The organism is Pseudomonas sessilinigenes (genome assembly GCF_003850565.1).
In the GTDB taxonomy this organism is placed as follows: Bacteria; Pseudomonadota; Gammaproteobacteria; order Pseudomonadales; family Pseudomonadaceae; genus Aquipseudomonas; species Aquipseudomonas sessilinigenes.
Genome location: NZ_CP027706.1, coordinates 1,480,459 through 1,535,922, shown reverse-complemented (window position 1 = coordinate 1,535,922; position 55,464 = coordinate 1,480,459). Strand labels below are relative to the sequence as shown.

The 55,464-nt window shown below is 64.5% G+C and carries 56 protein-coding genes (2 of these 56 cut by a window edge); 15 read left to right on the top strand and 41 right to left on the bottom strand.

Translation table 11 applies throughout. The features are described from left to right. The 4 genes from C4K39_RS07105 to C4K39_RS07090 form a co-directional block, all read right to left on the bottom strand. Nucleotides 1-236: the start of a LysE family translocator gene (locus C4K39_RS07105; RefSeq protein ID WP_068582191.1), read on the bottom strand. Its footprint begins 403 nt before the window's first position; only the first 236 of its 639 coding nucleotides appear in the window; its start codon is at nt 234-236; the stop codon falls past the left edge of the window. Nucleotides 237-337: 101 nt separating this feature from the next. After that, a complete protein-coding gene (fos, locus tag C4K39_RS07100; RefSeq protein WP_068582188.1) occupies nt 338-781 on the bottom strand; it encodes a fosfomycin resistance glutathione transferase in 444 nt (147 codons plus the stop codon). Between the two features lie 3 nt (nt 782-784). Further along, complete coding sequence (locus tag C4K39_RS07095; RefSeq protein ID WP_124345967.1) at nt 785-1,510, bottom strand: PA3715 family protein; 726 nt, start codon at nt 1,508-1,510, stop codon at nt 785-787. 10 nt (nt 1,511-1,520) lie between these two features. Next, a complete protein-coding gene (locus C4K39_RS07090) occupies nt 1,521-2,261 on the bottom strand; it encodes a PA3715 family protein (RefSeq protein WP_124345966.1) in 741 nt (246 codons plus the stop codon). Nucleotides 2,262-2,457: 196 nt separating this feature from the next. Between C4K39_RS07090 and C4K39_RS07085 the strand changes: the two genes are divergently transcribed. Together C4K39_RS07085 and C4K39_RS07080 are read left to right on the top strand one after the other, a co-directional pair. Further along, complete coding sequence (locus C4K39_RS07085; protein ID WP_068582179.1) at nt 2,458-2,697, top strand: CopG family ribbon-helix-helix protein; 240 nt, start codon at nt 2,458-2,460, stop codon at nt 2,695-2,697. Further along, nucleotides 2,687-2,971, top strand: a complete 285-nt coding sequence (locus tag C4K39_RS07080; RefSeq protein WP_068582176.1) for a type II toxin-antitoxin system RelE/ParE family toxin — start codon at nt 2,687-2,689, stop codon at nt 2,969-2,971. The genes C4K39_RS07085 and C4K39_RS07080 overlap by 11 nt, the downstream gene beginning before the upstream one ends. Nucleotides 2,972-3,014: 43 nt before the next feature. Here the strand turns inward: C4K39_RS07080 and yiaY are convergent, their stop codons facing one another. After that, nucleotides 3,015-4,163, bottom strand: a complete 1,149-nt coding sequence (gene yiaY / locus C4K39_RS07075; RefSeq protein WP_124345965.1) for an L-threonine dehydrogenase — start codon at nt 4,161-4,163, stop codon at nt 3,015-3,017. 157 nt (nt 4,164-4,320) lie between these two features. Here yiaY and C4K39_RS07070 point away from each other — a divergent pair, with 157 nt between their 5' ends. Continuing rightward, nucleotides 4,321-5,340 carry a DUF4917 family protein gene (locus C4K39_RS07070; protein ID WP_068582209.1) on the top strand — a complete coding sequence of 340 codons (1,020 nt, stop codon included), beginning with the start codon at nt 4,321-4,323 and terminating at the stop codon, nt 5,338-5,340. Nucleotides 5,341-5,403: 63 nt separating this feature from the next. Here the strand turns inward: C4K39_RS07070 and C4K39_RS07065 are convergent, their stop codons facing one another. Beyond that, a complete protein-coding gene (locus tag C4K39_RS07065) occupies nt 5,404-5,946 on the bottom strand; it encodes a helix-turn-helix domain-containing protein (protein WP_124345964.1) in 543 nt (180 codons plus the stop codon). A gap of 161 nt (nt 5,947-6,107) precedes the next feature. Between C4K39_RS07065 and C4K39_RS07060 the strand changes: the two genes are divergently transcribed. Both C4K39_RS07060 and C4K39_RS07055 read left to right on the top strand, forming a co-directional pair. Continuing rightward, nucleotides 6,108-6,890 carry an aldolase gene (locus C4K39_RS07060; RefSeq protein WP_124345963.1) on the top strand — a complete coding sequence of 261 codons (783 nt, stop codon included), beginning with the start codon at nt 6,108-6,110 and terminating at the stop codon, nt 6,888-6,890. A gap of 33 nt (nt 6,891-6,923) precedes the next feature. After that, the gene (locus tag C4K39_RS07055; protein ID WP_124345962.1) at nt 6,924-7,811 is read left to right on the top strand and encodes a dihydrodipicolinate synthase family protein; all 888 of its coding nucleotides are present in this window, start codon (nt 6,924-6,926) and stop codon (nt 7,809-7,811) included. A gap of 67 nt (nt 7,812-7,878) precedes the next feature. Here C4K39_RS07055 and C4K39_RS07050 read toward each other — a convergent pair whose 3' ends face one another. The 18 genes from C4K39_RS07050 to C4K39_RS06965 form a co-directional block, all read right to left on the bottom strand. Continuing rightward, nucleotides 7,879-8,382, bottom strand: a complete 504-nt coding sequence (locus tag C4K39_RS07050) for a hypothetical protein (RefSeq protein WP_124345961.1) — start codon at nt 8,380-8,382, stop codon at nt 7,879-7,881. Between the two features lie 174 nt (nt 8,383-8,556). After that, complete coding sequence (locus C4K39_RS07045) at nt 8,557-8,895, bottom strand: YegP family protein (RefSeq protein WP_068582157.1); 339 nt, start codon at nt 8,893-8,895, stop codon at nt 8,557-8,559. A 62-nt stretch (nt 8,896-8,957) separates the two neighbouring features. Further along, nucleotides 8,958-10,289 carry an LLM class flavin-dependent oxidoreductase gene (locus C4K39_RS07040; RefSeq protein WP_124348322.1) on the bottom strand — a complete coding sequence of 444 codons (1,332 nt, stop codon included), beginning with the start codon at nt 10,287-10,289 and terminating at the stop codon, nt 8,958-8,960. 13 nt (nt 10,290-10,302) lie between these two features. Then, complete coding sequence (locus C4K39_RS07035; protein ID WP_124345960.1) at nt 10,303-11,730, bottom strand: MFS transporter; 1,428 nt, start codon at nt 11,728-11,730, stop codon at nt 10,303-10,305. A gap of 75 nt (nt 11,731-11,805) precedes the next feature. Further along, on the bottom strand, nt 11,806-12,555 hold the full coding sequence (locus C4K39_RS07030; protein ID WP_068582152.1) for a tRNA-dependent cyclodipeptide synthase: 750 nt from the start codon (nt 12,553-12,555) through the stop codon (nt 11,806-11,808). Between the two features lie 4 nt (nt 12,556-12,559). Further along, a complete protein-coding gene (locus C4K39_RS07025; RefSeq protein ID WP_022642813.1) occupies nt 12,560-13,336 on the bottom strand; it encodes a 2OG-Fe(II) oxygenase in 777 nt (258 codons plus the stop codon). A 289-nt stretch (nt 13,337-13,625) separates the two neighbouring features. Further along, the gene (locus tag C4K39_RS07020; protein WP_124345959.1) at nt 13,626-14,591 is read right to left on the bottom strand and encodes an aliphatic sulfonate ABC transporter substrate-binding protein; all 966 of its coding nucleotides are present in this window, start codon (nt 14,589-14,591) and stop codon (nt 13,626-13,628) included. 3 nt (nt 14,592-14,594) lie between these two features. After that, nucleotides 14,595-17,063: a TonB-dependent receptor plug domain-containing protein gene (locus C4K39_RS07015; RefSeq protein ID WP_068582148.1), complete on the bottom strand. Its 2,469-nt coding sequence runs from the start codon at nt 17,061-17,063 to the stop codon at nt 14,595-14,597. A 25-nt stretch (nt 17,064-17,088) separates the two neighbouring features. Beyond that, complete coding sequence (locus C4K39_RS07010) at nt 17,089-17,586, bottom strand: RidA family protein (RefSeq protein ID WP_103325440.1); 498 nt, start codon at nt 17,584-17,586, stop codon at nt 17,089-17,091. A gap of 89 nt (nt 17,587-17,675) precedes the next feature. Further along, nucleotides 17,676-19,253, bottom strand: a complete 1,578-nt coding sequence (locus tag C4K39_RS07005) for a flavin monoamine oxidase family protein (RefSeq protein ID WP_124345958.1) — start codon at nt 19,251-19,253, stop codon at nt 17,676-17,678. Between the two features lie 206 nt (nt 19,254-19,459). Then, entirely contained in the window at nt 19,460-20,683 is a 1,224-nt protein-coding gene (locus C4K39_RS07000) for a dipeptidase (RefSeq protein WP_124345957.1), read from the bottom strand. Nucleotides 20,684-20,721: 38 nt separating this feature from the next. Continuing rightward, the gene (locus tag C4K39_RS06995; RefSeq protein WP_124345956.1) at nt 20,722-21,684 is read right to left on the bottom strand and encodes an ABC transporter substrate-binding protein; all 963 of its coding nucleotides are present in this window, start codon (nt 21,682-21,684) and stop codon (nt 20,722-20,724) included. Between the two features lie 11 nt (nt 21,685-21,695). Next, nucleotides 21,696-22,505: a class II aldolase/adducin family protein gene (locus C4K39_RS06990; protein ID WP_068582119.1), complete on the bottom strand. Its 810-nt coding sequence runs from the start codon at nt 22,503-22,505 to the stop codon at nt 21,696-21,698. A 154-nt stretch (nt 22,506-22,659) separates the two neighbouring features. After that, nucleotides 22,660-23,598 (bottom strand): D-isomer specific 2-hydroxyacid dehydrogenase family protein, encoded by a 939-nt coding sequence (locus C4K39_RS06985; protein WP_124345955.1) that lies wholly within the window; start codon nt 23,596-23,598, stop codon nt 22,660-22,662. Next, a complete protein-coding gene (locus C4K39_RS06980; protein ID WP_124345954.1) occupies nt 23,595-24,794 on the bottom strand; it encodes an acyl-CoA dehydrogenase family protein in 1,200 nt (399 codons plus the stop codon). The genes C4K39_RS06985 and C4K39_RS06980 overlap by 4 nt, the downstream gene beginning before the upstream one ends. Next, entirely contained in the window at nt 24,791-25,585 is a 795-nt protein-coding gene (locus tag C4K39_RS06975) for an ABC transporter ATP-binding protein (protein WP_124345953.1), read from the bottom strand. Before C4K39_RS06975 ends, C4K39_RS06980 begins: the two co-directional genes overlap by 4 nt. Nucleotides 25,586-25,588: 3 nt before the next feature. After that, nucleotides 25,589-26,410 (bottom strand): ABC transporter permease, encoded by an 822-nt coding sequence (locus C4K39_RS06970; RefSeq protein WP_124345952.1) that lies wholly within the window; start codon nt 26,408-26,410, stop codon nt 25,589-25,591. A 156-nt stretch (nt 26,411-26,566) separates the two neighbouring features. Beyond that, on the bottom strand, nt 26,567-27,466 hold the full coding sequence (locus tag C4K39_RS06965; RefSeq protein ID WP_124345951.1) for a LysR family transcriptional regulator: 900 nt from the start codon (nt 27,464-27,466) through the stop codon (nt 26,567-26,569). A 106-nt stretch (nt 27,467-27,572) separates the two neighbouring features. Here C4K39_RS06965 and C4K39_RS06960 point away from each other — a divergent pair, with 106 nt between their 5' ends. The 7 genes from C4K39_RS06960 to C4K39_RS06930 all read left to right on the top strand — a co-directional run bounded on the left by C4K39_RS06960 (nt 27,573) and on the right by C4K39_RS06930 (nt 35,246). Next, nucleotides 27,573-28,202, top strand: coding sequence for a cysteine dioxygenase family protein (locus tag C4K39_RS06960; RefSeq protein ID WP_124345950.1), 630 nt, complete (start codon nt 27,573-27,575; stop codon nt 28,200-28,202). Then, nucleotides 28,199-29,782: a rhodanese-related sulfurtransferase gene (locus C4K39_RS06955; RefSeq protein ID WP_124345949.1), complete on the top strand. Its 1,584-nt coding sequence runs from the start codon at nt 28,199-28,201 to the stop codon at nt 29,780-29,782. Before C4K39_RS06960 ends, C4K39_RS06955 begins: the two co-directional genes overlap by 4 nt. A 154-nt stretch (nt 29,783-29,936) precedes the next feature. Next, complete coding sequence (locus tag C4K39_RS06950; protein ID WP_124345948.1) at nt 29,937-30,485, top strand: RNA polymerase sigma factor; 549 nt, start codon at nt 29,937-29,939, stop codon at nt 30,483-30,485. Next, nucleotides 30,482-31,444 (top strand): FecR family protein, encoded by a 963-nt coding sequence (locus C4K39_RS06945; RefSeq protein ID WP_124345947.1) that lies wholly within the window; start codon nt 30,482-30,484, stop codon nt 31,442-31,444. Before C4K39_RS06950 ends, C4K39_RS06945 begins: the two co-directional genes overlap by 4 nt. Before the next feature lie 121 nt (nt 31,445-31,565). Next, a complete protein-coding gene (locus C4K39_RS06940) occupies nt 31,566-34,127 on the top strand; it encodes a TonB-dependent receptor (protein WP_124345946.1) in 2,562 nt (853 codons plus the stop codon). Nucleotides 34,128-34,325: 198 nt separating this feature from the next. Continuing rightward, nucleotides 34,326-34,616 (top strand): hypothetical protein, encoded by a 291-nt coding sequence (locus tag C4K39_RS06935; protein WP_225926565.1) that lies wholly within the window; start codon nt 34,326-34,328, stop codon nt 34,614-34,616. A 9-nt stretch (nt 34,617-34,625) separates the two neighbouring features. After that, nucleotides 34,626-35,246 (top strand): hypothetical protein, encoded by a 621-nt coding sequence (locus C4K39_RS06930; protein WP_053135436.1) that lies wholly within the window; start codon nt 34,626-34,628, stop codon nt 35,244-35,246. Between the two features lie 147 nt (nt 35,247-35,393). Here the strand turns inward: C4K39_RS06930 and C4K39_RS06925 are convergent, their stop codons facing one another. The 7 genes from C4K39_RS06925 to C4K39_RS06895 form a co-directional block, all read right to left on the bottom strand. After that, nucleotides 35,394-35,696, bottom strand: a complete 303-nt coding sequence (locus C4K39_RS06925) for a ribbon-helix-helix domain-containing protein (protein ID WP_068582091.1) — start codon at nt 35,694-35,696, stop codon at nt 35,394-35,396. Nucleotides 35,697-35,710: 14 nt separating this feature from the next. After that, entirely contained in the window at nt 35,711-36,292 is a 582-nt protein-coding gene (locus tag C4K39_RS06920; protein WP_124345944.1) for a DJ-1/PfpI family protein, read from the bottom strand. 147 nt (nt 36,293-36,439) lie between these two features. Further along, the gene (locus C4K39_RS06915; RefSeq protein ID WP_124345943.1) at nt 36,440-37,654 is read right to left on the bottom strand and encodes a class I SAM-dependent methyltransferase; all 1,215 of its coding nucleotides are present in this window, start codon (nt 37,652-37,654) and stop codon (nt 36,440-36,442) included. A 129-nt stretch (nt 37,655-37,783) separates the two neighbouring features. Then, nucleotides 37,784-38,401, bottom strand: a complete 618-nt coding sequence (locus C4K39_RS06910) for a TPM domain-containing protein (RefSeq protein WP_068582083.1) — start codon at nt 38,399-38,401, stop codon at nt 37,784-37,786. A 29-nt stretch (nt 38,402-38,430) separates the two neighbouring features. Further along, entirely contained in the window at nt 38,431-39,186 is a 756-nt protein-coding gene (locus C4K39_RS06905; protein ID WP_124345942.1) for a TPM domain-containing protein, read from the bottom strand. Nucleotides 39,187-39,403: 217 nt separating this feature from the next. Further along, nucleotides 39,404-40,126 (bottom strand): TPM domain-containing protein, encoded by a 723-nt coding sequence (locus C4K39_RS06900; RefSeq protein ID WP_225926564.1) that lies wholly within the window; start codon nt 40,124-40,126, stop codon nt 39,404-39,406. Then, the gene (locus C4K39_RS06895; protein ID WP_068582077.1) at nt 40,126-40,734 is read right to left on the bottom strand and encodes a LemA family protein; all 609 of its coding nucleotides are present in this window, start codon (nt 40,732-40,734) and stop codon (nt 40,126-40,128) included. The genes C4K39_RS06900 and C4K39_RS06895 overlap by 1 nt, the downstream gene beginning before the upstream one ends. Nucleotides 40,735-41,065: 331 nt before the next feature. Between C4K39_RS06895 and bglX the strand changes: the two genes are divergently transcribed. Then, entirely contained in the window at nt 41,066-43,357 is a 2,292-nt protein-coding gene (gene bglX, locus C4K39_RS06890) for a beta-glucosidase BglX (RefSeq protein ID WP_068582075.1), read from the top strand. A 97-nt stretch (nt 43,358-43,454) separates the two neighbouring features. Here the strand turns inward: bglX and C4K39_RS06885 are convergent, their stop codons facing one another. From C4K39_RS06885 to C4K39_RS06840, 10 genes are all read right to left on the bottom strand, one after another. Continuing rightward, nucleotides 43,455-44,612 carry a phospholipase D-like domain-containing protein gene (locus tag C4K39_RS06885; protein WP_068582074.1) on the bottom strand — a complete coding sequence of 386 codons (1,158 nt, stop codon included), beginning with the start codon at nt 44,610-44,612 and terminating at the stop codon, nt 43,455-43,457. Between the two features lies 1 nt (nt 44,613). After that, the gene (locus C4K39_RS06880) at nt 44,614-45,195 is read right to left on the bottom strand and encodes a YceI family protein (RefSeq protein ID WP_124345941.1); all 582 of its coding nucleotides are present in this window, start codon (nt 45,193-45,195) and stop codon (nt 44,614-44,616) included. A gap of 109 nt (nt 45,196-45,304) precedes the next feature. Beyond that, entirely contained in the window at nt 45,305-46,612 is a 1,308-nt protein-coding gene (locus C4K39_RS06875) for an OprD family outer membrane porin (RefSeq protein WP_124345940.1), read from the bottom strand. 136 nt (nt 46,613-46,748) lie between these two features. Continuing rightward, on the bottom strand, nt 46,749-47,522 hold the full coding sequence (locus tag C4K39_RS06870) for an IclR family transcriptional regulator (protein WP_124345939.1): 774 nt from the start codon (nt 47,520-47,522) through the stop codon (nt 46,749-46,751). Between the two features lie 84 nt (nt 47,523-47,606). Beyond that, complete coding sequence (locus C4K39_RS06865) at nt 47,607-49,070, bottom strand: amidase (protein ID WP_124345938.1); 1,464 nt, start codon at nt 49,068-49,070, stop codon at nt 47,607-47,609. Further along, nucleotides 49,067-50,377 carry an MFS transporter gene (locus C4K39_RS06860; RefSeq protein WP_068582063.1) on the bottom strand — a complete coding sequence of 437 codons (1,311 nt, stop codon included), beginning with the start codon at nt 50,375-50,377 and terminating at the stop codon, nt 49,067-49,069. Before C4K39_RS06860 ends, C4K39_RS06865 begins: the two co-directional genes overlap by 4 nt. Nucleotides 50,378-50,476: 99 nt before the next feature. After that, entirely contained in the window at nt 50,477-51,652 is a 1,176-nt protein-coding gene (locus C4K39_RS06855) for a M20 aminoacylase family protein (protein ID WP_124345937.1), read from the bottom strand. A gap of 154 nt (nt 51,653-51,806) precedes the next feature. Then, nucleotides 51,807-52,136, bottom strand: coding sequence for an amidase (locus C4K39_RS06850; protein ID WP_124345936.1), 330 nt, complete (start codon nt 52,134-52,136; stop codon nt 51,807-51,809). Beyond that, nucleotides 52,133-53,230, bottom strand: a complete 1,098-nt coding sequence (locus tag C4K39_RS06845; RefSeq protein WP_068582053.1) for a serine hydrolase domain-containing protein — start codon at nt 53,228-53,230, stop codon at nt 52,133-52,135. The genes C4K39_RS06850 and C4K39_RS06845 overlap by 4 nt, the downstream gene beginning before the upstream one ends. A 70-nt stretch (nt 53,231-53,300) precedes the next feature. Then, entirely contained in the window at nt 53,301-54,197 is an 897-nt protein-coding gene (locus C4K39_RS06840; RefSeq protein WP_124345935.1) for an acyl-CoA dehydrogenase middle domain-containing protein, read from the bottom strand. 141 nt (nt 54,198-54,338) lie between these two features. On the opposite strand from C4K39_RS06840, the gene olsB reads away from it, so the two are divergent. Both olsB and C4K39_RS06830 read left to right on the top strand, forming a co-directional pair. Beyond that, complete coding sequence (olsB, locus tag C4K39_RS06835; protein ID WP_068582048.1) at nt 54,339-55,094, top strand: L-ornithine N(alpha)-acyltransferase; 756 nt, start codon at nt 54,339-54,341, stop codon at nt 55,092-55,094. Beyond that, on the top strand, nt 55,094-55,464 hold the start of the coding sequence (locus C4K39_RS06830) for a lysophospholipid acyltransferase family protein (protein ID WP_124345934.1). The gene runs 424 nt beyond the window's last position; the window shows 371 of its 795 coding nt (coding positions 1-371); it begins with the start codon at nt 55,094-55,096; the stop codon falls past the right edge of the window. The genes olsB and C4K39_RS06830 overlap by 1 nt, the downstream gene beginning before the upstream one ends.

The window sequence follows — 55,464 nt, the reverse complement described above, 5'->3', positions numbered from 1 at the left end:
CTGAGGAAGCCCAGGATATTGAAGGCTTCGCTGCCGATTTCCCGGGCACCGACAATGGCCACCAGGGCCGTGCTGCACCAGACCACATCACCGACCATATGCCCGCAGAGAAACCCCGCCCCGGCTTGCCGTCCACGAGCCGCGCCAATGCCGAATACCGCCAGCACCCCGGGTCCGGGGGTGATCGCATAAATGAAACCCGAGGTGATAACGGCCAGCAACAGCGATGAGGTCATCGACAAGACTCCAAGTCAGTGCACCTCGCGAAGGGCGCCAGGTACAGGATGAATGTGCAGGATTCTGCACGATCCCGGGCCCCGACCACCAGCGGCTTTGTTCAACTGTCGAACACGGCACTGCTCTTCTGGTCGGCGGGATAGAAACGCATGCCGGCATAGGGCCGCTGGCGGCAGGCCCGCAACCGCGAGGCCAGGTCGCCGACATGGGCTTCGAGCCGGTGCCCGTCCGGATCGAGAAAATAGAACGAAGCGCCCTCGCTGCGATTGTCGCGCCACTCCCTTACCCCGGCTTCACGCATACGCAGGACGAAGGAATCGAAATCGCCAGCCTCCAGGCTGAAGGCATAGTGAGTGTAGTCGGCCACCGCCGGCACCTGGCGTTGCGCATCCAGCGACAGGCACAACCACAGCCCTGGCAGCGACAGGTAGGCGCCGCCATCCCAACTGGCCTCCAGGCGCAGTTGCAGCAGCGAATGATAGAAGGCCAGGCTGCGGGGCAAATCGGTGACCGCCAGGGTCAGGTGGTTGAGGCCAGTCAGCATGGATCAGGATCCTTTCAAGGCGTCGGGAATCGGATAACGCACACCGTCGTAGTGCAACGTCAGGGTACTGTCGCGGGCAGGCAGGTCGCGACTGTCGCAACCGTCGCGGCCCTTGAAGTGCTCAGTCTTGATTTCTCGGGTGCGCACGATCAGGTCGGCGTAGCCATGACGCTGGCCAGGGCCCATCTGCAAGGTCCGGTGCATTGTCCGGGAACGCCCCGAGCACTGCCCTTCCCAACCGAACTCACCGGAGCGCTCATCCACCACCAGCCCTTCCAGCAAGGGCAGGATTTCCTTGTCCTCATGCCGGTAGAGAGTCAGCACGGATTTCTCGTAGGGAGCGGCGCTGGAGTCGTGGCTGTAAAGAACCCGCAGGCCAAAGGCCTGCTCCGCCTGGTTCAAGCGATAACGCGCGGTATCGATCTGCAGGCCCTGCACGGCCACGGCATCGCTGAACAGTGCCGAATCCTTGTAGTTGCTGGCCACCGCCCAACCGGAGTCACCATCCACCAGGGCCACATCCAGGCTGTAGCGGCGAGTGTCGCCATCCCCAGGCCCGGGCATCGGGGTCGCCCGGGCACTGATGCTCATCCCAGGCTGCGCAGGCCAGGCCTTGCAAACATGCAACTGCCCAGGAACATCGACGCGGTCATCACAGTCGGCCCGGGCCGCCGTGACCACCAACAAACCCAATAACGCTAGCCCAGGGCCAACTCCACAGCGCTTCATCGACACGCCTTCAAATCCCGTTCAGTTCATTGGGCAACACATAGCGCTGGCCATCGTAATGCAGGGTGGTCAACACAGGCTTGCTGGTGACGGAACGGGACTGGCACTGCTCGCCCTGGCCTTCGCCGAGGGTGGTGACGCTCACCGAGCGCACGATCAGGTCGGCATAACCGTGGCTGCCGGTCTTGGCGATATCCAGGGTACGGGTGGTCTCGACCCGCTGTCCGGTGCATTGCCCATCCCACTCGCCGCTGTAGGAATAGGCCACGAACTTCTCCATCACTGGACGCAGCCTGGTGCCTTCGCGCACATAGAGACTGAGCAGCACCTGATCGAACGGATTGACCCGCGAAGAGCCGGAGAATGCCGCCCTGACGCCAAAGGCACGCACCTGCGGGGCCAGCTGGAAGCGCCCGGTGTCGAGCTTCAGGCTGTCCAGGTGGATGGCGTCGGAGACGAAGGCCGCCGGCTGCCGGTAGCTGGCCAGCGCCTGTCCGTCCTGGCGATCCAGCACCGCCAGTTGCAGATCGTAGGAGCCGTCACCGGAGGCATCGGCCACCGCCGGATCCGGCGTCAGTTCGGCCAGTAGGCTGATGCTCTGGTCAGCGAAGGCCGGCCACTCCTTGCACAGGGAAAACCCCGGCACCTGGGCATTGCGTGGTGGCGGCAGGCACTGGGCAGCGACCGCGGCGCTGCCCAACAGCAACCCAATGCCACCCAGGACCTGGATCAGGGACGATGGACGGATCATTCACGGCTCCTTGTGATGAGGGCAGACAAGGGCCGCACTATCCTCCGTGGAACCGCCGCTTTCAATGCAATCAGTGAAGGAAATCACCCATCCTGGCATGGACCGATCACCACTCCAGGCCTGACGAACGGCGACCTCGCAACCACGACATGACGGAGTAGTATGTTGTATTACACATCACTACAACGAGAACGCTATGTCCATCATGTCCCTGCGCCTGCCCGACGAAATGGCTGAAACCCTTGCTCTGCTGGCGAAAGCGACAGGGCGTAGCAAGTCGTTCCTGGCGGTGGATGCGTTGCGTGAATACCTCGCCCGGGAAGCCTGGCAGATCGAGGAGATCCAAAAGGCGCTCGGGGAAGCTGATGCGGGGGATTTCGCCAGCGCGGAGGAAGTAGCGGCCATCACGGGTAAATGGACCGGCAATGCACATTGAGTGGCTGCGAACAGCCCTGAAAAACCTGGATGACGAGGCGCGTTACATTGCCCAGGACAATCCTGAAGCCGCCAGGGAGTTCGTGCAGACCCTGCTCACTGGCATCGGGCATTTGGCCCGTTTTCCGGCCAGCGGGCGCGAAGGTCGGCTACCCGGTACCCGAGAATGGGTCGTGCCTGGATGGCCTTATCTGATTCCCTATCGAGTGCGCGGTAGTCGGTTGCAGATACTGCGCATCTTCCACACTCGCCGCCAGCCTCCGCAGCGCTGGTAGACCCCTGCAACGGCAGGGGCCCAATTCGCTCGGCGCTGCCCTTTTAGAAGGCGTTGCGGAAAATCTCCTCGATCTGCCGTTGCTCCGCCGGACGCGGGTTGGTCAGGCCACAGGCATCCTTCAAGGCATTGGCGGCCAGTACCGGAATGTCCTGCAGCTTGGCGCCCAATTCACGCAGGCCAGCGGGGATCTCCACGTCACGAGCCAGGGTACGAATGGCGGTGATCGCGGCCTGGGCCCCCTCCTCCGGGCTGAAGCCACGTATGTCCGCGCCCAGGGCATGGGCCACATCGGTCAGGCGCTCGGCGCAGACACTGGCGTTGAAACTCTGTACATGGGGCAGCAGCACGGCATTGCATACACCGTGCGGCAAATCGTAGAAGCCGCCCAACTGGTGAGCCATGGCATGCACGAAGCCCAGGGAGGCGTTGTTGAACGCCATCCCGGCGAGGAACTGGGCATAGGCCATGTTTTCCCGCGCCACCAGGTCACCGCCGTCATGCACCGCCTGGCGCAGGTTGTGGCTGATCATGCCGATGGCCTTGAGCGCGCAGGCATCGGTGATCGGGTTGGCCGCCGTGGACACATAGGCTTCCACCGCGTGGGTCAGGGCATCCATGCCGGTGGCGGCGGTCAGCCCCTTGGGCATGGCAACCATCAGCGCCGGATCGTTGACCGACAACAGCGGTGTGACATTGCGATCGACGATGGCCATTTTCACGTGGCGCGATTCGTCGGTGATGATGCAGAAACGGGTCATCTCGCTGGCGGTGCCAGCAGTGGTGTTGATGGCGATCAGGGGCAACTGTGGCTTGGCCGAGCGATCGACTCCTTCGTAGTCGCTGATCTGTCCGCCGTTGGTGGCGCACAGGGCGATACCCTTGGCGCAGTCATGGGGCGAACCGCCCCCCAGGGAGACCACGCAATCGCACTGCGACTCGCGCAACAGCGCCAGCCCCTGCTCGACGTTGGCGATGCTCGGATTGGGCTTGGCGCCGTCGAAGATCACCGAGTCGATGTCCTGCATGGCCAGCTTCTCGGCGATCATTCCGGCCACGCCGGCATTGGCCAGCCCGGCATCGGTCACGATCAGCGCCTTGCCAAAACCATAGTTGCGGATGGCGCTCATGGCTTCGTCGAGGCAATCGATGCCCATGATGTTGACGGCTGGAATGAAGAAGGTGCTGCTCATCAGGAAATCTCCAGGCGGGGGGCCCTTTCAGGGTGTCGATTCAATGTCTGTCGAACAGAATCGACCGATCGGTCACTGGCGTTCTTGATCTGGCGCAAGGGTCGGTCGTGATAAAGTCTGCGCCCGCCTACCTTCTGCCTTGAGACCGATGACCGCGATGATGGATTTCCAGGAATTTGACGCCGAACTTGAAGACTGGAATGCCCTGCGCGCAAGCACCGGGTTTACCGGCCTGCTGATCGGCAACGGCGCCAGCCGGGCGGTATGGGAAGACTTCGCCTATGAGTCGTTGTTCGAAAATGCCCGCAGCGTTGAGGACAAACCCCTTGGCCAGTCCGAACTCAGCGTGTTCGATGCCCTGCAGACCCGCAGTTTCGAGCAAGTGCTGGGCGCGCTGAAGACCACCAGCCGGGTCAACAAGGCCCTGGCCGTCAGCTCGGCGGCACCGCGCAATCGCTACTACGCCATCAAGGAAGCGCTGATCAACACCGTGCACGCCATGCACATTCCCTGGCGCCTGGTGCAGCCACAAAGCCTGGCAGCGATCAACCACGAGCTGCGGCAATACCCCACGGTGTTCACCAGCAACTACGACCTGCTCAACTACTGGGCCGTGCAGCATGATCCCCAAGGGCTCAGCGACCTGTTCCAGGGCGCCGACCCGGCCTTCGAGCTGGGCTGCGCCGATGCCAGCGCAACCCGCATCCTGTACCTGCACGGTGGCCTGCACCTGGTACGCAACCTCGATGGCAGCGCACGCAAGCTGACCTCCACCGAAGGCACCCTGCTGGGCAGTTTCGCCATCAACAACACCCTCAAGACCCTGGACGACGTGCCATTGTTCGTCAGCGAGGGCCCCCTGGCGGACAAGCTCAAGACCATCCGCAGCAGCGACTACTTGTCGTTCTGCTACCAGCAGCTATTGGACCACCAGGGCGCCCTGTGCCTCTTCGGCCACAACCTCGGTCCCCAGGATGCCCACCTGGTCCAGGCGATCCGCCAGTGCGGCGCCGGCACCCTGGCCATCTCCATCTACCCACGCAGCCCGGCGTTCATCCAGCACCAGAAACGCCACTACGCCAAGCTGTTCGACGGCCTGGAACTGGACCTGCGATTCTTCGACTCCAGGACCCACGCCCTGGGCAAACCGGCGCTGGCAGTCCCGGTAGAGCGCTGAGCCAATCGACCACAAACGCCCCGTGTAGCCGCTGCCGCAGGCTGCGCACGAGCGCGTAGCGCATCACTCCTCGGCGCTGTGCACCACCACCAGCAACTGCGCCTGCTCGTCCCCCAGGGAGCGGATGCGGTGGGGTTTTTGCGCGTTGAAATGCAGCGCATCGCCACGCTCGAGCACCACCCGTTCGTTCATGAAATCCACTTCCACCCGACCTTCATGGACGAACAGGAACTCCTCCCCCAGGTGCTCCTTGAAGGTCTTGTCGCTGAACTCCCGGGCCGGGTAGATGATGAACGGCAGCAGGTTGCGCTCGCTGACCTGATGGGCCAGCACCGCATAGCCCGGGGCCTGGTCGTTGGCCGCCAGCGACTGGCGTTCGTGACTGCGCACCAGGCTGTAGCTATCGAGACTGACGCTGTCCTCGGCGAACAATTCCTCGACCTTGACGTTCAAGGCCTTGGCCAGCTTCAGCGCCGCCGATATCGACGGAGTGTTCAGCCCCCGCTCGACCTTGGACAGGTAGCTCTTGGTCATGCCGGATTTCTCGGCCAGGGCCTCCAGGGTCACGCCAAGTTTTTTTCTCAATAATTTCAAACAGATAGACATGTAGAACGATTAACCCATCTAGGAAACAACGATTGGCGCTTGCCAATGACACAAAGTGTCATATAGCCTCTTTAGTGTCATTAGCGCTCACCCAACGACCTCGCAAGCAGCGGGTGAGCTGCAGACCCGACGTCCATCGCACCGATCAAAGGACCCCGAAAATGGCCAAGACATTAGCACTGCCCAAAGAGCAACTGGTCAAGCAAGCCCTGACCCAGATGCACAATACCCTGGCGGATAATACGTGGACCGACCGGCAAAAGCTGGCCCTGACCTGCCGCATCCTGTTCGAACACGGCCACGACTCCGGCCTGGCCGGGCAGATCACCGCCCGCGGCCCGCAACCAGGCACCTACTACACCCAGCAACTGGGCCTGGGCTTCGACGAAATCAGCGCCAGCAACCTGCTGCTGGTCAACGAGGACCTGGAAGTCCTGGAAGGCCACGGCATGCCCAACCCGGCCAACCGTTTCCACAGCTGGGTGTATCGCGCCCGGCCGGATGTGAACTGCATCATCCACACCCACCCGACCCACGTCGCCGCGCTGTCGATGCTCGAAGTGCCGATGCAGGTCTCGCACATGGACCTGTGCCCGCTGTACGAGGACTGTGCGTTTCTCGAAGCCTGGCCGGGTGTGCCGGTGGGCAACGAAGAAGGCGAAATCATCTCCGCGGCCCTGGGCGACAAGCGCGCGATCCTGCTGTCGCACCACGGCCAATTGTCCACCGGCGCCAGCATCGAGGAAGCCTGCGTGATCGCCCAACTGATCGAACGCGCGGCGCGCCTACAATTGCTGGCCATGGCTGCCGGCAGCATCAAGCCGATCCTCCCGGAGCTGGGCCGCGAAGCCCACGACTGGATCTCCAAGCCCAAGCGCCATGGCGCCGCCTTCAACTACTACGCCCGGCAAAACCTAAAACGACACGCCGACTGCCTGAACTGATCCGCCCCTTTCATGCCTTGCAGGAGTTCCACCATGTCCACCCCCAACATTCACGGCATCATCGGCTACACCGTCACCCCCTTCAGTGCCCACGGCGAAGGCCTGGACCTGGAAGCCCTCGGCCGCTCCATCGATCGCATGATCGACGCCGGCGTACACGCTATCGCCCCCTTGGGCAGCACTGGCGAAGGCGCCTACCTGAGCGACGCCGAATGGGAGCAGGTCAGTGAATTCAGCATCCACCACGTGGCCCGCCGGGTGCCAACCATCGTCAGCGTTTCCGACCTGACCACCGCCAAGGCCATCCGCCGCGCGCGCTTTGCCGAAGCCCAGGGCGCTGATGTGGTGATGGTGTTGCCCGCCTCCTACTGGAAGCTCGGCGAGGCCGAGATCCTCGCCCACTACCAGGCTATCGGCGACAGCATCGGCGTGCCGATCATGCTCTACAACAACCCGGCCACCAGCGGCATCGACATGTCCGTGGAGTTGATCCTGAAGATCTTCCACAGCGTGGAAAACGTCACCCTGGTCAAGGAAAGCACCGGCGATATCCAGCGCATGCACAAGCTGCAACTGCTCGGTGAAGGCCAGGTGCCGTTCTACAACGGCTGCAACCCCCTGGCGCTGGAAGCCTTCGCGGCCGGTGCCCGGGGCTGGTGCACTGCGGCGGCGAACCTGATCCCGCAACTCAACCTCGACCTCTACCAGGCAATGCGCGACAACGACCTGGAGCGCGCCCGCACCCTGTTCTACCGGCAATTGCCACTGCTGGAGTTCATCCTCAAGGGCGGCCTGCCAGCCACGGTCAAGGCCGGCCTGGAGCTCACCGGCCTGGCCGCCGGCGAACCGCGCCGGCCGGTGTTCCCCCTGGCCCAGGCCGGACGCCAACAATTGCAGGGGCTGTTGCACCAGCTGGCTTGAGCTGCCGCTCAAAGCACAAGGCCCGAGCGGTGCGAACCGCTCGGGCCTTGTGCCTGGTGCCACGACGCTACTCGCGCCAGCTGGGGTCCTTGCGCATCTGCGCGATGAAGTCGTCGGCGATGCGCTGCAGATGCTCGTTGCGCCCGCCATCGGGGTTGAACAGCCCGCGCCAGGCCTGGGTGCGGTTGTCGATCATGTACTTGGCCAGTGGTCGGTCGCCACGGCTGACATGGAACATCATCTGGCTGTTCCAGCTCACCGGTGCCGGCACGATGAACAGCGTGCAGGCACTGAGCAGGGTCAGGGGCAGGTTGTGCTGGTCTTCGAGATCGCTCTGGGCCAGGACGATGACGTTGTAGCCTTCGGGGTCATGGCCCCTGAGCACGTCGGCAAAGGCCCCGCGCCGGGTCAGCGCCTCGCGCAGCGGCGCGGACGTCAGGTCACCCATGCCACTGACGTAGATCACCGGCAATTCGCGCGCCGGCTCCAACTGCACGGGAGGCAGGCTGTGTTGGGTCTGGCAGCCGCCCAGCGTCAACAACGCGAGCAGCACAATCAACGGACGAAGCATGATGTCGCAGTTCCCTTGGACAATGTTCGAAAGCCTCACCCTGGCTCGACAGGTCGTCGCGGCCGGATGACCCGCGCAGGATAAACCGCTTGGGGCTCATCGACAAAATTCCGCCGTCAGGAAACCGCATCCGCTGCCCTGGCCGCCCCATGGACGACCAGGTCCAGTGGCTGGCTAGGCCGCCGTCAGGTCCTTGATATTGTGGGTCGGGCCATTGTTCTTGACGCTGGCGATACCCTTCTCCCGGGCCGCCTCCGAGGAATACAACTCGCTATTGCCGATGACCTGGTGGTTAGCGGCCTTGAGGTTGAAATAGGGCTTGCCGTCCTTGGCGCTCTTGCGCTCATAGCGCTCGTCCAGCGGGCTGTTGGCCTGGACCGAGGCGATACCGTTTTGCGCCGCCGCGCGGGTGGTGTACAGCTCGCTGGTGAGAATCACCTCGGCATTGGCGGCCTTGAGCACGAAACGAAACTGGCCATTGCTGCTTTTCTTCAACTCATACCATCCGGACATGCTGTCGCTCCTTGGCTGATCGATAGGTGTCACGCCTACTGAGTAAAGCCCCTCACAACGATTCAGCCAGGCTCCCGTGCCTTGAAAAAGCGGTTCTCCACCCGCGCCAGTCCCAAGTGCTCGCGCAAGGTCCGCCCTGTATAGCGCCGGCGAAACAGGCCACGCCGCTGCAACTGCGGGGTGATCAGCCGGACGAAGTCGTCGATGGCCCCCGGCAGGTGGGTGAACAGCACATTGAAGCCATCGGCGGCGTACTCCTGGTACCAGGTGGCCAGTTCATCGACGATCTGTCCCGGGGTCCCCACCAGCACTTTATGCCCACTGGCGGACAGGCTGCGCAGCAACTGAGCCACGGTTGGCCGCTCCCGCCGGATCAGCTCCACCACCAGTTGCCGCCGGCTCTGGTGGCGTTCGGTGGAGCTGCCGTCGTCCGGCAACGGCACGGGTGCATGCAGCGCCAGGCGCGACAGGTCGATGCCCAGGTCCAGCAGGTAGGACAGGGCCTTGAGCTGCGCCTGGGGATCCTGCAACTCCTGCAACTGCTGGTACTTCTCCTCGGCCTCATTGAGGCTGCGGCCCACGGTGGGGGCGATCCCCGGGAAGATCTTCAACTGGCCGGCATGCCGCCCGTAATGGGGTAGCCGTTCCTTGAGCCCGGCATAAAAAACCTTGGCCTGGGCCAGGTCGGTCTGGGCGGTGAACACCAGTTCGGCGCAGCGTGCCGCCAGCTCGCGCCCCGGTCCCGAGGAACCGGCCTGGGCGATCACCGGCCAGCCCTGCACCGGCCTTGGCGCATTCAAAGGGCCCTGGACCTGGAAGTGCCGGCCGTGATGCTGCAACAGATGCATCCGCTGCGGATCCAGCCACACACCGCTGGCCTTGTCCCGGGGAAAGGCATCATCGGCCCAGCTGTCCCACAGGCCGCTGGCCACATCGAAGAACTCCTCGGCCCGCTCGTAGCGCAGGTCATGGTCGGGGGGCTGGGGCTGGTTGAAGTTCTCGCCGCCGATCAGCCCGGTCACCAGGTTCCAGCCAGCCCGACCGCCGCTCAGGTGATCCAGGGAGGCGAACTTGCGCGCCAGGTTGTACGGCTCGTTGTAGGAGGTGCTGGCGGTAGCGACCAGGCCGATATGCCGGGTCACCACCGCCAGGGCCGGCAGCAGGGTCAAGGGGTCCCAGCGCAGGCTGTAGGAGCTGTGGGCCAACACCCGCGGATCAAGCTCGCCCACCGCCACGTTGTCGTTGAGGAACAGGGCATCGAAACAGCCCCGCTCCAGGGTCTGCGCATAGTGGCGGTAACGCTCGAAATTCAACGACGCATCGGCGTCCGCCAGGGGATGACGCCAGCTGCCGCCATGGGCACCGGAGCCGGAAAGAAATGCCCCCAGCCCCATCTGCCCGCCGCGCTCAGCCACAGCTGGTTTCCTCTTGCGCCACCGGTGCCGGGGCGGCCGCGGCGCGCAGCAACAGGCTCACCGCGCTCCAGGCCAGCAGGCTGACCAATGCCAGGAAACCCATCACCACCTGGTAGCCATTGAGAAAGGCCGCCTGGGCATCGCCCGCCGGTGCAGCGGCAAACTGGTGGAACAAGCCGACGCCCAGGGCCAGCCCGATACCGCCGCCGACATTGTGCAAGGTCATCAACGAGCCCATGGCCACCGACCCCACCTCCTGGGGCACCGAGGAAATCCCCAGTACCGTCGATGGCCCGAGGATGCTCGCCCAGCCCAGGCCCATGACCACGAAGGCGCCCAGCAGGTAGGGCAACGACGTCTGGCGCTCGAACCCGGCCTGCAACAGCGCCGACAGGATGAACAGCGCCAGCCCGGCCTTGATCAGCAACCCCGGCCCCTTGCGGTCCACCAGGCGCCCCACCAGCGGCGACAGCAACGCCACGCCCAGGGTGGTGGGCAGCAGCAACAGGCCGCTGGCCTGCACCGAGGCACCACGGATCTGCGCCAGGTACAGCGGCATGACGAAGAACGCCACGCAATAGAACACCGCCAGGCTGAAGCTCGCCACCACCGCCGCGACGAACCGCCGGTTGGCGAACAGCTTGAGGTCGATGATCGGTGCCGCGACCCGCCGCTCCACCGCCACGAACCCGCCCAGGGCCAGCAGCGCCAACAGCGCCAGGCCCAGGACCGGCGGCGATCCCCAGCCCCAGGCCGCGCCCTGGACGATCACCAGCACCAGGCTCGGCAGGCCGATCAGCAACAGCAAGGCGCCCCAGCCGTCGAGCCGGGCCCCGGTCTCTGGTCCTCGCGACTCCCTGACGCTGAAGCTGCAGATCCCCAGGCTCAGCAGCACGAACGGCACATTGATTAAAAAGATCCACTGCCAGCCGAAGCTGCTGGTGATCAACCCGCCCAATACCGGCCCGGCCGCCAGGCCCACGCCGTTGACCCCGAACAGCACACCGAAGGCCCGGCCCTGCTCGGCACTGTCGAAGGTGCTGGAGACGATGGCCCCCGAGGCGGTGTAGAGCACCGCGCAAGCCAGCCCCTGGATCACCCGGGCCGCGATCAGGGTATCGATCTGCCCGGCCAGGCCCGCCGCCAGCGAAGCCAGGCCGAACACGCTCAGACCAATGAACAGCACCCGCTTGCGACCGTGCAGGTCGGCCAGCCGCCCCACCAGCACCATGAAGCTGGACAACGCCAGGATGAAGCCATTGATCACCCACTGCAGGCTGTCCACCGCCGCCCCGAGGTCGGCCTGCAAGGCCGGTAGCGCGGTGTTGACGATGGTGAAATCCACACAACCGAGAAAACTGGCGATGCTCACTCCGAGCAAGGCCCACCATTTGCGTTGCTGTTGCGCAAAAACGCCCATGGAAACTCCTTGAATTCACAAATCCCGTTGGCCGTGCCCCAAGGCGACGGCCATTGGCAGAAAAAAAACACGGACTCAGATGGCGATGGCGCCGCGGGTCCAGTTCGGGTGGATGGCGCCGGGCAAGGTGAACGGGATCGGGATCCCGCGCTTCTTGAACTTCAGCGGCAACCAGCGCACCCGGTCCGGGCTGTGGGGCTCGATCAGCAGGTCGCGGCTGGTGGCCATGGCCGTGGTCATCTGCTGCGGATAGAGCACGTAGTGGTAACCCTCGTCGGCCCATAGCGGCAGGATGATCGGGATCTCCTCGAGGATGTATTCCCGGCACTGGGCCGCCGCCCGCTCCAGGTCAGCGTGTTCGTCACGCAAGCGCAGACGCTCGATGAACACGCCGATGGTGCTGTCGATGGCCTCGCGCAATTCCACCTGCTGCTGGTAGACCTGGTTGAGCCGCTGGCGCAGTTCGGCATAACGATCACTGGCCAGCTCCTGGTTCCAGCGGGTGATGTGGTAGGGCACCCGCAGGCCATCGAGGATCACCTGGTTGCGCGCCAGCCAGGCATCGCCATCGCGGATCGCCGCCGACAGCGCCTCCCCCGGCGACTGGCCATGCTTGTTGTGGCGCTGCAGGGTGTCGGCCACCACCACCTTGACGTGGCTGAAGCCGGACTGGTTGATCAGGTGGATGGTCGAGCGCAGCTTCTGGTCCTCGTGGTACTCCTGGCCGACGCTGACCGCCAGCACCACCCGTTTGCCCTCGAATTGATGCTCTTCGCCGCCCTTGTTGAAGTAGGCCTTGAGGTTGATTTCCTGCACCTTGCTCATGAATTCAGCTCCAGTAGGCCAATGGTTGTTGTTCGCCGTAGTAACCGATGAAGACCCCGAGGGTGACCCGGGTGCTGGTGGCCGAGGGGCGCACCGCGTGGATCAGCCGCGGGTTGAGCAGGATCAGGTCGCCGGGCTCGGGCTTGACCACGAAGTCCGGCGGCGGCAGCAGATGGCGTTCGATGCCGTAGGCCCGTTCGCCGCGCAGGCGCTCGTATTCCTCTTCGTCCGGCTCGATGCCCCAGATCTCCAGCTCGCCACCGTCCTCGGGAATCTCCAGGTAGATGTTGGTGGACAGCTGGGTCAGCAACGGCGGGCTGTGGCCCTCTGGCGCATTGCGCTCGAGCTTGTCGGTATGGGGCGTGAGATCGACCCCCGAGCCCTGGAAACGGGCGATACCGACAAAGCACTTCTGCCCGTCCACTTGCAAAAGGTGCGCACCCTGGGGCCAGACCTCGTCCAGCAGCAGGCGCAACTCATCGATGGGCGAGGCCAGTGGGCGGAACAGGTTGCGGATCTTGCGGATGTTGGGCAGCGCCAGGGCGTGGTACTCGGCCCGGCTCTGCTCATCCTGGATCTCGATATAGGCCTTGCCGATGCGCACGAACTCCTGCTGCTGGCTGAAGGCGCTGCGCAGGTCCTGCTGGTACAGGTGGTCGCGTGCCACCTGCAAGGTATCCGGCGGACAGAAACCTTTGAGCTGAACGCCGTAAGAGCGTTTTTCCACCACATCGATAATGTGCCGCGCTTCAAGTTTGTCGGCAGTAGTGACTGTGAACATGCAAGCTCCCTTATTCCCTGGAAGTAGCGATGAAGTGCATCTAGATGGAACGTAAGAATTTGTTGCAAGGCCACCTTAGGCAGTCGCCCAAGGCTTGTGAAATACCCTTTATCTCTAATATCCAAACTTAAAAATGTATCGAAAATCAGGCAAATACCGGCCATCACAGGCCGTTTGAGCAGGCTGCGGAACAAGTATTAAATTCACTGATAGCTAACTTGAAAGACTCACATACTTAATTGGTTAGTTACTCTTTCCTCCTGAGCTTTATTAATCAAACCGCCATCTTTCATTCAACTTCATTGAACTGCCGATCGATATGGGCCGAGGCCTCGAAAGACTTCTGGATGATGCCCTCCTCCCGATACAGATCGGCGGTGCGTTGCAGGTCTTCCACCACCGGCGGCCCCACGGCGATACGCCGGGGTTCGGCATAACGGTTGGAACGCAGGTGCACCTCCACCGGCAACCCGCTGTAGCTAGCCTGGATCCGCGAGAACGCCTCCTGGTGCTGGTTGGCCCAGGCATAGGCACGCCCCAGGCGACGCAGGAAATCGGCGATCTGCACAGGTTTTTCGGCAATCGCCTGGTCGTTGGCCACCAGCAGCATATGCCCGGCGAATAACCCCGCGCCGCTGACCAGCACCCGGGTGCCGCCCTCCAGCTGCACCATGCTGGTGTAGGGGTCCCAGGTCGCCCAGGCGTCGGCCTGGCCGTTGCTCAAGAGGCTGCGGGACTCGGCAGGCTGGAGAAAGATGAACTGCGCATCGCTGCCATGCAGGCCCACCGAGCGCAGCGCCGCCAGCGCCAGGAAATGGCCGATGGACCCCCGGGTGGTGGTGATGCGCCGCCCCTTGAGGCTGGTGGCGTCCTGCAAGGGCGAGTCGTCCCTGACCACGATCGCCACCGCCGTGGGGGTGACCTTGAGCTTGATCACCCCCACCGTCTTGAGCGGCGCCCCAGCCGCGGCGGCGAACACGAACGGCGCATCTCCCAGGCTGCCGATGTCCACCGCCCCGGCGGCCAGGGCCTCGGCGGTGGGCGCGGCGGCAGCGAACGAGGCGAATTCGATGGGATACGGCACCTGTTCCAGCTCTCCAGCCGCTTGCAGCAGGATCTTCAGCGACTGCTTCTGGCTGGAGACCCGCAGCGTCGGTTCGGCCAGGGCCTGGGCGCCGAGCAACAGCAAGCCGCCGCACAGCGCGACCACCTGGCCCAAGCGCTGGCGCCAGGACTTGCCGGTAGGTTCGGCCATCACTCAGAACGCCAGGCTGACGCGGCTGTAGTAGTAGCCGCCACCCAGGCCGTAGGGCGAGAACATCCCGTACTCGTAGGTGCCGGCCCAGGCCTTGAGGCCGATCTTGTCCGGGTAGACATCGAACAGGTTGTTGGCCCCCACCGCCACCGTGAGGTTCTGGGTCACGTCGTAGGCCACGTCCAGGTCGGTGATCCACTTGGCGCTGTAGGTCCGGTCGTTGGCCGGGATGTTCGAGCCTTCGGTGTATTCGCCAAAACGGGTCAGCTGCAGGTTGGTGGTCCAGTCCCCGACCTTGTAGTTGGTGGACAGGATCCACTTGTCCTTGGGCGTAGACTGGGTCAGGTCGATCTGTTGCTGGCGGTCGAACAGCACATAACCGGCCCCCAGCCGCGACAGCGCCGCCGGGGTGTCGGCCAGGTCGCGAATGGTGGTCTTGTTGTGGTTGTAGGCGATGCTCCACTTGGCCGTGCCGTACTCGCCGAACGACTGGCTGTAGTCGGCCACCACATCCACGCCCTTGGTCCGGGTGTCCGCGGCGTTGGTGTAGTACTGCCCGGCAAGGTTGGGCGACAGGCCGTTCTCCACCAGGATCTGCGACACCGCCGGGCCCTTGAGGATGCCGGTCTGGAGGATGCGCTTGTCGATGTCGATCAGGTAGAAGTCGGCGGTCAAGCGCAGGCGCTCGGTAGGCTCGGCGGTAAAGCCCAGGCTGTAGTTGCGCGAGGTTTCCGGTTCCAGGTCCTTGGCGCCCAGGGCGATGGCCTCGGGCGAGTTGGGACGCATCTGCTTGGTGCGCACCGAGGTGGTGGTGCCGGCCGCGCCGAACTGGGTCACGGTGCTGGTGGTGGAAAACACGCTCTGGGCCAGGGACGGCGCGCGAAAGCCGTTGCTCACCGCTGCCCGCACCGCGTAGCCGGGCAGGAACTCGTAACGGGTGGTGAGCTTGCCGCTGGTGGTATCACCCACTCCGAGGTTGTACTTCTCGTAGCGCGCCGCCGCCCCCACGTACCAGTTGGGGGTGATGTTCAGGCCCAGGTCGATATAGGCCGCCTCGCTATGCCGCTTGAGGCTGTAGGCATCCTCGGGGGTGGTGCCATTGACCGAGAACAGCCCCGGGTCGGGCACCACGCCGGCGAAAGGTCCGGTGGCAGGAATGTAGCCGCCCTGGTTATAGGAGTTGGCCTCGCCCTCCTCCAGCGCGTACTTCTCCCAGCGGTATTCCACACCGAAGGATGTTTCCAGCGGGCTACTCCAGCCGATGTCCAGGGCCCGGGAGAAATCCAGGTTGTTGGTCCACTGGTCGAACACCAGGTTGCCCAGGTGGAAGTCGTGCTGGCTGTAGGGGCCGTTGGAAATGTTCAGGTTGTTGGCTGTGTCCAGCACCCCACGGTCCTTGCCATAGGTGCTGGACAGGTCCCAGTCCCAGCCGCCCAACAGACCCTTGGCGCCGCCGGCGACCTGGAAGTCGGTCTCGCGGATTTCCCGGCGGGCCTGGCCACCGTTGGGGTACGGAGCGTTGGGCACCCCGGCCAGGCTGGTGATGTCGGTGGGCTTGCGGTGCCCCAGGTCCTTGTTGCTGTTGCGGTAGCTCAAGGTGGAGAACGAATACAGCTTGAGGTCGTCCTCCAGGGGCAATTCGGCGTTGTAGGCCAGGCTGGTGGTGCGATCGCGCCCCAGGCCGTACTCGGTGCCCCAGCCCTGGCGATGGCTTTCCCTGGGATCGGGCGAACCGTCGGGCTGGTTGAAATACAGCTGGCCGCTGGCGGCGCTGGAACGCTCGTAGGGTTCCTGGAGCTTGGCGTCCCAGGACAGGTTGATGAACCCGCCGTTGTCCCCCAGCTTGTTGCCCCAGTTGAAGGCCTCGTGGCCGGTGGTGCCGTCGCCGTCGTAGTACTGGCCCAGGCTGGTGTCGGAGGTCAGGCCCTCGGCATTGCGCTTGAGGATGATGTTGATTACCCCGGCGATGGCGTCGGAACCGTACTGGGCCGCCGCGCCATCGCGCAGCACCTCGATACGTTCGATAGCGGCGGTGGGGATCAGGTCCAGGTCCACCGGTACCGAGGCATTGCCGACCCGGGCACCGTTGTTGATCAACGCCGAGTTGTGCCGGCGCTTGCCGTTGATCAGCACCAGCACCTGGTCGCCTCCCAGGCCGCGCATGCTCACCCCACGCACCAGGAACGCGGTGCCGCCACCATTGATGGTGGGCACGTTGAACGAGGGCAGTAGCCGTCCGAGCATCTCTTTCAAGCCGTTCTGGCCAATGCTGCGCAGTTGCTCACTGTCGATCACGTCGATCGGCGCCGGACTGTCGGTGACCGTGCGCTGCTGGCTGCCACGCACCCCGGTAACCACCACGGTGCCCAGGGTCTCGTCGGCGGCCAGCACCTGTTGCGCCGGGGCCAGGCCCAGCAGGCCGAGGCCCAGGGGGGCAGCGCCCAAGGCGATTTTATGCAAGGAAATACCCATGACTTCAGATCCTTTCGAAGAATGCTCAGCGCGCTCGGGCGGCAACGGTTTCGACTTCGATCAAGGCGCCGGGCAGGACCAGCCCCGCCACTTGCACCGTGGTCCGGGCTGGCTTGAACGGCTGCTCCTGGGTCCCGAAGAACTCGCGAAAGGCGGTTTGCAGGCCATCGAAGTCCAGCTTGCCGCCCAGCGCCGGATCGCCCACCAGGTAGATGCGCAGCTGCACCACATCGCCCAGGCCCAAGCCCTGGCTGGCGAGGATCGCCCGCACCTTGCCCAGCACCACCCGCGCCTGGGCCTCGGTATTGCCCACCGCATGGATCTGCTCCTTGGCGGCCTTGGGGTCCACCGGGTCCGGTAGCAGGCCGGACAGGTAGGTCACCTCGCTATTGGCCGGCAGGGTCACGGCCTGCAGGATCGGCGAATTGGGATAGGTGGACGGTATGCGCTGGATTCCTGCGGCCCAGCTATTGGCGGCAGCGAACAGCAGCCCCAGCCCTACGACGGTATTTTTCAAAGACATGCAAAGACGCTCCCAAGGTTGTGGTTGCCAGCCTCGGAGGTCCGCTACCCGGCATGGGTTACCGCTGTTTTTATGAATGTTCGGCCGGTTCAGGCCGTTTGCTGTAGCGATGCGCCTTGCGCCCGCTGGAACAGTTGCCGCACCACCCGGCGGGCGGCGCCGGCGGCGGCCTCCTGCCAGATACCCACGCCGCTGTGGGCCAGGCCGTCGCTGGTCAGGTAGACCCGGCCCTGGGGCTGGTTGAGCAGGCTGTAGTCCGGCTCGACCACTTCATGGCTGATCCAGGGTCCGAAGTTGTAGGGAATCCGGCTCCAGGCGATCACCAGCGGATTGCGCAGTTCATGGCTGTGGCCCGGGTGCAGCAGCTCCACTGCCTGGCGGGAGATCTCGATCTGCTGGGCCAGGCTCTTCTCGCCGAATTTGCGCGCGGTCTCGCCATTGTTGTAGGCCGCCACCAGCACCCCTTCGGGCTGGTTGAAGCCGCCGCTGGGATACCACAGCCCCGAGGCCTCCTGGTTGATGAAGGACAGCCCGCCGTAGATCTGGTACTGGCTCTCCCAGAAGCGCCGCGACTGCCAGGCCACCTTGTTGGCGTAGCCGAACTGCACGGCGGCGATGGCTTGGCGTACCGGTGCGCTGAAGTTGTTCTCGACCCGGGCCAGCAGCGGCAAGGGCAAGGAGCTGATCACATAGTCGGCCACCAGGCGCTGGCTGCGGCCGGTACGCCGGTCCAGGTAGGTCACCTCGACGCTGTCCTGGCGGTTGCTGATCGAACGCACCTCGCTGTGCAGCCGCAGTTGCCCCTTCAAGTGCCGGGCAAAGGCCTGGGGGATGCGGTCCATGCCGCCCACCGGCTGGAACATGGTGGGCGAGAACTCCGGGTATTCGTCGATCATCAGCGCCGTGGTCAGCGCCGGGTTGAGCAGGGTCTGCAAGGGCAGCGGATCGTTCTTCTGCGCCAACTGGTCGCCGGCCCCGGGCCAGACCTTGTAGCCGGAACGGGCCGAGCCCAGGTACTCGAGCTTGTCCGACAGGTCGCCCCAGGTCTTGAGGAAGCTCAGCAGGTTGTCGCGATCCGCCGCGCTCAGTTCCTGGTCCAGGGCGTGGCGGTTGACCGCCTTGGCCAGCAGTGCGGAAAAATGCCCGCGGCTGTCATTGACCGCCTGGCGGATCTGCAGCGCCGGCTGGTTCAAGTCAGGGCGGACCAGGGCATTGCGGCTGGTGTTGACCAGCACCTCCAGCTCCACCCCCAGCTCGCGGCAATAGCCGAGCATCAATTGATGGTGGCTGGGCAGGCGCCCGGCGCCGGCATTGAGGTAGAAACCCTGATCGAAGCGTGCTACTTGCGCGCTGCCATCGCTGTACTCCACCCGATCGCCGCCGCGCACCGTCCAATTGCGCCCGCCGACCCGGTCGCGGGCCTCGAGCAAGGTCACCTTGAACCCGGCCTTGTGCAGTTCGTAGGCACTGACCAGACCGCCGATCCCGGCACCGATCACCACCACCCTGGCGCCCTTGCCCACCGGTGTGGCCGGCAACGAGGCGTAGTTTTCCTCGACCGCCTCGGCATTGCCCGCCATGCCGAACAACCCCATGACCGCGCTTGCCGCCTGGACGCCGCCAACCGCGGCGATACGGGCAATCAATTGTCTTCTGGTCAGTGGCATGCCAGCGCTCCCTGCTGCGGATGGATAGTACGTTCGGTTATAGCCCGGCAACTTGTGCAGTCACTTGGGTCTATGGAAAGCCATCCTAGGGGCGCTTATTTAATAAGAGAAATACATTTTAAGCATATGCAAATATTACTTTGTTTCATATTCACAACAAGAGATTCTGCGTGCCGCGCATAGCCGCAGACGGAGCATTCCCGCCGCTAGTCGCGAGTCGTGGGGCTTGCCGCTGGAGACTCAGCCGCAGCGGCCTGGGCCGCTGCCAGCACCCGCAGCAAATTACCGCCCCAGATCTTCTCCAGGTCGGCTTCGTTGTAGCCCGCCACCAGCAGGCGTTCGCTGATGCGTGGCAGTTGCGTCACATCCTCCAGCCCCTCGACCCCGCCACCGCCATCCCAGTCGGCGCCGATGCCCACATGCTCAGGCCCCACCACGTCGAGGATATGCAGCAGGTGCTTCATGTAGTCGTCGAGGGTCGCCCTGGGTTGCGGGTAACGGGCTTCCACCTGGCGGATGCGCTCGGCCAGGTCCGCCACTTGTCCGGGGCTGAGGCTGGCGGCCAGGCGAAACTCACGGTACAGCGGCCCCAGGGCCTTGGCACGCTCGGGGTTGGGGACAGCGTCGATCAGGTCGCTGGGAAAACTGTTGACCTGCACCACCCCGCCCTTGGCCGCCAGCTGGCGCAAGCGCTGGTCATCCAGGTTGCGTGGATGGTGGGTAATGGCCCTGCTGCTGGAATGGGAAGCGATGATCGGCGCCGTGGACAGGGCCAGCACCTGGTCGAACACCTGGTCCGAGGCATGGGACACATCCAGCAGGATGCCCAGGCGATTGGCCGCGCTCACCAGCTCGCGCCCGGCCGGGCTCAGGCCCCGCCATTGCGGCAAGGCGGTGGCCGAATCGGCGAAATCGTTGTTGGCCGAATGCACCAGCCCCAGCATGCGCAGGCCCAGGCGATGGTAGGTGAGCAGCCGTTGGGGATCGGCCGCCAGGGGCTCGGCGTTCTCCATGCTGATGAACACCACGCGCTGGCCACGGCCGACGATGGCCGGCACATCCTCGGCGCGCAGGGCCAGGGCGAAGTCCTGGGGATGGGCGGCCACCAGGTCGCGGATTCGGGTCAACACCGCCAGGCCGTGCTCGCTGGCCTGGGTCCGGCCTTCGGCGTCGAGCGGCCCCTGGGGCGTGAAGATCGCCCAGAAGCCGCCATCCAGGCCACCCTCGCGCATCCGTGGCAGATCGACCTGGGACAGGTCGTCCTGGTAACGATGGCGCTGGCGGATGTCCCAGCCCGGCCGGGCCAGTTGCATCGGGGTGTCGAGGTGGCTGTCGAGTACGGTCAGGCGTTGGTGCAGGGCCGCGGCGGGCTCCTGGGCCAGTGCCCACGGGCTGGCCAGGGCCAGGGTCAGCAAGGATCGGCGCAGCATGGGGCCTCCAGGGCCGGATGGAAAAACACGCCAGGTCCTCAGCCCCAATGGAAGCTGCGGTCCCAGAGGCCGGAAACATCCAGCGGCTGGGGCAACACCCCGGCCTCGTAGAACAGATCGGCCACGTCCTGCTGGGACTTCACCGCCGCATCGTCCACCGGTTGCAGCAAGCGCGGGCCGCTCTGGGCGCGGTATTGGGCCAGGAACACTTCCCGGGGCATACCGAGGATCTGCGCGCTGCGGGTCGCCCACTCCTCGGGGTGGCTGGCGATCCACTGCCAGGAGCGGTACTCGCGCAGGATGTAGTCGGTGATCGCCGCATGCTTGCGCGGGTCGGCGATGCTCTGCTGGTTGGCGGCGATCACGTAGTTGCCCGACAGGTAGCCTTGCCCGGTCTTGAGCACCCGGGCCCCGGCACGCAGCTCGGCCAGTTGGATGAAGTAGCCGAAGCTGACCCAGGCATCCAGGGCGCCGTTCTGGAACGCGGCGAAACCATCCTGCGGGGTCAGGGCCATGGGCACGATGTCGGCAAAACCCAGCCCCTGCTCCTTCAGCGCCTTGAGTAAAAAGTAATGGGAACTGGTGGAGCGGATGTAGCCGACGCGCTTGCCCTTGAGCTCGGCCACCGACTGCACCGTGGAGCCCTTGGGCACGATGAAGGCCTGGTTGTTGACGTCGCCGGTGAGCACCGCGATCAGCTTCACCGGGGCCTGGTTCTTGATGCCGAAGATCGGTGGGATCTCGCTCATCGGCGAGATGTCCAGGGTGCCGCTGACCAGGGCCTCGAAGCTCAGGTTGCCGCCGGTGAACTCGGCGTACTTGACCTGGTAAGGGGGTGGTTCGATGCCCGCCTGGGTAAAGAAGCTCGGGGCCGCGCCCTTGTAGGTGGCGACGTTCAGGGTGACCCCGGACCAATCGGTGGTGGCTCCCAGCCCCAGGCGCGGCAAGACGCCGGCCAGGCCGGCAAGGGCCGAGAGTTGCAGGAAACGACGACGCTGCATGCTGGCTGTCCTCAATCGAGAAAATCTGCTTCTTCGCGCAGGATGCGCTCGCGGTAGGGCTGGAAACTGAACCAGGCGCCAAACTCGGTGCCCACCTGGCGCGCCGTGTGGCGGGCCACATCATGGGGAATGGGCCGTGGCGTACCGGCAGCCTCGGCCAGTAGTTGGGCCTGGGCGGCGTTGTCCATGGCGATGAAGCGCCAGGCCGCCGCCTCGACGGTCTCGCCCACCGTGAGCAGGCCATGGTTCTGCAGGATCAGCGCCTTGTGCCCGTGCAAGGCGGCGGCGATCCGCGCCCCTTCGCTGGCCTCCAGCACCACCCCGGAGAAGTTGTCGAACAGCGCGTGCCGCTCATAGAAGGCGCAGGCATCCTGGGTCAGCGGGTCCAGCAGGCGACCCAGGCTCGACCAGGCCTTGCCGTGCAACGAATGGGCATGGGCGGCGGCCACCACCTCAGGATGGGCCTGGTGCAGCGCCGCATGGATGGCGAACGCCGCGAGGTTCAACGCGCCCTCGCCTTCGACGATGGCGCCGTCGGGGTCCACCAGCAACAGGTCGGAGACCCGTACATGGCCGAAATACACCCCCACCGGGTTGACCCAGAAATGCTCCGGGTGCTCCGGGTCGCGCACCGTGATATGCCCGGCCCCCCCCATGTCGAAACCCAGACGGGCGAAGACCCGGAACGCCGCCGCCAGGCTCTGCTTGCGTTGCAATCGCTCGAGCTCGACACTGGCTTGGCGCGGCGGGTGCTCCCAGCGAAAAACCGTATGCCCATCGCGGGGCAAGTCATACACCGCGGGACGAAAATGTGCGGTCATATCCACTCTCCTTGAAATGCTCATCAATACCCTGCTCCCGCCTGCCCTTCTGCGGTCTCAAGATCCCCGCGTCTGCTACGCAGCCTTCGGCAGCGGCGACACAAACCGCCATGGGCCTTGCCTGACGATCACCGCAAGACCTAGGCACCGCACGCTAGTAGCCACGCTGGATCTGCACCGGATTTTCCAGCGGCAAACCATCGCCCCAATGCCCGAGGTTGCGCTCCAACAGCCGGGCGATATTCAGGTAGACCCCGGGCGAGTTGGCCGAGGTGTGTGGCGACAGGTGAATCCGTGGATGGCGGTAGAACGGATGCCCCTCGGGCAACGGCTCGGGATCAGCCACATCCAGGCTGGCCAGGCCGATGCGCCCGCTGTCCAGGGCCTTGAGCAGCGCCGGCTGATCGATCAGCGCGCCCCGGGCGATATTGATCAGGTGCAGCCCCGGCTTGGCCATGGCCAGCACATCGGCGTCGACCACCTGGCGGGTCTGCTCGGTCAGCGGCACCGCCAGCAACAGGTGGTCGGCTCGGGAAAACAGTTGCCCCAGGTCGCTCACCGACTCCACCCCGGGCACCTGCAAAGGCTGCGGCGAACGCCGCAGGGCCAGCACCCGCATGCCCAGCGCCAGGGCCTTGGGCGCCAGTTCCCGGGCAATGCTGCCAAAACCGAACAAGCCCAGGGTGCTGCCGGCCACCGCCGCCAGCGGTCGTTGCTGCCAATGTTCGGCGCGCTCGACCCACACCTGGGGCAATCCCTTGGCGGCGGCGAAGATCGCCGCCAGGACGAACTCGGCGATGCTGGACGCAGTGCAGCCCCGGGCACTGGCCACCGGCAGGTGCTCGAACAGCCAGCGGGGAAAGTAATCCAGGCCGGAACTGGCCAGTTGCACGAAACCCAGGCCGAAGGGCCAGCCGGTCGGTGGCTGCGCCGCGTCGCGAAAATCGGCATGGGGCGCGGCCAGCAGCACCTGGATATCCGTGGGCAAGCCGGCGGGAATACCCCGGGGCAGGTCCAGCACCTCGATCCCGGGCAGCCACTGGCGCAATTGCCGGTTGAAGGCTGCGTCGAGCTGGCTGGCGATGCGCGTCACGCCTGGGCTCCACGGCTGGGCAAGGCGAACGCGGCACGCCCCACCGCGCCGAGGATGGCGTCGTTCTGCGGCGTATGGATGCGGCTGCACAGCACATCGCGATAGTGGCGCTCGATGGGATTGCCCCGGGCCAGCCCCGGGTTGCCGATGGCCTCGATCCCCAGTTCCACCGCACTGATGGCGTTGCTGGTGACCAGGTACTTGACCTGGGTGGCCTCGCTGGCGGCGATCCGCCCTTCGGCGGCGGCGTCGAGCAGTACCCGGTTGTTCAGCAACAAGGCATCGATACGCCCGATCAGTTCCTGGAAACGCGGCAGGCTCGACAGCGGCGCGCCGAGGTTGGCCGGGGCCCGTTGAGCGAGCCAGCCCAGCAACCAGTCGCGGGCGGCACGGGCCACCCCGTCGTAGATCGCCGACAGCAAGACCGCCAGCCAGAGCACGCCCTTGCTGTCCAGCTCCGAAGGTCGCGGGACGTTGGCCAGCTGGATGTCCACCGCCTGCTCCAGGGGCACGAACACCTCATCGAAGATTACATCGTGGCTGCCGGTGGCACGCATGCCCAGATGGTCCCAGGTTTCCTCGATGCGGATGCCCGGGCTGTCACGGTGCACCAGCCAGGTGCCCACGCGGGGCTCGGGCTCGTCGCTGCGGGCCCACACCGCCAGCCAGGTCAGCCCGGGAATGCCGGTGGAGTAGATCTTGCGACCGCTGAGCGACCAACCGCCCTCGACCCGCCGCGCCAGGGTGGCCGGCAGGCCGCCACGAGCGGGAGTGCCCAGGTCCGGCTCGACCCGCAACGCATTGATCAGGGCTCCGTCCTGCACCGCTTCGCGGGCCACTTGCTGGCGCAGGTGCAGGGGCCAGGCGGTGTTCTGCTGCAGGCGCGTGTGCTGCAAATACTGCATCACCAACACCAGGGCGGTGGAAGGTTCGCCCTGGGCCACGGCGCCGATCACCCGCCGCGCCTGGGCCAGGGTCGCCTCGCTGCCGCCCAGGGCCCGGGGTACGGTCAAGGCCAGCAAGCCATGCTGGTGCAGGCGTTGCAGGTTGGCATGGGGAAACTCGCTGTGGCGATCATAGTGGGCCGCCGTGGCGGCAAACTCCTCGCTCAACTGCTGCAGCAGGTCGGCGAACGCTACGGAGTCCAGCTCAAGGGGCGCCGCAGTGGCGATGGATGGTTCGGTGCAAAGGCTCATCGGCTGGCAATCCTGCTCAGTGGTGGGGCAACAAGGGAGGCCGGTTCGGCCTCGGTTTCGACGCCCAGTAATTGCAGCAACTGCCCACGCAGTTGCTGGAACCCGGGAAGGCCGGCCTGGCGCGGGCGCGGCAGGCGGATCGGCAGTTGTTCGGCAATGCGCCCGTTGGCCAGCACCAGCACGCGATCGGCCAGCAGCAGGGCTTCATCGACATCGTGGGTCACCAGCAGCACCGCCGGGGCATGGGCCTGCCACAGGCGGATGATCAACCGATGCATGCGGATCCGCGTCAGCGCGTCGAGGGCGGCAAAGGGTTCGTCCAGCAACAACAGCTGCGGCTCACGCACCAGGGCCCGGGCGAGGGCCACACGCTGGGCCTCGCCACCGGACAAGGTGCCGGGCCAGGCCTGCAACCGATGGGCCAGGCCCACTTCCTCCAGCGCCGCCTGGGCCCGCTGGCGCACCTGCTCGCCCCGCACGCCGAGGGCGACGTTGCGCCAAACGCGCTTCCAGGGCATCAAGCGTGGCTCCTGGAACACCGCGGCCATGGCCGTCGGTACCTGCAAGCGCCCGGCGTCGATGGGTTCCAGGCCGGCCAGGGCGCGCAACAAAGTGGTCTTGCCCGAACCGCTGCGGCCCAGCAGGGCGACGAACTCTCCCGGGGCGATGTCCAGGTCCAGTTCGTCGAGTACCGCCTGCCCGGCGAAGCGCCGGGTGATGCCACGGCCTTCGACAGCGGTCAGCGAATGGCCCGCTGCGGTCGGGCCCGATAGCGAAGATGACAGGTGCATGGCTCAACTCCTGATGAAAGTCGGCCGCCAGGCCAGGGCGAAACGTTCAAGGCCCCGTACCAGGGCATCGATGCCCAGGCCGAGCACGCTGTAGACCAGCAGGCAGATCACGATCACGTCGGTGCGCATGAAGTCCCGGGCGTCGTTGACCAGGTAGCCGATGCCGGCGCTGGCGTTGATCTGCTCCACCACCACCAGGCCCAGCCAGCTGATGCCGAAGGCGTAGCGCAAGCCGACGAAGAACGCCGGCAGGGCCCCGGGCAGGATCACGTGGGCGATCAGTTCCCAGCGCTTGAGGCCTAGCAGGGTCGCGGCCTCCACCAGCTTGGGATCGAGGCTGCGGATGCCGGAGAACAGCGTGAGGTAGATGGGAAAGGTGGTGCCCAGGGCGATCAGGGCGATCTTGGGCGTCTCGCCAACCCCAAACCAGAGGATGAACAGCGGCACGATGGCCAGGAACGGCAGGGTACGCAGCATCTGCATCGGCGAGTCGATGGCCAGCTCGCCACCGCGCGACAGGCCGGCCAACAGGGCGAGCAGCGTACCGAGGCTGACGCCGATGGCCAGGCCAGCGAAAGCGCGCTTGAGGGATACCCACAGATGCCCGCCCAGTTCACCGCTGCCCAGCATCTGCCACAGGGTGGCACCGATGGTGCTGGGGGCGGCGATGACCCGCGCCGGCAACAAACCGGTGCGCGCGGCCAATTCCCACAGCAAGAGCAGCAGCAAGGGGCTGGCCAGGCGTAGCAGCAGTTGCACCAGGGCCCGATATCCAGGGCTTGCGGTCCAATGGCCGGAGACTTTGAGCGGGGCTTGCGCAGGCATTTCAATATCCCTATTTCAGCGCGTTCGAATCCCATGCTAACTACATAAAAAACGTCCGTGAAATTCGTTTTGGTTCTAATTTAATATACATATATTGCATTAACTGGCAATTGAGATATGCAATTCACTTGCAAATCAGCGAGCTATCCGCCCCGTTCAGGACGGTGACTGGCCGACACGGGCGGCCACCATTTCGCCGAACATGCTCACAGGCTCCTGGAGGTTGCCGAGGAAGCGCGGATGGATCAGCCACAGGTCGATCACCGGCTTGAAATCACTGACCGGCACGATCTCCAGCTTGTCCCGGTGGCTGCTGTTTTCCAGCAACGGCAGCGGCACCAGGCCATACCCCAGGCCATTGGCGATCAACCCCAGTTGCAGCTCGGTGCCGAAGGTCTCCAGGTTGATCTGCAGCGACAGGCCCTGTGCACTCAGGGCCCGTTGCAGGCCAGCACGGAAACCGCAGCCATCGGGATTGAGCACCCAGCCGCGCTGGTAACAATCGGCAAGCTTGCAGGAACGCTTGCGCGCTTCGCCCCGGGCCGCCACGACCACCAGGTTCATGCTGCCCAGGGAGCGCCCCACCACCGCCTCGGGAAACACCTTGCCGGCAGGAAACAGCGCGGCCACCACATCCAGCTCGCCGTTCTCGACCTTGCCCAGCAGGTGGCTGCCCCAACCGGTGGCCACCGAGGTTTGCAACTGCGGGTAGAGGGCCTTCAACTGGCTCAGGGCATCGAGCAGCACCACATCGCCAATGGTCTGTGGCACGCCGATGCGCAGGGCGCCGCTGGGGGCGCCGTCACTGGCCACCAGCTCGTTCAGCGCATCGATGCTGCGTAGCACCTCCAGGCACTGGCCATACACCCTGAGGCCCATGCTGGTGGGCTTGAGCGGCTTGGTATTGCGATCCAGCAGCTCGACCCCGAGCGCCTCCTCGAAGTTCTGCACCCGGCGGGTGATGGCCGGCTGGGTCAGTTGGAGGGCGTCGGCCGCCTGGCTGATGGTCTGGCAGCGGATCACCGCCACGAACGCGTTCAGATCATCTATCTTCATTCTTTTTTCGCATAATAAATGACTGGAAAAATGTTCGATAAGAATAATACCTTTTAGCTCGACCGTGTAGTTCGTGTCGTTCGTCCTGTGTCCACGGAGGGAACCCATGCCCCACAACGCCTCGACCGTCTCCATCGCCTCACCCAACCTGGCCCGCCTGCGCGGCTTCATCGGCGACCTGGCCGAACTGCTCGACAGTCATCCCGACGAAGTCCGGGTCCTGGACCAGGGCGCGGCCTTGCTGCAACGCCTGGTAAGCCAGGACGACTGGCTGCCCGACGCCTTCGCCCAGGCCGACCCGCAGCGCTACCAGCAATTCCTGCTGCACACCGACTCGCGCCAGCGCTTCTCCATCGTCAGCTTCGTCTGGGGCCCGGGCCAATGCACGCCGATTCATGACCACCGCACCTGGGGCCTGATCGGCATGCTGCGCGGCGCCGAGGACTCCCAGGGCTTCGAGCGCCTGGCCGACGGCCGCCTGCGACCTGCCGGCTCACCGGTGCGCCTGGTGCCGGGCCAGGTGGAAGCGGTGTCGCCGCGTATTGGCGATATCCACCAGGTGACCAACGCCCATGCCGACCGGGTGTCCATCAGCATCCATGTCTACGGCGCCAACATCGGCGCGGTGCGGCGTGGGGTGCATGACCTGGACGGTCACGAGAAGCTCTTCATCTCCGGCTATTCCAATACCTTGCTGCCCAACCTCTGGGACCTGTCGAAGGAGCCCCTGCAATGACCGATTTCCCGACCCGCCGCCCGGCACAGATCCGCCAGGCCTTGCTCGAACGCCAGGAACTGGCCCTGGTGGACGTGCGTGAAGAAGCGCCCTTCGCCGAGGCCCATCCGCTGTTCGCCACCAACATCGCGCTGTCGAAACTGGAGCTGGAGGTGTATGCGCGCATCCCCAGGCGCGATACCGCCATCACCCTCTACGACCAGGGCGAAGGCCTGGCCGAACGCGCCGCAACCCGCCTGCGGCAACTGGGCTACAGCGATGTCGCCCTGCTCGCAGGCGGCCTCGACGGTTGGCACAACGCCGGGGGCGAGTTGTTCAAGGACGTCAACGTGCCGAGCAAGGCCTTTGGCGAACTGGTGGAGACCGAGCGCCACACGCCATCGCTGGCTGCCGAGGAGTTGCAGGCCCTGCTCGATCAGCAAGCCGACCTGGTGGTGCTCGATGCCCGGCGCTTCGACGAGTACCAGACCATGAGCATCCCTGGCAGTACCAGCGTGCCCGGGGCCGAGCTGGTGCTGCGGGTCCGTGAACTGGCGCCCGATCCGCAAACCCGGGTGGTGGTCAATTGTGCCGGGCGCACCCGCAGCATCATCGGCACCCAATCGCTGGTGAACGCCGGTATTCCCAACCCGGTGGCGGCCCTGCGCAACGGCACCATCGGCTGGACCCTCGCCGGCCAGGCCCTGGAACACGGCCAGCAGCGGCGCCTCACCACACACGTCGGCGCCCACCGCGCACAAGCCCAGGCCGCGGCCCGGGCGGTGGCCGACCGGGCCGACGTGGCGCGCATCGACCTGGCCCAGTGGCGCCGCTGGCAGGCCGAACCCCAGCGCACCAGCTACCTGTTCGATGTGCGCAGCCCGGAAGAATTCGCCGCCGGCCACCTGCCCGGCGCCCGCTCCACCCCAGGCGGCCAGCTGGTGCAGGAGACCGACCATTTCGCCAGCGTGCGCGGCGCGCGCCTGGTGCTGGTGGACGACGATGGCGTGCGGGCCAACATGAGCGCTTCATGGCTGGCGCAGATGGGCTGGCAAGTAGCCGTGCTCGACGGCTTGCGGGGCAGCGACTTCAGCGTGCGCGGGCCGTGGCAGGCACCGTTGCCAGACAGCCCGGTAGTCGAGGAAATCAGCCCGCGGACCCTGGCCGACTGGCTGCGCGAGCCCGGCACCCTGGTGCTGGATGTCACTGCCAGCGCCAATCATGTGCAACGCCATATCCCTGGCGCCTGGTGGGTACTGCCCAGCCAGTTGGCCCAGGCCCTGGAGCGCCTGCCGCCACCCGAGCGCTTCGTCCTGACCTGTGGCAGCAGCCTGCTGGCGCGCTTCGTCGTACCGCACTTGCAGGCCCTGACCCAACGCCCGGTGTTCGTTCTCAGCGGCGGCACAAGCGCCTGGATCGAAGCCGGATTGCCCCTGGAAGAAGGCCAGCAGCGCCTGGCCTCGCCACGCATCGATCGCTACCGGCGCCCTTATGAAGGTACCGATAATCCCCGGGAAGCCATGCAGGCCTACCTGGACTGGGAGTTCGGCCTGGTGGCGCAGCTGGGACGCGATGGCACCCATGGATTCTTCGTGATCTGAAGGCAGCCAACGGCTTGTCGGCGCGGGTCGACAAGCCATTGCGGGGGGCTGATGGGCACCTGGAAAGTGCCATCAAATGGCCAAGTGACAAATAGCAATAATTCTCGATATCATTCGCGACCTCCTGCCCACCGCGTCGTCAAGAAGGATATCCATGTCTCGCCCCAAGCCCGACTCTGTGTCGGCGGACTCTGTTCGCGGGTTCTATGCGGACATCCTGCATTTCCTGCGTAAACGGACGGACAACGCCAACGACGCGGCGGACATGACCCAGGACGTATTCACCCAATGGCTCGATTACCGTGACCGGGCCCAGGTGGAGCAGCCCCGGGCCTTCCTGTTCCAGATGGCCCGCAACCTGTTGCGCGATCACTGGCGACGCCAGCAGGTGCGCAGCAAGGTGCACCAGGACGCCCATCCCGAAGAAAGCTTCGACAGCGAACCGCTGGCCGACGAACAGCACGAGCCGCTGCCTGCTGCCCAGCGCCTGCAACGCCTGGAACAATTGAAAGAAGTCCTTGCCCAACTCTCGCCGCGCCGCCGCGAAGCCCTTATGCTGCACCGCTTCGAAGGGTTGAGCCAGGCACAGATTGCCAAGCGCATGGGAATTTCCGTCAGCATGGTGGAAAAACACATCGCCTTTGCCCTGCTGCATTGCAAGCAGCATCTACAACGAGAAAACGGCAAGGAGCTGCCTGAATGACCCGCTTTCCCGGCAACCATGACGACCCCGGCACCGCACAGATCGATAGCGAGGCCGCCGGTTGGTTCGCCCGTAACCGCAACTCCCCGGACCGCGCTACCCGCAAGGCCTTCGAAGCCTGGATGGCGCACCCGGCCCATGCCCGGGCCTATGCCGAATTCGAAGAGTTGTGGGTCGACCTGGCGCAATTGCAGCAACTGAGCAAGCCGATTGCACTGCCCCAGCGCAGGAGCCCGGTCTGGCGTCCGGCACTGGCGGTGGCCGCTGCCGTGCTGTGCACGGTGCTGGCAGTCAACCTCGGCACGTCCAGGACACCCTACGTCCAGCAGGTCGCGGCCCAGGAACAGGGGGCACGAGCCTTCAAGCTCCCCGATGGCAGCACCTTGTACGTCAACGCCAATACCCAGGTGCAAATCGACTTCAGCGCACAACAGCGCGATATCTACTTGCAACACGGCCAGTTGTACCTGGAGGTCGCCGCCGACAAGGAGCGACCGCTGTGGGTGCACAGTGGCGCGGCCAAGGTACGGGTCGTTGGCACGGCCTTCGATGTGCGCCGTGGCCAACGCCAGCTGGTGGTCAGCGTCGCCCACGGGCAAGTAGCCTTCAGCCCGGACGGGCGCCCCGCCGAACTGGCCTTGCTCGGTGCCCGGCAACAGGCCATCTACGACCTGCAAAAAGGCACCTTGCGCCAGCAGTCCCTGGATCAAGACGACGTGGCGGACTGGCGTAGCGGGCGCCTGGCCTTTCGCAACCGCGACCTGGCCAGCCTGGTGGACGAGTTGAACCTGTACCGGCGCCAGCCAGTGCAACTGGCCGAGGGCCCCCTGGGTGCCTACAAGGTCTCGGGCAATCTGGACGTCAACGATCCGGACGCCCTGATCAAGGCCCTGCCCGCGCTGATCCCGGTCAAAACCGTGGCCCAGGCCAATGGCCAGTTGAAGATCGAAGCCCGCTGAAGCTCACACATGAGAATATTTTGCATTTGCACATGAGGTTTTTTTTCACTGCCGCGTCTTCCTCCCGTCTGCGATTTGTCCGCAGCGCTTTTCTGGCCTTTAAGCCGCTCTGGGGGAAGTCATGTTTCGCGCGCTCTTGCCTGTACCGTTAGTCCGTACCCGTCCGACCCTGCTGGCCGCCTGCCTGGCGTTGAGCCTGCAGGCCCACGCCGGATCACTCCATTTCCAGTTGCCGGCGCAGCCCCTGGCCGCGTCCCTGAGCCAGATCGCTCAGCAAGCGAAAATCCAGCTGCTGTTCGACGAGCAACTGCTGCGCAATGCCAAGGCGCCAGCCCTGCAAGGTGACTTCAGCCCGGAAGAGGCGATCCGCCAGCTGCTGCGCAACGGCCAATTCAGCCTGGTCAAGGTCGACAACACCTATATCGTGCGTCCCGCCGAAACCAGCCAGAGCAGCGGCTCGGCCCTGCAACTGGGAGCCACGAGCGTGATCGGCAACGGCTCGGTGGTGGACTCCTCCAGCGTCGGCCGCTCGACCTTGAATCAGGCAGAAATCGACCGCCACCAAGCCACCAACGTGGTCAGCCTGATCGACACCCTGCCCGGCGTGACCCTGGGCGGCTCGCTCAAGCCCGGAGGCCAGACCATCAATATTTGGGGCCTGGGAGATGCCGAAGACGTACCGATGAGCGTCGACGGTGCCACCAAGAGCGGCTTCGAGCGCTACCAACAGGGGTCGATCTTCATCGAACCAGAGCTGATCAAGCGCATCGAGGTGGAAAAAGGCCCGCACTCGCCCGAGACCGGCAACGGCGGTTTCGGCGGCACCGTGCACATGGAGACCAAGGATGCCCCGGACCTGCTGAAGGAAGGCCGCAACACCGGCGCCATGGTCAAGTACGGCTACAGCAGCAACAGCCACGAGCAGGCCTACACATCGGCGGTCTATGGCCGTACCGACGATGGCCGCTTCGATGCCCTGGCCTATTGGACCAAGCGCGATGGCGACGACATGAAGCTGGCCAGCGCCCAGCCGGACCCGGACAACGCCTACCCGATCAATCCCAAGCGCCTGCCCAATACCGCCCAGGACCTGGAAGGCCAGCTGTTCAAGCTGAACATGCAATTGACCGACGAGCAGCGCCTGGGCTTCAGCTACATGCGCTCAGAGAGCGACATTTGGGCCCCCTTCTCGGCCAAGAGCTACCCAACGCCGCCACGCAAGAACGATGTCGACCGGCTCGGCTATGACGATGCCGTCAAGCGCTACCTGGCCCAGCGCAACACCGTCGACACCACCTGGATCGCCAAGTACCAGTACACCCCGGTGGACAACCCGTGGATCGACTTCGAAGCCAAGTACTCCAACTCCGACACCGACCAGACCGATGAGCGCGGCCCGAACGCCTTCATCCAGCCCTCCTCTGGCGGACGCAAGATCACCGTCGGCTACGAGGACAAGATCCTCGCCTTGAAGAACACCAGTCGTTTCAGTACCGGACCGCTGGAGCACGCCCTGACCAATGGCATCCAAATCCGCAAGCACACCCGCGAGGTGGACATGTGGATGCCGGGCAAGATGTACGGCACTCCCAACTACAACAACGGCTACTACCAACCGGGTTTCATGCCCCATGGCAAGGTCGACAACAACGCCTTCTATATCCAGGACGCCATCTCCCTGGGCGATTTCACCCTGACCCCATCGCTGCGCTACGACTATGTGCGCAACCGCGGGCAGAAAAACGACGCACCGATCTACAACAGCCCCAATCCGGTGGTGGGCCACGACTACAGCGCCAAGACCTACACCGGTTGGTCGCCACGCCTGTCGGCATTCTGGACGGTGAACCCGCAACTGGCGCTGTTCGCCGACTACAGCCAGACCTGGCGTGCCCCGGTGATCGACGAGCAATACGAAGTCCAGGCCCCGGGTAGCACTCGCTCCTCCACCAGCCGCAACTTGGACCCGGAGCGCATCACCGCGCTGCGCGGCGGCAGCATCCACAGCTTCGCCGACGTGCTGGCCCAGGGTGACCGGGTGCAAGTGCGCACCACGGTGTTCCAGAACAAGATCAAGGACGAGATCATGAAGAACCTCGGGATTGGTTGTCCCGAGCAATTGAGCACCGGTGCAAGCATCCGAGATGTGTGCAACCAGCCGACGATCGGGGTCTATCGCAACATCGGCGACCTGACCATCAAGGGCTTCGAGGTCGAGAGCTTCTACGACTCCAACTACCTGTTCGGCTCGCTCTCCTACTCCTGGATCACCGGCAAGCATGAAGGCGCCTACAGCAACCCCTGGGGCCCGAACGTCTGGGCCCGGGACATCCCGCCACGCAAGTGGGTCGCCACCCTGGGGGTGAAGATCCCGCAGTGGGATGCGCAAGTGGGCTGGCAAGGCCAGTGGGTGCGCCAGACCGACCGGGTGCCCAGCGATATCTACCCCGGCGGCGTAGCCAGCGCCATGGGCGACTCGTACTGGAACCAGTACAAGAACGACCGCTACAACGTGCACGGCCTGTTCGCCAACTGGAAACCCCAGCAGCCCTACCTCAAGGGCACCGAGGTCAACTTCACCCTGGACAACATGTTCAACCGTGACTATCGCCCACCGCTGAGCGGCGAAAACGCCTCGAGCCTGGGCCGCAACGCCAAGATCAGCGTGACGCGGTTCTTCTGAAGGCCTTCGCCTGGCACAGCACGCTGCGCCAGGCGAAGCACCACCGATGTATTGCAAACCTTTAGCTTCGCCCTCCCACTGGCCCTCCCTGGGCTAGGATCGACCTCCCCCCTGAAAACCGTTGGAATGCCTTTGGGCGCTTTCAGCCAACGCCCCATTGACCGCGTACGAACATTATCGTACAAACAGGCAAGCATCATGGACAGAGGCTTCAGGAAGGTCAGGCGGGACCTGATCAATGCACTACAGAGCGGTAACTATCTGCATGCCGCACGCGGCTCGATCGAGGTCAAGAACCTGCTGGCCACCGGCGAGGTTTCGGCCGGCCAACTGATCGAGGTCATCGTCGCCTGCAAGGGCACCGACCACCAGTGCAGTGCCCACCACAGCGCCCCGGACCTTGCCGTCCATGTGCTGAGGAAGGCGGGCTGGTACATCAAGTTCTACTTTATCGAGCCAGATGCGTGGTTCATCAGCGTTCACCGATGAGGACAACCCATGAAACTCTATCTGCAGGGCGACCGGGGCAAGGCACTTTGTGAGCATTGCCAGCAGGTCGTGGGCATTACCTACACCCGGCGCGACGTGCCCTTCAGCGACGGCAACGGCCAGGCCCGGGAGATCCTGGTGGGGGTCTGCGATCAGTGCGCTACCACGGTAGCCATTCCCCCCCAGTCGACCCCGGCGATCAAGGAAGCGCGCCGCCAGCAACTGACCTCCATCGAGGCGCGGCTGCCTGCGGTCTACCTCGACGTGCTGGACGCCGCGATGCACTCGGTGGCCGAGGACGCCGGGGTGCAGATGCGCAAGCTGTTCTTCAGCTACTACTTCAGCGCCCCCCTTGTACCTGCCCTGGAACAAGTGCACGACGGCTTCGCCCAGTACCTGGCCCAACAGGCCGAGGTCCGCCAGATACCTGCCGTGAATGCAATGAAACGCCTGTCGCTTAAGGTGAACCACTATGTGGCCGAGGATCTCGCGCGCCTGCTGCAGGCGACGCGGATGACCCAGACCGAACTGCTCAAATCACTGATCGCGCAGATTCGCCTGGATGTGCTCGAAGGCGGCAACCCGGCGGTGATCGCCGACCTGCGCCAGCTGGTGCGCCTGGGGCTGTGACCTTCAGCCTTGAGCAGAGGCCCTGTAGCCGCTGTCGAGCTTGCGAGGCTGCACAAAGGTCCGCAGGACCTTGCTTGGCCATCTACAGCGCAGACCTTGCCCCCTTCGGGGCGTGCGCAGCTTCGCAGGCTCAGCAGCGGCTACAGGTCATCGGTTGAGGCGAACCAGGTTGAGATCCGGGGCGCTGCTGCGCCGCTGGCTCAGGTAGCGGGTGCAGCTGACCCGCAGGAAGGAGGCGAAGTTCACCACCTCGCCACGGTAGTCCATGACCTCTTCATAGAGCTTGGCGATCAGCTGGTTGGTGGTCATGCCGTCCACCTCGGCGATCTCGCTGAGGATGTCCCAGAACTGGTTTTCCAGGCGCAGGGTGGTGACCACGCCACGAATACGCAGCGAGCGCGAACGCGATTCGTAGAGGATCGGGTCAGCCTTGACGTACAGCTCGCACATGGCGTGGCACTCGCTTACAGGGTGATCCGGGTGCCCAGCAGGCCGAGGAAACCGGCCAGCCAGCTGGGGTGGGCCGGCCAGGCCGGGGCGGTCGCCAGGTTGCCCTGGACATGGCCTTGCGTCACGGGGATATCGATATAGGTGCCCCCCGCCAGCCGCACTTCCGGGGCGCAGGCCGGGTAGGCGCTGCATTCACGGCCTTCGAGGATGCCTGCCGCGGCCAGCAGTTGCGCGCCATGGCACACCGCAGCAATCGGCTTGCCGGCCCGGTCGAACTCCTTGACCAGTTGCAGGACCTTTTCATTCAGTCGCAGGTATTCCGGGGCACGGCCACCGGGGATCAGCAGCGCGTCGTAGTCGCTGGACTGCACCTTGGCGAAATCGAAGTTCAGGGCGAACAGGTGCCCAGGCTTCTCGCTGTAGGTCTGGTCGCCCTCGAAGTCGTGGATCGCCGTGCGCACGGTCTGCCCGGCGCTCTTGTCCGGGCAGACGGCATGCACTGTATGCCCGACCATCTGCAGTGCCTGGAACGGCACCATCACTTCGTAGTCTTCGACGTAGTCGCCAACCAGCATGAGGATCTTTTTCGCGGCCATGGAGTGGACTCCCTTCAAGGAAACACGTGGACAGAAGAAGTACTCAAGGTAGTCGCAATCGGCCGGGCCGGGTAATAGCCAGGTACTACAGCTGCAAGCCACACGCGGCAAGCTGCAAGCTTCTCGCTTGCAGCCATCCACTGGCGCTTACAGCTGCTTGTCTGCCTTGAGCAGGGTCTCCAGGCAGTGTTCGCTGATGCGGTAGAAAGCCTTGAGTTCGTCGATCCGCGCCAACAACTGGGTCGGGTCCTGGGGTTCGACGCGCTTGACCGCGAGGATCATCTTGTTCTTGTTGGTGTGCTCCAGGGAGATGAACTCGAAGACCTTGGTTTCGTAACCACAGGCTTCGAGGAACAGCGCCCGCAGGCTGTCGGTGACCATCTCCGCCTGCTGCCCCAGGTGCAGGCCGTATTGCAGCATGGGCTTGAGCAACGCCGGGCTCTGGATCTGCTGGCGGATCTGCTTGTGGCAGCACGGCGAGCACATGATGATCGCCGCCCCGGAGCGGATGCCGGTGTGGATCGCATAGTCGGTGGCGATGTCGCAGGCATGCAGGGCGATCATCACTTCCAGTTCGCTGGGGGCCACGCTGCGCACGTCACCGCACTTGAACACCAGGCCCGGATGCTCCAGGCGCTGCGCGGCGGCGTTGCACAGGGTCACCATGTCCTCGCGCAGCTCGACCCCGGTGACTTCGCCCTGGGCCTTGAGGGTATTGCGCAGGTAGTCGTGGATGGCGAAGGTCAGGTAGCCCTTGCCGGAACCGAAGTCCGCCACCCGCACCGGCTGCGCAAGGTCGATCGGCGAGCTGCCCAGGGCATGGCTGAACACCTCGATGAACTTGTTGATCTGCTTCCACTTGCGCGACATCGCCGGAATCAGCTCGTGCTGCTTGTTGGTCACGCCCAGGTCGGCGAGGAACGGCCGGTCCAGGTCGAGGAAGCGGTTCTTCTCGCGGTTGTGCTCGGCGGACGGCACATCGCGCTGGGTTTGCGGCTTGCCCTTGAACAGCGAGCTCTTGCCCTTCTTGCTGTATTCCAGCTGGACCTCATCGGTCAGGGTCAGCAAATGGGCGTTCTTGAACGAAGCCGGCAGCAGCTCGGCGATGGCGGCAATGCCTTCGTCCAGGGAGAAGTTCTTGGTGATATCGCGGGTCTTGTAGCGATAGACGAAGGACAGGCACGGCTGTTCCTTGACCGTCAGCTGCTTGATGATCAGCCGTTGCAGGTCCGCCTCGGCGCCCACGTGCTTGGCCAGTACCAGCTTGATGAAGGCGTTTTGCGCCAGGCTGGTCTCCAGCAATTGCAGGAACTGGGCATGGTGGTCCGGCGCGGGCCGGACGGAAGGTGCGGTGACGGACATGGGGCTGGAGCCTCGGGCGGTGCGGGGAGCGAATCGGGAAATGGCGGGTATTTTAGGGGGGATGAGCCGTCGGGGCACGGAGTTATTGACCCGACGGCGCAGATTCTTCAGCAACCGAGCCCTCAGGGCTCAGTTGAGCACCACCAGGCGGTTGGGCAGCTCGTTGCGCGATTGGGTCAGCGGTACGTGCTCCTTGAGCAGCTCGCCACTGGACGCGATGCAGTCGAGAAAGCCCTGCAAGGTCTGGCCCTGCTTCACCTGCTGGGTAAAGGCCTGGACAATAGCGTGCCAATTCTTGTTGTCCAGGCGCCTGGAGATGCCTTCGTCCACCAGGATCTCCACATAGCGCTCGGCTTCGCTGACGAAGATCAGCACCCCGGTACCGCCCACGGTGTGGTGCAGGTTCTGTTCGAGGAACTGGCGCCGGGCCAGGTTCGAGGCACGCCAGTGGCGCACCGAACGCGGAATCAACCGGGTGGTAATCCGCGGCAGGCGGAACACCAGGCACAGCACGATAAAGGTCGCCCACTGCGCCAGCAGCAACAGGTGCATGTTCAGCCAGCCGGTGGCGTAGTGCACCAGTCCCGGTACCACCAGCGCCAGCAGGCTGGCCCAGAGCAGCGGGATGTAGGCGTAATCGTCGGCCCGGGCGGCCAGCACCGTCACCAGTTCGGCGTCGGTCTGCTGTTCCACCCGGGCGATGGCTTCGGCCACCTGCCGTTGTTCGAATTCACTGAGTAATGCCATGTCGTTAGATTTCCGCTTTTTATTGTCAGTTACCAGCCGCCGGAGGAGCCACCACCGCCAAAGCTGCCGCCTCCGCCACTGAAGCCGCCGCCACCGCCGGACCCGCCACCAAAACCGCCGAAGCCACCGCCTCCGCCGCCACCGCGCCCGCTGGTGGTGGAGATCAAACCGAGCGCCTGCGCCACCATGACCACCAGGATGAACAGCAGCACCAGGAAGATGAACAGCAACGGGTGACGCTGGACAAAATCGTCCTGAGCGCTGCTCTCACCCGTGCCGTAAGCGGTGGCAGGCTCATCCAGCGGCGTGCCGCCCAGCACCAGGAGCATCGCCGAAACCCCGTCGCTGATGCCCTTGCTGAACTGCCCGTTCTTGAACGCCGGGGTGATGACCTGGTTGATGATCACCGAGGCCTGGGCATCGGTCAGGCGATCTTCCAGGCCATAGCCCACTTCGATGCGCAGCTTGCGCTCATCCCGGGCAACGATCAGCAGCGCGCCGTTGTTCTTGTCCTTCTGGCCAATGCCCCAGTGGCGCCCCAGCTGGTAGCCATAATCCTCGATGGTGGCGCCCTGCAGGCTCGCCAGGGTCACCACCACCAATTGTTCACTGGTGGCCTGCTCATGGGCCGCAAGTTCCTGGGTCAACTGGGCGCGCGTGGCCGGCTCGAGCATCTGCGCATCGTCCACCACCCGCCCGCTCAGGGCCGGGAACTTCAGCTCGGCCTGTGCCGAAATTGCCAAGACCCAGAGCAACAGCACCAGGCCGATTTTATAGAGTCGCATCAGCACCTCGTCCTCAATGACTTTTCACTTGCACTACCAACTGCCGGATGCCCCGCCACCGCCAAAACTGCCACCGCCGCCCCTGAAACTATCCGAATCGGAACTTGAGCCGGAACTCGAACTGCCGGAGTCGAACCAGTCGAATGAACTGCTCGATCCCGAATCACGCTCGGCCCTGGGTTCACGTGTGGGCGGATCATCGCTGGCACGGCCTGGTTCACGAAGCCAGTATCGCGCCCAGGGGCAAGACGGCGAACACCAGGAAGAACAACACCTTGAACCACCACATCCATTCGATCTGCTGGTACCAGCTCTGCACCACCCAGCGGTGCGCCAGCATCCGCGTGCTGTTGGGCTCCAGCAGACGCACGATGGAGGTGGTGCCGGTAATGATCCCGGAGGAGTACAGCTCATCCTTGAAATACGGAATGATCGAGTCGTTGATAATGAGGTGCGCCCAGATATCGTCGATCCGCCCTTCCAGGCCGTAGCCCACTTCGATCCGCACCTTGCGATCATCCTTGGCCACCAGCAGCAGGACTCCGTTGTTCTTGTCCTTTTGGCCGATACCCCAGTGCCGCCCCAGTTGCAGGCCGAACTCCTCGATGCTGTAGCCGCCCAGGCTCGGCACAGTGACCACCACCACCTGGTCGGTGGTGCTCTGCTCGAGCCGTTCGAGCATCTGCGTCAGATAGACCTGCGCCGAAGGCGTGAGCATCTGCGCGGTGTCCACCACCCTGCCCGTCAGCTTGGGAAACAGGCTTTCAAGCGGCACCGCTGTCGCAGTGGCCGGTGCGGGCTCGACCTGGACAGTGGATTGCGCCGAACGCAACTGCACCCCATCCGTGGGCGTTGGCCCTGGTTGCTGCGCCAGTACGGCGCCACTCACCAGCCATAGCCACAGCAGCGCGCCTCGCAGCACGCGCTGCCCGTGGTTCATCAGAACTTCACTTGCGGGGCCTTGTCAGCGTCGGGGCTGGTGGCCTCGAACGACTCACGCACCGGCAGGTCGCTGTACATCAAGCTGTGCCAGAGACGACCGGGGAAAGTACGGATCTCGGTGTTGTACTTCTGCACTGCCAGGATGAAATCGCGACGGGCCACGGCGATGCGGTTCTCAGTACCTTCAAGCTGGGACTGCAGGGCCAGGAAGTTCTGGTTGGCCTTGAGGTCCGGGTAGCGCTCGGACACCACCATCAAGCGACTCAGGGCACCGCTGAGCTGATCCTGGGCTTGCTGGAACTGCTTGAGCTTTTCCGGGTTGTCCAGGGTCTTGGCGTCCACCTGGATCGAGGTCGCCTTGGCCCGCGCCTCGACCACCGCGGTCAGCGTCTCTTCCTCATGCTTGGCGTAGCCCTTGACGGTCTCCACCAGGTTGGGGATCAGGTCGGCACGGCGCTGGTACTGGTTCTGTACCTGGCCCCAATCGGCCTTGACCTGCTCGTCCAGGGTCGGGATGTTGTTGATGCCACAGCCGCTGAGCAGGCTGGTGAGCAGCAACAGGGCGGCGACGGGCCAGCTCGAGCGCAGGCTTTGGGTGATGTTCATGGGTGAGGCTCCTTGCACAACCTGGTTGAAGAGAATCTTTTGCCCGTGTTTTCAGGCCTGGCAGGGCAAAATCTGCCAACGCTACTGGAATGCATCGGGCTGATGGGCTAAAAGATGCCCAGCGCGAAAAAGAGTTCAGAAATAAGGCTGTGTGAAAACGTCGCGAGTCAAGGCAAGACAAGCCTGTTTTTAACGCCATATTGCCCAAGGTAGTCGTTTTCACACGACCTGAAGTGTGCGGGAATTATCTGAACAACAATAGCTGCCCCCTAAATTTTGGCTGTTCGGCGCGTCACTCATGCGTCGGGCTTGAGCCCTTGAGAACAAATTCATGAAGAAGCTGTGTTTGCTGGGTCTGCTGGTCAGCCTGGCCAGTCACCCTGTATTGGCCGAGTCTGCCCCGGTCCCCTTGGAGAACAAGGAAGCCTTTATCACCGATCTGCTCAAGCGGATGACCCTGCAGGAAAAGATCGGCCAACTGCGCCTGATCAGCATCGGCCCGGAAATGCCCCGGGAGCTGATCCGCAAGGAGATCGCCGCCGGTAACATCGGTGCCACGTTCAACTCCATCTCGCGCCCGGAAAACCGGCCGATGCAGGACGCGGCCATGCGCAGCCGCCTGAAGATCCCGATGTTCTTCGCCTACGATGTGATCCACGGCCACCGGACCATCTTCCCCATCAGCCTGGCCCTGGCCTCCAGCTGGGACATGGACGCCATCGGCCGCTCCGGGCGCATCGCCGCCCAGGAAGCCAGCGCCGACAGCCTGGACATCACCTTCGCACCGATGGTCGACATCTCCCGCGATGCACGCTGGGGCCGGACGTCCGAAGGCTTCGGCGAAGACACCTACCTGGTCTCGCGAATCGCCAAGGTGATGGTCAACGCCTACCAGGGCAAGAGCCCGGCGGCCCCCGACAGCATCATGGCCAGCGTCAAGCACTTCGCCCTGTACGGTGCGGTGGAAGGCGGTCGCGACTACAACATCGTCGACATGAGTCCGGTGAAGATGTACCAGGACTACCTGCCGCCCTACCGCGCGGCGATCGACGCCGGTGCCGGCGGGGTGATGGTGGCCCTGAACTCGATCAATGGCGTGCCCGCCACCTCCAACACCTGGCTGATGAACGACCTGTTGCGCAAGGAGTGGGGCTTCAAGGGCCTGGCTGTCAGCGACCACGGCGCGATCATCGAACTGATCCGCCACGGTGTCGCCAAGGACGGTCGCGAGGCCGCCAAGCTGGCGATCAAGGCCGGCATCGACATGAGCATGAACGACTCGTTGTATGGCAAGGAATTGCCAGGGCTGCTCAAGTCCGGCGAGATCGAACAGAAGGACATCGACAACGCCGTGCGTGAGGTGTTGGGGGCCAAGTACGACATGGGCCTGTTCAAGGATCCGTACCTGCGCATCGGCAAGGCCGAGGACGATCCGGCCGACACCAACGCCGAAAGCCGCCTGCACCGCAGCGACGCCCGGGATATCGCCCGGCGCAGCCTGGTGCTGCTGAAGAACCAGAACGACACCCTGCCGCTGAAAAAGACCGCGAAGATCGCCGTGGTCGGCCCATTGGCCAAGGCACCGATCGACATGATGGGCAGCTGGGCCGCCGCCGGCGTGCCGGCACAGTCGGTAACCCTCTACGACGGCATGCGCAATGTGCTGGGCGACCAGGCCCGGCTGGTCTACGCCCGGGGCTCGAACATCACCGACGACAAGAAGGTGGTGGACTACCTGAACTTCCTCAACTTCGACGCCCCGGAAGTGGTGGACGACCCACGTCCAGCGCAACAGATGATCGACGAGGCCGTGAAGGCGGCCCAGGCTTCTGACGTGATCGTCGCGGCCGTGGGCGAGTCGCGGGGCATGTCCCATGAATCCTCGAGCCGCACCGAGCTGAACATCCCGGCCAACCAGCGAGCGCTGATCAAGGCCCTCAAGGCCACCGGCAAGCCGTTAGTGCTGGTGCTGATGAATGGCCGGCCACTGACCCTGCTGGAGGAAAACCAGCAGGCCGACGCGATCCTGGAAACCTGGTTCAGCGGCACCGAGGGCGGCAACGCCATTGCCGACGTCCTGTTCGGCGACTACAACCCGTCGGGCAAGCTGCCGATCACCTTCCCGCGCTCCGTGGGCCAGATCCCGACCTACTACAACCACCTGACCATCGGCCGGCCGTTCACCCCAGGCAAGCCGGGCAACTACACCTCGCAGTACTTCGATGACATCACCGGCCCGCTGTTCCCGTTCGGCTATGGCTTGAGCTACACCCGCTTCAGCCTGTCGGACATGGCCCTGTCCTCCACCACCCTGCACAAGGGCGGCAAGCTGGAGGCCAGCGTGACCTTGAAGAATACTGGCAAGCGCGACGGCGAGACCGTGGTGCAGTTGTATATCCAGGATGTGGCCGGGTCGATCATTCGTCCGATCAAGGAGCTGAAGAACTTCCAGAAGGTCATGCTCAAGGCCGGCGAAGAGAAGGTCATCCGTTTCAACATCAGCGAAGACGACCTGAAGTTCTACAACGCCCAGCTCAAGTACGCCGCCGAACCTGGCGACTTCAACGTACAGATCGGCCTGGATTCCCAGGACGTCCAGCAACAGAGCTTCGAACTGCTCTGATCCCCCCTCACCGGCTGGCGCATGACCTGCGCCGGCCGCCTCCTTCTGCAATCCCCTGTAATCCCCGCAATATCTGTAGCCGTATCAGCCGTGACGGTCAGCCGCGACGATCCAGCAGGTTGACCACCAGGCGATCGACCCATCCCCAGATCCGCTGCTTGATCCGGCGCCACAGGGGCCGGTTGCGCCACACCGCCAGGCTGACCTCCTCGCTCTGGACAAAGTCCTTCTCGAAGCTCGCCACCACGGCGGCGGTCAGCACCGGGTCCACGGCCTCCAGGTTGGCCTCCAGGTTGAAGCGCAGGTTCCAGTGGTCGAAGTTGCAGGACCCGACGCTCACCCAATTGTCCACCAGCACCATCTTCAGGTGCAGGAACTGCGGCTGGTACTCGAAGATCCGCACCCCGGCCTTGAGCAGTCGCGGGTAATAGCGGTGCCCGGCGTAGCGCACCGCCGGATGGTCGGTACGCGGCCCGGTCAACAGCAAGCGCACATCCAATCCTCGGGCTGCGGCCTTGCGCAGCGAACGGCGCACCGACCAGGTCGGCAGGAAATAAGGCGTGGCCAGCCAGATGCGCCGCTGGCCGCTGTGCAAGGCGCGAATCAGCGAATGCAGGATGTCCCGGTGTTGGCGGGCGTCGGCATAGGCGAGCCGCCCCAGGCCCTCACCGGTATCGGGTAGGCGCGGCAGGCGTTGCAGGCCGAAATCGGCATGGGGTTTCCAGGCACCACGGTGCAGGTTGGCGTCCCACTGGCGATCGAACAACAACTGCCAGTCGCGCACTATCGGGCCGCTGACCTGCACCATCACTTCGTGCCACTCGCAGCTATTGCTCTCGGGCAGCCAGAACTCGTCGGTGACACCGGTTCCCCCCACCACCGCCAGGGATTGGTCCACCAGCAACAGCTTGCGATGATCTCGATACAGATTGAGCAGCCCCTGGCGCCAGCGCAGGCGATTATAGAAACGCAGCTCGACCCCGGCTTCGGTCAGGGTACGGCGCAAGGCCTGGGGAAATGCCAGGCTGCCGTAGTCGTCGAACAGGCAGCGCACGCGTACCCCTCGCTCGGCAGCCAGGACCATGGCCTCGACCATGGCCTGCGCGCAGGAACCGGCCTCCACCAGGTACAGCTCCAGCTCCACCTGTTGCTGGGCCCGGGCAATGGCCACCAGCATGCGTGGGAAGAACTCGGGACCATCGACCAGCAATTCGAAGCGGTTGCCTTCGCGCCAAGGAAAAACCGCTGCGCGCATGTCAGCGGGCCGTGAAGATCAGCACCGCACCCACCGGCACCGAGAAACTGATACCCGACAAGCCCGCGACCTTGCGCAGGCTGTCCACGCCAGGCGCCAGGCCGAAGTCTTCGGCATTGAGTACCAGGGGCTCCAGGGTCACCACCTGGAAGCGCCGGTCATCCAGGCGGGTGGCCAGGAGTTCGGCGTCATAGGTGTGCTCCCGGCCATGCAGGCTCACGGTGACCGGCAACAGCAGCTCGATCTGCGCTCCGGGGGCCAGGTCATTGATGGGGCGCAGGTTGATCTGGGCACTGATCAGGGCCTCGGGAAACTGCTGGATCTGGAACAGCTCCTGGCGCATGCGTTCGTCGCGCAACGGAATGCCGCTGCTGACCGACTCCAGCTCCACCTGTAACTGGGCCAGGCCCTTGCCATCGACCTTGCCATGCAGCACCAGAAAGCGCTGGACCTCGCAAATGCTGGCGTTCTTGGTGGTCACGAAGGAAATACGCGAGGACTCGTTGTCCAGGTACCAGTTGGCCTGGACCGGCAGGGCCAGTACTGCCAACAGACTGAGAAGAAGGCGGATCGGCGTACGCATGCAAGCTCCCGTAAACAGAAGGCGCCACCTTAACCGGCTGCCAGGAAGCTGGCAAACCTCCCGGCGACCGGTTACCGGCCCGGTGCTCCCTGAGTGATCGGGCCCTGCGCTAGAAGCGATAGGTGTAGTTGAAGAAGAAGCGCTCCGAGTGATGACTGACGATGCCCGCCGGCCCCCTGGAGATGCTCCGGCGCAGGACACCGTCAGGCTCGCCTCGGGTGCGAAAACGGGTGTGCAGCCAGGCCAGTTCCAAGCCCTTGAGAAGCCCATCGAACGAATAGCGCAACAGGCTCTGGAACTCGCTGCGGGAGAAGTCCTCGTACCCTCGGGCGGCATTGGAAAACACATAGTGTGCATCGAGCTTGAGCCGGGGCAGGCCGAACGCGGTGAAGTCCAGGCCAGAAGCGACCTTGAGCAGCGCCTCATCCTCCAACCCGAAGTAATAGAAGCGCTTGGCGCTGCTATTCCAGGTGCCATGGTCCTGGGCGAAGAACGTACGATCGAAATCATCGCCCCGCACCTTGTTCCAGCTCAGTCCCAGGTAGTAGTGGCTGAAGCGGTAATTGAGGGCCAGGTCCAGATGCCGGGCATCATGGGACGACTGCGCCTCGTACAACCCACGCACTCCTGAGTACTCGAACAAGCGACCGGCATCCTGCTGGCGCCCCCAGATTGCCTGGAGGTCCAGGTCGTGCCCGGGAGCCAGGGCGAAACTGCGGGACAACTTCACCGTGGAACTGCGCAGGTAGTCCCGGGCCACGCCATGCTCCACACGCAGCTTGCTGCCATCGGGAAAGACATAACCCAGGGCATAGATCCGCAGGTCATCGATCTTTTGCCCTCGATAATTGCGCAGGTCCTGGCTCCAGCCCGACTCGTTGCGCGGGCTGAAACCCTCGATACGGCTCAGGTTGAGGCTCAAGCCCCCTCGCTCATACCCCAGGTCCTGGCCCAGGCTCGCTGCCGGCAGGATTCGGGTAAAGCGGTCGTCGGTGTACAGCTCGAGCTGGCGGCTCTTTTTCCCCACTCCGCCACTCAGGGTCCAGCCTTCTTCGACCCAGCGCCCACGCACATACAACGCCAGGGGCTTGGCGATACCGTGGGGGTTCTGCACGCTGCGGTCGGCCCGCAAGTTGCTGATGCTGTCGGCCTTGCTTCCCACATGCAGGGCATCGGCCAGCCCATAGCTGTAATCCAGCCCCAGCACATCGCGGTACCAGCCGGAGCTGAAGTTGAACTGCGCGGCCTGTACCCATTCATCCCGGGTCGGACCGACACCGCCGTTGGCATTTTCTTTCCAGTAGGACTGGCCGTAGCGCAAGGACATGCGACTGTCCTGGATAAAGTCCTCAGCCCCCGCCCCGCCCCCCAACAGACAGCACAACACACCCGCTAGACAACGCTGCTGCGCACGCATGGAATCACCTGTTCTTATTCTTGGAATGGGTGTCATGGCCATCGCCAAGGTGGCCTGGCAGCTATTGTCGGGGCCGCCAGGCAAAGGGCAACGATCATTGATTCCGCAGGGTGGAACCCATGGGCAGCGGATGAGATCAGGCGAGGTGTTTCTGCAATTGCATGACGGTTTCGGCCAACAACGCCAGGTGCCGGTGGCGCACCTGCTCCACAAAGGACAGATCCTGCGGCCAATGCAGCGCGATACTGCCCACCACCCGACCCTCGACCTGCAGCGGCAGGGCCACCGCGCGAATCAGGAACGGCAGGCGCATCGGGTACTCCCAATAACCCTCGGTACGCTGGCCGAACCCTAGCTGTTGGAACTGCAGGCCGGAGTGTTGCCAGGTGTCGAGTGACACGGCCTCACGCACGGCCAGGCGCTCGACTTCCTCCCAAGGCAAGGCCCCTAGGCAAGCCTTGCCCATGGCCGAATGAAACAGGCTGGCATGTTGGCCGACCACCCGACTGCTACTGCTGGGATAGCGCTTGCGCAACACCTCGGGCACCACGCTTTCCAGCACCTCCAGATGCTCGCCATCGAAACTCGACAGGTCGCTCACCAGGCCGGTGCGGGCACTGAGTTGCAGCAGCCAGGGCCCGGCCTGCTCCGCCAACTGGCGCTTGGAGCGCTGCCGGCTGTCACCGAACAGGCTGCGGGCACTCAGGCAGTAGCGCCGGTCGCTCAGCCCACGGTAGATCCAGCCTTGTTCCTGCAAGGTCAGTAGCAGGCGCGACACCGTGGCCTTGGGCAGGCCGGTCAGGTAGTGCAACTCCTCCAGGCCCAGGGCCTGGTGCTGGCCCAGCAGCTCGACGATGGCCAGGGCCCGCTCCACGGAACGCACACTGCCGCTTTCTACCTTGCTGGCCATGGCCCGGACTCCTGGCTTGAGGGTGGGTGAAAAATTTCCCAGCAAGATACGGGCCCCGGCTTTGATCCCGAGGTCCTTGCCCGATTACCGGATGTTGCCGGGAGGCCGCTGCCGGACCCATTGCGTCAACTGTTCATGGGCATGGGCCAGCTGCAGCACCGCGAGGTCGGCCTGGGGCGGGCCGATGATCTGCATCCCCATGGGTAACCCGGCCAGGTTGAAGCCCACGGGAATGCTGATGCAAGGCAAGCCCGCCAGGGTCGGGCCGATCACGACCTCCATCCAGCGATGATAAGTGTCCATTTCCTGCCCATTCACCTGGCGTGGCCAGGCCTGTCGTGCATCGAAAGGGAACACTTGGGCGGTGGGCAGCAGCAGGAAATCGTAACGCTCGAACAAGTGCAGCAAAGCCCGATACCAATCACTGCGACTCTGGCACGCCCGGTACACATCGGCGGCGCCGAGGCTGGCCCCGCCCTCCACCTCCCAGCGGGCCTCGGGCTTGAGCCAGCGACGCTTGTCCGGGTCGTTGTACAGCAGGCCGAGGGAACCCTGGATCAACCAGTGGCGATGCACCAGCCAGCAATCCCAGAGTTGCGCCAGGGAGAACTCCGGCTGACAGCGCTCCACTTCACAGCCCAGGCTGACGAAGTCCCCCAGGGCCTTCTCACACAGATCCAGCACCCCATGCTCCATGGGCAGGTAACCGTTGTAGTCCCCCAGCCATCCCAGGCGCAGCCCGCGAACATCGCGCTGCAGGGGCGCCGCGAGCAGCGACGGGTCTTCCTTCAACGACAGGGGCGAGCGAGGATCGTAGCCAGACTGGGTCGCCAGCAACCGTGCCACATCGGCCACGGTGCGGCCCATCGGCCCTTCCGTGGCCAGTTGCTGGACGAACAGCTCGGGGGCCGGGCCGTGGGGCACCCGGCCCAGGGACGGCCGCATGCCGAATACATTGTTGAACGCTGCCGGATTGCGCAGCGAACCCATCATGTCGCTGCCGTCGGCCACCGGCAGCATGCGCAAGGCCAGGGCAACGGCCGCCCCACCGCTGCTGCCGCCAGCACTCAGGCTGCTGTCGTAGGCATTACCGGTGGTCCCGAACAGCTGGTTGTAGGTGTGCGAGCCAAGGCCGAACTCAGGAACGTTGCTCTTGCCGACGATGATCGCACCCTGGGCTCGCACCCGTGCCACGCTGATCGCGTCGACCTGCGGCACCTGATCGGCGAACAGCGGCGACCCCATGCTGGTGGTCATGCCAGCGGTCGCTGCCAGGTCCTTGATCGCCTGGGGCATGCCATGCATCCAGCCCTGCGATTGTCCCTGGAGCAGTTGCCGATCACGCTCGTCGGCCTGGTCCAGCAGGATCTCGGGCTCACAGAGCGATACCAGTGCGTTGACCTCAGGGTTGAGACGTTCGATCTGTGCCAGATAGGCCTGCATCACTTCCCGACAGGACAGCTCACGGCCATGGATCGCCCGGGACAATGCCAGGGCGTCGAGCTCGACGATCGAATCGTTCGTCGAGGGTTCATGGGGCTTGCTCAAGACTCACCTCCCAGGGGCAGGGCATTGGGTTTGACGGTCCTGAGCGGGTCATGCAGGCAGTAGATGGCTAGCAGGCTCAGGACCGAAGTCAACAACACATAGAAGGCAGGCGCTACCGGCGTGGCCAGGGTCTTGCTGAGCCAGGTCACGACCAACGGTGCGAAACCACCGAACAGCATCACGGTGACGTTATACGCCACCGACACTCCGGTGGAACGCACCTCGATGGGAAATTGCTCGGCCAGGGCCGTGGGTGCAGGCCCGAAAGAACCGCCGATGGCAGCGCACAACAGCAGTTGCATCACCAGCAGGCGCTCAATGGACGGGGCAGCAGCGACCCAGGCGTACAGGGGGTAGACCAGCACGAAGAATGCCAGGGTGAAGACCATCAGCACCGGCCGCCGGCCATAACGATCCGACAGGGCTCCCGTCAGGGGGATGACCAGGGTCATCAGTGCCACGGCGAGCATCTGAACCAGCAGCACCTGGTCCAGGGGCAGGCCGAGATTGTTATGGGCGAAGGTCGGCATGTTCACCAGCAGGACATAGAACGATACGGTGCCGCCGCACCCCAGGCCCATTGCGACCAGGATTCCCCGACGCTGGGTGCGGATCACCTCCAGCAACCCAGGTCCGTTGCCGCGCACGTGCTTGCGCGCCTCGACAAAGGCATCGGGCTCTTCCATGTACTTGCGAATCCACAGCCCCACCGGGCCGATCAGCAGGCCCACCACGAACGGCAGGCGCCATCCCCACTGCTCCAAGGTCTGTGACGAGAAAAAATGCGTCACCGCCGCAGCCATCGCCGCGCCACTGAACACCGCCAGGCACTGCCCGACCAACTGCCAGGAACCATACAAGCCTTTGCGGTGGGGCGGCGCACTCTCCACCAGGTAGGCCGTGGCGCTGGCATACTCGCCACCGGTGGCGAACCCCTGGAGCATGCGCGCGACCACGATCAGCAACGGCGCCCCAACGCCGATAGCCGCGTAACCGGGGGTGAACACTATGATCGCGATGGCCAGGGTCATCAGTTGCATGATCAGCAGCATCGCCGCCTTGCGCCCCTTGCGATCGGAATAGATCCCCAGCAGCACACCGCCTACCGGACGCATGAAGAAACCCACGCCGAAGGTGGCCAGGGCCATCAGCAGCGAGGTGTACTCATCGCCACCCGGGAAGAACTGCCGGGCGATGAAACTGGCGAGAAAGCCATAGATGATGAAGTCGTACCATTCCAGGGCATTGCCGACGACGGCAGCAATCACTTGCCGGGTCTTGGAGGCAGTGGGTATCGAAACGCTCATGGCGGCTCCTTGGCTACTTTTGAGCCTTCTTGCGGGCTCGGGAAAGTGCCGGGCGCACGCAGGCGCGCCCGGGTAATCGGGAACAGGAAGAGGGTGGGGTCAGAAAGGCTTGAGCCAGCTTTCCGCCAGGGCGCACCAATAAGCCGCACCGGTGAGCAGGATGTCGTCGTTGAAGTCATAGCTGGGGTTATGCACCATCGGCTGCCCCACGCCATTGCCGATGAACAGGTAGCTGCCCGGGCAGCGCTGTAGCATCCAGCCGAAGTCTTCGCTGCCCATCAGTTTTGGCGTGTTGCCATCCACCGCGGCCTCGCCCAACAGTTCCACCGCCACTTGCCGGGCGAACTCGGTTTGCTCCGGGCTGTTGACCAGCACCGGGTATGCCGGGCGGTGCAGGATGCTGGCGCTGCAGCCGAAGCTTTCGGCCTGGGTCTGGATGATTGCCTTGACCCGTTCCAGCATCTGCTCGCGCACGGGGGCATTGAGGGCGCGCAGGCTCAAGCGCAACAACGCCTGCTGGGGGATCACGTTGGCGGCCTCGCCGGCCTGCAACGCACCGACGGTGACCACCGCCGCCTGCTGGGCATCGATATTGCGCGCCACCACCGTTTGCAGGGCCATGACCATGCTGGCCGCCGCCACCAACGGGTCCACCGCCAGGTGTGGCATGGAACCGTGGCCGCCGACGCCCTCGACCACCACTTCAAGCAGGTCCTGGGAGGCCATCATCGGCCCCTGGCGAAACCCCAGGTGCCCGGCCGGCAAGCCAGGCATATTGTGCAACCCGAACAAGGCATCACAGGGGAAGCGCTCCAACAGGCCATCGGCAAGCATGGCCTCGGCACCGCCCTGCCCTTCTTCCGCCGGCTGGAAGATCAGGTTCAGGGTGCCATCGAACTGCCGAGTGGCCGCCAGGTAACGGGCAGCTCCCAGCAGGATCGTGGTATGGCCGTCATGGCCGCAGGCGTGCATGCAGCCACGATGACGGCTGCTATAGGGTACGTCGCTGTCCTCGACGATCGGCAGCGCGTCCATGTCCGCCCGCAAGCCCAGGGCTCGCGAGCTTTGGCCATTGCGCAGGACACCCACCACTCCGGTGCAGCCAACGCCCCGATGCACCTCGAATCCCCAATCCTCCAGGAAGCGGGCCACCAGTGCGGCGGTACGATTTTCCTGGAAGCCCAGTTCAGGGTGGGCATGGATGTCCTGGCGGATGTCCCGCAGGTCGCCGGCGATGTCGTCGAGCCAGGCAAGGATGTGCTGATGTCGGGTCATGGCGTCTGTCCTCTGGGCCGGGTGGGTTCCCGTTCTTGTTGTACGGGGCGCGGCACGGGATCTCAGGGCGTGCGCGACGCTCTGCGCTAGATAACCGCGGGCCGATGCACAGGACAATCGAATCTGGTTCCGCTGGATGGAACCGAAGGATGGCTCAGGGGTCGAGGCGACAGCCTTCCCGTGGCCCCAGCCAGGACGCGCCATGGGTGCGCCCCAGGGCACTGGCGGTGACGCGTCGGGCCTGGGAGTCATCGTTGAAGTCGCTGATGGGCAGGTACTGGCGGACGTAGGCGCGACAATAGTCGGCCGGGTTCCCCATCACGTAGCGGCAGGAGCAGTACTCCTTGGCGGTATAGGCGCCGAGGATATCCGGGAAGGCTTGCAGGGCCACTCGCTGCTGCCAGGCCCACGCCGCCAGCGCCAGCAACCCGACCAGCAGCAGGCATAGCCACGGATGACGCAGGACCAGGCTGGGCCGGCTCATGGCTGCTGCGAACCGGGAAAGGCTGCCAGCACCCGCTTGAGCAACTCGTTGTGCTGGTAGCTGCCGTCGCGATCGTCGCCATAGCGCACGATCACCAGGCGCTGCTGCGGCAATACATACAGGGCTTGCCCCCAATGCCCCAGGGCCGCGTAGGTCTCGGCGGGAGCATCGGGCCAGGGCCGCGAAGCGCCGTCCAACGCACGGTTGAGCCACCAGTGCCCACCGGCCACCGCTACATCCTGGCCCGCTCGGTAGCCAGAGAAAGGAGTGCGGCAGAACTCGACCCAGGCCTTGGGTAACAGTTGCCGGTCGCGCCAGCGGCCCTCGCGCTGCATCAACAGGCCAATGCGGGCCAGGTCAGGTGCGCTCATGTAGAGGTAGGACGAGGCCACGAAGGTTCCGGCGCCATCGCGCTCCCACACCGCCTGGCTAATGCCCAGGGGTTCGAACAGGGCATGCCACGGATAGTCGGCATATTGCTGCGCCCCCACCATCGCACGCAGGCTGGCGGCCAGCAGGTTGCTGTCGCCGCTGGAATAACGAAAGACCTGGCCGGGGGCAGACGCCGCCGCTTGCTGCGCGGCGAAGGCCGCCATATCACCATGGCCACGGGTGTAGAGCATGGCCACCACCGACGAGTTGAGCGGCGCATATTCGTAGTCTTCCTGCCAGGCCAGCCCCGAGCCCCAGTGCAGCAGGTCGGCCAGGGTGATGTCCGGGTGGGACTTGAGCGCCGGGTAGAAACCCGCTGCCCGGTCCTGCAGGGTAAAGCGCCCCTCGCCATAGGCGACCCCCATGACCACCGCCAGTACGCTCTTGCTGGCGGACCAGATCAGGTGCGGGGTTTGCGGTCCGGTCGGGCCGGCATAGCGCTCGTAGAGCAGGCGGCCATCGTGCACCACCAGCAGGGCATCGGTACGCACGCCCTGGCGCGACTCATCGTCGCGAGGCGTAAAGGCATAGTCCTCCAGTGCCTGGAGCGCCGGCCCCGAGGCTTGTGCGGCCCGACTCCACTGCTCTGCCGGCCACTCCTCGGCCCAGGCCGGTAGACCGAGCCAGGCAAGCAGCACCAGCAAGAAGGAGCCTTTGGACATGGAGGGCACTCAAGAAAACCAATGACCGAGCCTAGCCCAGGCCGATGACAGTTTCACTGCATTGGCGCGCTCAGCGCCCCGCCGGCTCGTGCAAGGTCGCCAGGGCCTTGGCCAGGCGTTTGGCTCGGGCGCCGGAAGCCAGGTCGAGCAGGGCCTGGTCGCGGGTCCACTGCTCGCGCCAGAACTCGGGGCCCTGGGCGAACGCCATGGCGATCTCCGGCTTCAACGCTTCGAACTGCACGAACAGCCCGCCCAACAGGACATGCCCACTGGCCAGGGCCGGGTTCTGCCGGCTGGCTTCGGCACAACCGGCCAGCAACCCCAACAATTGCAACAACAGGGGCTGCGGCCAGCCGCTGTCCTGGCCGACCCCGTAGAGCCAGGCGCCCATGGCACTCAGTACATAGATATCTTCCAGGGTGCGGAAGGGTTTGACATAGGCATCCCAGCCATCACCGGCCAGCAGCTCGCAGGCGGCGTTGTCCAGCAGCAGGCAACCGTGGCTGATCTCCGGCATCAAGGCGATAGCCGGCAGGGTCTGGACCTTCACGCCCGGCTCCCCCGGGTAGACCACGGTCAGGCGCAGCCCTGGCTGCTCGCCAGGGGCCTCGCTGCGTGCCGCCACCAGCAGCCAGTCGGCGGCATCCCCGGCGGTGACGAAATCCTTGCGCCCGTGCAGGCGCAAATCCTGCAACCGCGTCTGCATGTCCGCCGGGCGCAGGCTGCGACGCTCGGTCGCGCACAAGGCCCCCAGGCTGGGCGGCGCGCTGGGCCACAACATGCGCAATGCCGCCTGGTATCCCACCAGGAACGCCAACCCCGGCGTCGCCATCAAGCGCCCGCCAAGCACCGCCAGTTCGAAAGGCGTGACCGCGCCAAGATGGGCCAGCAAAGCGCCGTAACCCTCCGCCAGATCGGGGTTGGCGGGCATTCGTTCACGAGTCTCGAGCAGGGCTTGCCAGGGCATTTCGAAGATCCTCAGGGGCTGTCACATAAGCATCACCAAAGTTTCATGGCGATGACACCGCGGCTACATAGCCTGACTTTGCACAACAAAGTCGATTGGCTGCAACCCAAGGCGGGTCGGTAGCCCGCACGGAGATTCACGATGACTCAGATCGCCCGCATCAGCGACACCGGCACTGAACGCCGCCTGCAAGCCGAGCGCCTGATCGGCGCCCAAGCCCTGCTGGAAGCCCAGGCCCTGCGTTTCAACGTCTTCAGTGATGAGTTCAACGCCAAGCTCAAGGGCGCTGAACTGGGCCTGGACATGGATGACTACGACGTTCACTGCAGCCATATCGGTGTGCGCGATCTGAACACCGGGCGCCTGGTGGCCACCACCCGCCTGCTGGACCACCAGGCCGCCAGCAGCCTGGGGCGTTTCTATAGTGAGGAAGAGTTCAGCCTGCACGGCCTGGTGCAGTTGCAGGGGCCGATCCTGGAAATCGGCCGCACTTGCGTCGACCCGGCCTACCGTAATGGCGGCACCATCGCGGTGCTCTGGGGCGAACTGGCCGAAGTCCTCAACGAAGGTGGCTACAGCTACCTGATGGGCTGCGCCAGCATCCCCATGCAAGACGGTGGCGTGCAGGCCCATGCCATCATGCAGCGCCTGCGCGAACGCTACCTGAGCAACGAGCACCTGCGCGCCGAACCCAAGCACCCACTGCCGAGCCTGGACATTCCTTCCAACGTCATCGCCGAGATGCCGCCACTGCTCAAGGCCTATATGCGCCTGGGCGCGAAGATCTGCGGCGAGCCCTGCTGGGACCAGGACTTCCAGGTGGCGGACGTCTTCATCCTGCTCAAGCGCGACGAACTGTGCCCACGCTATGCCCGGCACTTCAAGGCGGCTGTCTGATGCGCCGGCTCCGGGTCTACGGGCGCATCGCCCGGGTGCTGCTGGTGGTGGCGCTGGGCCTGAGCATGGCCAGCGTCTTCGGGGTACTGGAACGCCTGAGGGTGAGCCACTCCATGGTCCGGCGCCAACGCTGGTCGCGCTTCTTCATGGCTCGCCTGAGCAACGCCCTGCCTTTCCAGGTCAGGGTACATGGTGACTTGCCAAGCCAGCCGATGCTCTGGGTCAGCAACCATGTGTCCTGGACCGATATTCCGCTGCTGGGCATGCTCGCGCCGTTGTCGTTCCTGTCCAAGGCTGAAGTGCGTACCTGGCCCGTGGCCGGATGGTTGGCCGCCAAGGCCGGCAGCCTGTTCATCCGCCGCGGCGCCGG

Bases quoted from the DNA above. Each gene is read 5' to 3' on its own strand.
- fos (WP_068582188.1), bottom strand. From the start codon at position 781: ATGCTGACTGGCCTCAACCACCTGACCCTGGCGGTCACCGATTTGCCC.
- C4K39_RS07095 (WP_124345967.1), bottom strand. From the start codon at position 1,510: ATGAAGCGCTGTGGAGTTGGCCCTGGGCTAGCGTTATTGGGTTTGTTG.
- C4K39_RS07090 (WP_124345966.1), bottom strand. From the start codon at position 2,261: ATGATCCGTCCATCGTCCCTGATCCAGGTCCTGGGTGGCATTGGGTTG.
- C4K39_RS07085 (WP_068582179.1), top strand. From the start codon at position 2,458: ATGTCCATCATGTCCCTGCGCCTGCCCGACGAAATGGCTGAAACCCTT.
- C4K39_RS07080 (WP_068582176.1), top strand. From the start codon at position 2,687: ATGCACATTGAGTGGCTGCGAACAGCCCTGAAAAACCTGGATGACGAG.
- yiaY (WP_124345965.1), bottom strand. From the start codon at position 4,163: ATGAGCAGCACCTTCTTCATTCCAGCCGTCAACATCATGGGCATCGAT.
- C4K39_RS07070 (WP_068582209.1), top strand. From the start codon at position 4,321: ATGATGGATTTCCAGGAATTTGACGCCGAACTTGAAGACTGGAATGCC.
- C4K39_RS07065 (WP_124345964.1), bottom strand. From the start codon at position 5,946: ATGTCTATCTGTTTGAAATTATTGAGAAAAAAACTTGGCGTGACCCTG.
- C4K39_RS07060 (WP_124345963.1), top strand. From the start codon at position 6,108: ATGGCCAAGACATTAGCACTGCCCAAAGAGCAACTGGTCAAGCAAGCC.
- C4K39_RS07055 (WP_124345962.1), top strand. From the start codon at position 6,924: ATGTCCACCCCCAACATTCACGGCATCATCGGCTACACCGTCACCCCC.
- C4K39_RS07050 (WP_124345961.1), bottom strand. From the start codon at position 8,382: ATGCTTCGTCCGTTGATTGTGCTGCTCGCGTTGTTGACGCTGGGCGGC.
- C4K39_RS07045 (WP_068582157.1), bottom strand. From the start codon at position 8,895: ATGTCCGGATGGTATGAGTTGAAGAAAAGCAGCAATGGCCAGTTTCGT.
- C4K39_RS07040 (WP_124348322.1), bottom strand. From the start codon at position 10,289: ATGGGGCTGGGGGCATTTCTTTCCGGCTCCGGTGCCCATGGCGGCAGC.
- C4K39_RS07035 (WP_124345960.1), bottom strand. From the start codon at position 11,730: ATGGGCGTTTTTGCGCAACAGCAACGCAAATGGTGGGCCTTGCTCGGA.
- C4K39_RS07030 (WP_068582152.1), bottom strand. From the start codon at position 12,555: ATGAGCAAGGTGCAGGAAATCAACCTCAAGGCCTACTTCAACAAGGGC.
- C4K39_RS07025 (WP_022642813.1), bottom strand. From the start codon at position 13,336: ATGTTCACAGTCACTACTGCCGACAAACTTGAAGCGCGGCACATTATC.
- C4K39_RS07020 (WP_124345959.1), bottom strand. From the start codon at position 14,591: ATGGCCGAACCTACCGGCAAGTCCTGGCGCCAGCGCTTGGGCCAGGTG.
- C4K39_RS07015 (WP_068582148.1), bottom strand. From the start codon at position 17,063: ATGGGTATTTCCTTGCATAAAATCGCCTTGGGCGCTGCCCCCCTGGGC.
- C4K39_RS07010 (WP_103325440.1), bottom strand. From the start codon at position 17,586: ATGTCTTTGAAAAATACCGTCGTAGGGCTGGGGCTGCTGTTCGCTGCC.
- C4K39_RS07005 (WP_124345958.1), bottom strand. From the start codon at position 19,253: ATGCCACTGACCAGAAGACAATTGATTGCCCGTATCGCCGCGGTTGGC.
- C4K39_RS07000 (WP_124345957.1), bottom strand. From the start codon at position 20,683: ATGCTGCGCCGATCCTTGCTGACCCTGGCCCTGGCCAGCCCGTGGGCA.
- C4K39_RS06995 (WP_124345956.1), bottom strand. From the start codon at position 21,684: ATGCAGCGTCGTCGTTTCCTGCAACTCTCGGCCCTTGCCGGCCTGGCC.
- C4K39_RS06990 (WP_068582119.1), bottom strand. From the start codon at position 22,505: ATGACCGCACATTTTCGTCCCGCGGTGTATGACTTGCCCCGCGATGGG.
- C4K39_RS06980 (WP_124345954.1), bottom strand. From the start codon at position 24,794: ATGAGCCTTTGCACCGAACCATCCATCGCCACTGCGGCGCCCCTTGAG.
- C4K39_RS06975 (WP_124345953.1), bottom strand. From the start codon at position 25,585: ATGCACCTGTCATCTTCGCTATCGGGCCCGACCGCAGCGGGCCATTCG.
- C4K39_RS06970 (WP_124345952.1), bottom strand. From the start codon at position 26,410: ATGCCTGCGCAAGCCCCGCTCAAAGTCTCCGGCCATTGGACCGCAAGC.
- C4K39_RS06965 (WP_124345951.1), bottom strand. From the start codon at position 27,466: ATGAAGATAGATGATCTGAACGCGTTCGTGGCGGTGATCCGCTGCCAG.
- C4K39_RS06960 (WP_124345950.1), top strand. From the start codon at position 27,573: ATGCCCCACAACGCCTCGACCGTCTCCATCGCCTCACCCAACCTGGCC.
- C4K39_RS06955 (WP_124345949.1), top strand. From the start codon at position 28,199: ATGACCGATTTCCCGACCCGCCGCCCGGCACAGATCCGCCAGGCCTTG.
- C4K39_RS06950 (WP_124345948.1), top strand. From the start codon at position 29,937: ATGTCTCGCCCCAAGCCCGACTCTGTGTCGGCGGACTCTGTTCGCGGG.
- C4K39_RS06945 (WP_124345947.1), top strand. From the start codon at position 30,482: ATGACCCGCTTTCCCGGCAACCATGACGACCCCGGCACCGCACAGATC.
- C4K39_RS06940 (WP_124345946.1), top strand. From the start codon at position 31,566: ATGTTTCGCGCGCTCTTGCCTGTACCGTTAGTCCGTACCCGTCCGACC.
- C4K39_RS06935 (WP_225926565.1), top strand. From the start codon at position 34,326: ATGGACAGAGGCTTCAGGAAGGTCAGGCGGGACCTGATCAATGCACTA.
- C4K39_RS06930 (WP_053135436.1), top strand. From the start codon at position 34,626: ATGAAACTCTATCTGCAGGGCGACCGGGGCAAGGCACTTTGTGAGCAT.
- C4K39_RS06925 (WP_068582091.1), bottom strand. From the start codon at position 35,696: ATGTGCGAGCTGTACGTCAAGGCTGACCCGATCCTCTACGAATCGCGT.
- C4K39_RS06920 (WP_124345944.1), bottom strand. From the start codon at position 36,292: ATGGCCGCGAAAAAGATCCTCATGCTGGTTGGCGACTACGTCGAAGAC.
- C4K39_RS06915 (WP_124345943.1), bottom strand. From the start codon at position 37,654: ATGTCCGTCACCGCACCTTCCGTCCGGCCCGCGCCGGACCACCATGCC.
- C4K39_RS06910 (WP_068582083.1), bottom strand. From the start codon at position 38,401: ATGGCATTACTCAGTGAATTCGAACAACGGCAGGTGGCCGAAGCCATC.
- C4K39_RS06905 (WP_124345942.1), bottom strand. From the start codon at position 39,186: ATGCGACTCTATAAAATCGGCCTGGTGCTGTTGCTCTGGGTCTTGGCA.
- C4K39_RS06900 (WP_225926564.1), bottom strand. From the start codon at position 40,126: ATGAACCACGGGCAGCGCGTGCTGCGAGGCGCGCTGCTGTGGCTATGG.
- C4K39_RS06895 (WP_068582077.1), bottom strand. From the start codon at position 40,734: ATGAACATCACCCAAAGCCTGCGCTCGAGCTGGCCCGTCGCCGCCCTG.
- bglX (WP_068582075.1), top strand. From the start codon at position 41,066: ATGAAGAAGCTGTGTTTGCTGGGTCTGCTGGTCAGCCTGGCCAGTCAC.
- C4K39_RS06885 (WP_068582074.1), bottom strand. From the start codon at position 44,612: ATGCGCGCAGCGGTTTTTCCTTGGCGCGAAGGCAACCGCTTCGAATTG.
- C4K39_RS06880 (WP_124345941.1), bottom strand. From the start codon at position 45,195: ATGCGTACGCCGATCCGCCTTCTTCTCAGTCTGTTGGCAGTACTGGCC.
- C4K39_RS06875 (WP_124345940.1), bottom strand. From the start codon at position 46,612: ATGCGTGCGCAGCAGCGTTGTCTAGCGGGTGTGTTGTGCTGTCTGTTG.
- C4K39_RS06870 (WP_124345939.1), bottom strand. From the start codon at position 47,522: ATGGCCAGCAAGGTAGAAAGCGGCAGTGTGCGTTCCGTGGAGCGGGCC.
- C4K39_RS06860 (WP_068582063.1), bottom strand. From the start codon at position 50,377: ATGAGCGTTTCGATACCCACTGCCTCCAAGACCCGGCAAGTGATTGCT.
- C4K39_RS06855 (WP_124345937.1), bottom strand. From the start codon at position 51,652: ATGACCCGACATCAGCACATCCTTGCCTGGCTCGACGACATCGCCGGC.
- C4K39_RS06850 (WP_124345936.1), bottom strand. From the start codon at position 52,136: ATGAGCCGGCCCAGCCTGGTCCTGCGTCATCCGTGGCTATGCCTGCTG.
- C4K39_RS06845 (WP_068582053.1), bottom strand. From the start codon at position 53,230: ATGTCCAAAGGCTCCTTCTTGCTGGTGCTGCTTGCCTGGCTCGGTCTA.
- C4K39_RS06840 (WP_124345935.1), bottom strand. From the start codon at position 54,197: ATGCCCTGGCAAGCCCTGCTCGAGACTCGTGAACGAATGCCCGCCAAC.
- olsB (WP_068582048.1), top strand. From the start codon at position 54,339: ATGACTCAGATCGCCCGCATCAGCGACACCGGCACTGAACGCCGCCTG.